The following is a 54,731-nucleotide window of genomic DNA, read 5'->3' on the forward strand; positions in this document are numbered from 1 at the left end:
GGTCATCCCTTAGAAAACCGGGGCGGCGGGGTCCAGCCATCTTCAAATCCGTTCATCCCGGCGAAAGCCGGGACCCAGTGTTTTGAGCGATCGGAGGAACCGGGTGCGCAGGCCGTCAATCCCGTCCGACAGGGTCCTGACGAAAGGACCGGGTCCCGGCTTTCGCCGGGATGAGCGGAGGGGGATGAGCGGAGGGGGATGAGCCTTTACAACAGCATTCGTTGATAATACTAACTGACCGGTCAGTTATTAGAGGCCTCCCGTGCTTCCCCTGGGCGAACCCAAATTCCGCCGTCGACCCGCCGACCGCCCGGCCGAAATCCTCGCCGCCGCGCTGGAGGTGTTCGCCGAGCGCGGCTTCCAGGCCGCGCGGCTGGAAGAGGTGGCGAAACGCGCCGGCGTGTCCAAGGGCGCGCTGTATCTGTATTTCGAGACCAAGGCCGACCTGTTCCGCGCCGTCGTCACCGACGCCATCTCGCCCAATCTGGAACGGGTGAAGATGATGGCGACGGCCGCCGTGCCGTTCGAGCAGGCCGTGCGCATGGGCGTCGGCATGCTGGCCCGCACCGTGGTGACCGACCGGCGCATCACCGGCGTGGTCAAGCTGGTCATCGCCGAGAGCCGCAACCATCCCGAACTGGCGACCATCTGGCACGAGACGGTGGTTCAGCCCGGCATCGTGCTGATGAGCGGCCTGATCGCGGCGGCCCAGGAACGCGGCGAGGTGCGGCCCGGCGATCCGCGCCTGTTCGCCTTTGGAATCATGGGGCCGATGATCCTGTCGATGGTCTGGCGCGAGACGTTCGAGCCGATCGGGGCCGAACCCGTCGATGTGGCGAAACTGGCCGACCAGCATCTGGATACGGTCCTGAGGGGGATGAAGCCATGACGCGTCCGAAATCGGGGCTGCGGCCCGTGCTGGCGCTGGGCGCGATCGCCGTCGTCGGCGTGCTGATCTGGCTGCTGTTCCTGCGCGACGGCGAGGCGCGGACGCTGACCGGCTATATCGAGGGCGAGCGGATCTATCTGGCCGCGCCGGTCTCGGGCGCGGTGGCGACGCTGTATGTACGCGAGGGCCAGCGGGTGGCGGCGGGCGGGCGCACCTTCCTGATCGATCCCGGCATCCAGCGGGCCCAGGCCGAGGGAGCGGCGGCCGCCGTCGGCGCGGCCGAGGCGCGGGCCGAGGATCTGCGCAAGGGCCAGCGGGCCGAGGAATTGTCGGTGTTCGACGCCGAGCTGCAGGCGGCGCTGGCGGCCGAGCGCGTGGCCGAGGCTGACTATGCGCGGATCGAGCCGCTGGTGCGGCGCGGCATCTATGCGCCGGCGCGGCTGGATCAGGTGCGGGCGGCGCGCGACGCGGCCCGGGCCCAGACCGCGGCGGTGCGACGGCGGCGCGAGGTCGCGACCCTCGGCGCGCGCGAGGATGCGCTGCGCCAGGCCGAACAGCAGGCGGTCCAGGCCGGGGGCGGGCTGAACGAGGCCAATGTCCGGCTGGGCCAGCTGGCCCCGCTGGCGCCCGGAGCGGCGCGGGTGGAAGAGATCTTCTACCGGCCCGGCGAATGGGCGGCGGCCAATGCGCCGATCCTGGCCCTGCTGCCGGACGGCGAGGTCAAGCTGGTCTTCTTCGTGCCCGAGGCCGAGATGGCGCGGTACCGACCCGGCCGGACGGTCAGCTTCCGCTGTGACGGCTGCGCGGCGCAGGGCAGGGCGAGGATCACCTGGGTCAGCGCCCGGCCCGAGTTCACGCCGCCGGTGCTGTACAGCAAGGGCAGCCGCGACCGGCTGGTCTATCGTGTCGAGGCCCTGCCGGCGAACGCGGCGACGCTGAACCCCGGCCTGCCGGTGGACGTGGCGCCGCTTGGAACAGGCCAATGACGGATCGGCGGAGATCGACTCCCCTCCCCCTCGAGGGGGAGGGCTTTGAAAAGGTCATCGACGTGCGCGGGCTGAACAAGTCGTTCGGGGCGCTGCATGCGGTGAAGGATTTCGGCATCACCGTGAACCGGGGCCGCATCTGCGGCTTCCTGGGACCCAACGGCGCGGGCAAGACCACGACCCTGCGCATGCTGTGCGGCCTGCTGACGCCCGACAGCGGCGAGGGGACGGTGCTGGGCTATGACGTCATGCGGCAGTCGCGGCTGATCAAGCAGCGCGTCGGCTATATGACGCAGAAATTCTCGCTCTACGAAGACCTGTCGATCGAGCAGAACCTGACCTTCATGGCCCGGGTGCACGAGCTGGACCGGCGGGGCGAGCGGGTGCAGGCGGCGCTGGACGGCCTGGGGCTGACGGCGAGGCGGGCGCAGCTGGCGGGAAACCTGTCGGGTGGCTGGAAACAGCGGCTGGCGCTGGCGGCGGCGACCCTGCACGAGCCCGACCTGCTGCTGCTGGACGAGCCGACGGCGGGCGTCGACCCCGAGGCCCGGCGCACCTTCTGGGACGAGATCCACGGACTGGCGGCGGCCGGCATGACCGTGCTGGTCTCGACCCACTACATGGACGAGGCCGAACGCTGTCACGAGATCGCCTATATCGCCGGCGGCCGGACGCTGGCGCGGGGTACAGCGGACGAGGTGATCGAGGCCTCGGGCCTGGTCACCTTCCACGCCGAGGGCCCGGGAGCCGACCGGCTGGCGGCCGAACTGCGCGGCCGGCCGGGCGTGGAGATGGCGGCGCCGTTCGGGACCACCCTGCACGTCTCAGGCCGTGACCGCGCGGCGCTGGAGGCGGCGATCCGGCCCTGGCGCAAGCCGCCGCTGGACTGGACCGAGACGCAGCCGACGCTGGAGGACGTCTTCATCCAGCTGATCCACGACCTTGAGGCGGGACAGGGGAGGGCGGCATGATCTCCCTGACCCGCACCTGGGCCGTGATGGCCAAGGAGTTCACCCAGCTGACGCGCGACCGGCTGACCTATGCGATGATCCTGCTGCTGCCGATCATCCAGCTGCTGCTGTTCGGCTATGCGATCAACGACGATCCGCGGCGCCTGCCCACGGCGGTGCTGGTGCAGGACAACGGCGGCTTCTCGCGCTCGATCCTGACCGCGATGGACAACAGCGGCTATTTCCACATCACCCTGCAGGCGCGCAGCCAGGCCGAACTGGACCGGGCCATGGCGCGGGGCCGGATCCAGTTCGCGGTGATCATTCCCGCCGACTTCACCGCGCGGGTGGTGCGGGGCGACGCCGCGCAGATCCTGGTCGAGGCGGACGCCACCGATCCGTCGGCGACCTCGGGCGCGGTGGCGGCCTTGGCCAGCCTGCCGTCGCAGGCGCTCGTCCGCGAGCTGACCGGACCGTTGGCGGCGCGCGCGCCGGGAAGGCCGCCGTTCGAGGTGGTCGTGCACCGGCGCTACAATCCCGAGGCCATTACCGCCTACAACATCGTGCCCGGGCTGCTGGGCGTGATCCTGTCGATGACCCTGGTGATGATGACCTCGCTGGGTATGGCCCGCGAGCGCGAGCGGGGCACGATGGAGAGTCTGCTGGCCACGCCGGTGCGGCCGCTGGAGGTCATGGTCGGCAAGCTGACGCCCTATGTGCTGGTCGGCGTGGTCCAGGCGGTGGTGATCCTGATCATGGCGCGGCTGCTGTTCCAGGTGCCGATGAGCGGCGGCTGGATCGCACTGGGGACGGGGCTGATGCTGTTCATCATCGGCTCCCTGTCGCTGGGTTTCCTGATCTCGACGGTGTCGAAGACCCAGTTGCAGGCGATGCAGATGAGCGTCTTCTACATGCTGCCGTCGATCCTGCTGTCGGGCTTCATGTTCCCGTTCCGGGGCATGCCGGAGTGGGCCCAGGCGATCGGCACGGCGATCCCCGTCACCCATTTCCTGCGGGTGGTGCGGGGATCGCTGCTCAAGGGCGTGGGGCTGGAGAACGCCGGCCCCAGCCTGTTCGCCCTGGCCCTGTTCGTGCTGGTGGTGGGGGCGCTGGCGATGCTGCGCTACCGGACCACGCTGGACTAGGCGGCGCTCAGGGCCACGTCGACATTGCCGCGTGTGGCGTTGGAATAGGGGCAGACCTGATGCGCCTTCTGGATCAGGTCGTCGATGACGGCCTGATCGAGGCCGTGGTCGGTGACCTTCAGGGCGATGTCGAGGTTGAAGCCCTCGCCGCGGGTGTTCTTGCCGAAGCCAACGGTGGAATGGACCCTGGTGCCGGGCCCGACCGGCGTCCCGGCCTTGCCGCTGACCAGCCGCAGGGCGCCGAGGTAGCAGGCGGCGTAGCCGGTGGCGAACAGTTGCTCCGGATTGGTCCCGGCGCCGCCCTTGCCGCCCATTTCCGGGGGGACCGACAACAGGACGTCGATCTTGCCGTCGTCGGTGGCCGAGCGGCCTTCGTCGCGGCCGCCGCCCGAGGCGACAGCGTGGGCTTTGTAGAGGACTTCCATGGGACGGCTCCTGCGCAGGGGCCTCATAGCTAGGCGCCCGGACGCGCCGCGCTAGGCCAGTCCCGCCTTCTTCAGCGTCTTGTAGGCCTTGATGACGCTCTGCAGCTTGGCCTCGGCCCCGCGGTCGCCCTGGTTCAGGTCGGGGTGGAAGCGTTTCAGCATCTCGTGATAGCGCGCCTTGATCCCGGCCTTGTTGGTGCGGGCGTCGAGGTCGAGCGTCGTCAGGGCCGCGCGCTCCAGCTTGCCAAGGCGAAGCGTGTCCTCGCCCGCGGGTCCGGCCTGTTCCTTCATGCGCCGGCCGAACAGGCCGAAGCTATCCTGCCAGCTGCCAGTCCCCTTGTTGTTGGCCGTGCCCATTTTCGAGGCGAAGGCGGCGGCCTCGCGGCTGAATTTGCCCGCCTTCATCTCCCAGGTCGGACGGCCGCCGGTCATGGCCTCGTTTTCCTTGGCCGCCCGGACTTCGCCGTCGCTCATGCCGGCGTAGAAATTCCAGCCCTTGTTGTACTCGCCCGCGTGGCGCTGGCAGAAATCATAGAAGTCGTTCAGCCGCTCGCGCGACTTGGGCGCCCGGGCCGTGGCGGGCGCGCGGCAGTCCGGCCACTGGCACGGCTTTTCGCCGGGCTTGAGGTGCAGGACGTCGGCCTCCGCCGCCTCCTCTTCGGGGCGTGGCGGTTTGATCCGCATGTCCTTGAAGCGGGGCTTGTATTCAAACTCGGATGACATCGGTGCAAGTGTAGGGTCGAATTGGTCACCAACAAGGACACACCCATGCCGGAAGGCCCGATTGCGACGATTATCCGGGAAAAACTGACGGCGGGCCTGTCTCCCGACCGGCTTGTGATCGAGGACGACAGCGCCCGGCACGCCGGACACCACCATGAAGGCGGGCTGGATGGCCAGCCCGGGGGCGAAAGCCACTTCAACCTGATCGTGGTTGCGGCGGCGTTCGAGGGCCAGGGACGGGTGCAGCGACAGCGCGCGGTCAACGATCTGCTGCGGGCCGAACTGGCCGGGCCGGTGCACGCCTTGTCGATACGGGCGCTGACGCCGGCGGAAGCGGGCGCCTGACGTTCGTCGAACATCGACCTTACAGAACCGTCATCGTTCATCTCGTCTTAGAGACTTGCCCATAGCGTTCGGCCCCGGGACTTAACGGGGCTGGGCGCGCGCATGGTGGAATCCGACGGCATCGCCAAGTCTATCACCGGCGAACCGGGCGCTGGCGAAGCCGCGCAGGCGCTGCGCGCGATTCTGCAGACCCAATACCTTCGCTATATGATCATCGGCACGTGGGCCCTGGGCCTGCTGGCCACCGTCGGCCTGAGCACCGCCGCTCTCTGGTTCGTGGGCACGGTGGCCGCCGGCGCCATCCGGGGCGCAGTCGAGAAGCGCATCAGCGACCGGGTGGGCGCTGGCTGGGGCATGGTGTTCCCCGCTGTGGCGACCGCGACTACCGCGGCATGGGCCACGGCGCCCTTGCTGGCCTGGTTCTCCGGCGCCGAATTCGGGCACTCGCTAGCCATGGCCCTGCTGGTGTCAGGCTATGTGCTGGTGTTCGCCCAGCTGCGCAGCTCGCCGCGCCAGGCCATCGTGATTTCGTCGCCCTACGGCATCGCCGGCCTGGTCATCGCCGCGAGCCTGTGGGGCACGCCGACCTTCTGGCAGTTTCTGGCCGTCGTTCCGTTCACGGGCGCAGGCCTGGTGGTGCTGGTCATGATGACCATGCTGCGGGAGGAGCGCATCCGCGCCTTCCAGGAGCATCAGGCGCATCTGATCGAGGAACTGGAAACCGCGCGCGACCGGGCCAACGCCGCCAATGACGCCAAGTCCAGCTTCCTGGGCGTCATCTCGCACGAGCTTCGCACGCCCATGAACGGAGTCCTCGGCGCCGCCCAGTTGCTGGGAGCCACCCGTCTGGAGCCCACGCAACGGGAATATCTGTCGATCATCCGCAACTCCGGCGACAATCTGCTGAGCCTGCTGAACGACATCCTGGACATGACCAAGATCGAAGCGGGCAAGATGACGTTCGAGATCGTCGACGTGTCCGTCGAGGATCTGCACAAGCGCGTGACGGGGCCCTTCCAGGCCCAGGCCGAGGCCAAGGGCCTGACCTTCGCGACCCGTTTCGAGGGCGACATTCCCTCCGTGGTCCGCGGCGACCCCCTGCGGGTCTGCCAGGTCATCCACAATCTGCTGTCGAACGCCGTGAAATTCACCGACCGCGGCGACGTCACCTATGTCGTGCGGGGGGAGCGCCTGGCCGAGGGCAGGGTCCGGTTCGACTTCGCGGTGACCGATTCCGGCGCCGGCATTTCGCCCGAAGATCTGGCGCGGCTGTTCCAGCCTTTCACCCAGGTCGACGGCTCCTCGACCCGCCGCTTCGGAGGCACCGGTCTGGGCCTGACAATCGCCCGCCGCATGGCCAACATCATGGGAGGCGACATCAGCGTGACCTCCAGCGTCGGCGCGGGCTCCACCTTCACCTTCTCGGTCGAGTCCGACGTCGTCGAATGGGCGCGTCAGGAAGCGGCTGAACCGATCCACGCCGAGGTGGACGACGGTCAGGCGCTGAACGTGCTGGTGGTCGAGGACCACCCGGTCAACCGCATGATCCTGGAGGCCTGGCTGGGCTCGGCCGGACATGCCTCGACGAGCGCCGAGAACGGCCAGATCGCCGTCTCGATCGCGCAGGACCAGACTTTCGACCTGATCATCATGGACGTGAACATGCCGGTGATGGACGGCCTGACCGCCACGCGGGCCATCCGCGCCGGCGCCGGCGCCAACCGTGAGACGCCCATCGTCGTGCTGTCCGCCTCGGCCCGCAGCGAGGACCACGCCGCGGGCCTGGACGCCGGCGCCGACGCCTACCTGAACAAGCCCATCGACTTCTCGGCCCTGGCCGATCTGATGAACCGGGTCGGCGGCGGCCGGGCCGGCGTCCGCAGCTGTATCGAGAACCCGCAGGCCGCCGCGGCCTGACGCAGGACGCCAATAGCGTTCCAAAGGCGACCGCCGTCTGAACGGCGGCTGACCAGGGACGTTCACACCCGGCTCAAGAGCCGGGGGCCAGAGTGCGGGCAGTCGAAATCCTTCGGCCGCACCTGGAGACATCTGATGAAGAAGATTCTCACCGCCGCCATCGCCGCGACGCTCGCCATGAGCTCGATCGGCGCGGCCTCCGCCGCCGAAGCCCAGTCGCGTGGCCACCATGAACATCGCCAGAATGGTCACGACGATCGCAGCGAACGTCGCGAATGGCGCCAGGATTCCCGCGAGGACCGCCGCGACGCTCGCCAGCAACGGCGCGCCTACGCTCGCTGGCAGCGGGCCGAGCGCCGCTACAGCGCCGGCCGTTACCAGGCGCCGCGCGGACATCAGACCCGCCAGTGGGCCTATGGTCAGAGCATGCCGTCTTCCTATCGCTCGGACCAGTATGTCGTGGACGACTACAGCCGCTACGGCCTGCGCGCCCCGCCCCGCGGCTATCAATACGTCCGCAGCGGCAATGACATGGTCCTGTCCAACTCGAACAACGGCCTGGTCGCCGCAGTGATCGCAAGCCTGTTCAACTGACCGGCCCGCGCCGGCGAGGACGACGCCCCGGAGGGAAACCTCCGGGGCGTTTTTCGTTTGGGTTCGAGCTGCTTACATGAGGTCCGATGCGCGCCTTCGCCGAACTGCTGGACCGACTGTCTCTGACGGCGTCGCGCAATGCGAAGCTGGTGCTGGTGCGGGACTATCTGAGGGTGACGCCCGATCCCGACCGCGGCTGGGCGCTCGCATCCCTGACCGGCGAGCTGACGTTCGACGCCGCCAAGCCGGCGATGATCCGCAAGGCCGTCGAGGCCCGGGTGGATCCGGTGCTGTTCGGCTGGTCCCACGACTATGTCGGCGACCTGGCCGAAACGGTCGCGCTGATCTGGCCTCGCGATCCCGACCACAGGCCCAATCGCGAGCCGGAACTGGGCGAGGTGGTCGAGGCCCTGCGCACCGCGAGCCGGGCCGAGGTGAAGGACCTGCTGGAGGGCTGGCTGGACGCGCTTGAGCCCAAGGGGCGCTGGGCGCTGTTGAAGCTGATGACGGGCGGCCTGCGCGTCGGCCTGTCCGCCCGCCTGGCCAAGACGGCGGCGGCGATGATGCGCCCCGGGGCCGTCCGCGAACCGCCGGATCCCGAAGGCGACGAGGCCGTAACCGCGCTCGAACCGGTCGACGCTTCGGACATCGAGGAGATCTGGCACGCGCTGGAGCCGCCCTACGCCGATCTCTTCGCATGGCTGGAGGGGCGGTCCGACCGCCCCAGCGGCGATGCTCCGGGCCGGTTCCGGCCGGTCATGCTGGCGGTCGCCATCGACGAGACGGTGGATTTCCCGCGGTTGTCGCCGGCGGACTTCGCCGCCGAATGGAAATGGGACGGCATCCGCATCCAGGCGGTGCGCGAAGGCGGTGTATCGAAACTCTACTCCCGCACCGGCGACGAGATATCGGGCGCCTTTCCCGACGTCATGGACGGGCTGGCCTTCGAGGGCGCGCTGGACGGCGAACTGGTGGTCTGGCGCGACGGAGCGGTGGCGCCCTTCGGAGACCTGCAGCAGCGGCTGAACCGCAAGACCGTGGACGCCAGGACCATGGCGGCCTTCCCGGCGGCGATCGTGGCCTATGACATTCTGGCGGAGCACGGAGAGGACCTGCGTGGGCTGCTGCTCCGGGACCGGCGGACGCGGTTGGAGGCCCTGGCCGGGCGGGGCGGGGATCGTCTGCATCTGTCGCCGCTGGTGCCCTATGCGAGCTGGGACGATCTGGCGGTCCTGCGCGCCGATCCGCCGGTGGGTGCGGCGGCCGAGGGGCTGATGCTGAAGCGATGGGACAGTCCCTACATCGCCGGGCGGCCCAAGGGGCCGTGGTTCAAGTGGAAGCGCGACCCCCACGTCATCGACGCCGTCCTGATGTACGCCCAGCGCGGACACGGGAAGCGGTCCAGCTTCTATTCCGACTACACCTTCGGCGTCTGGACCGAGGAGGGGCCGCTGACGCCCGTCGGCAAGGCCTATTTCGGCTTCACCGACGATGAGCTGAAGCAGCTGGACAAATTCGTGCGCGACCACACCGTCGAACGGTTCGGCCCGGTCCGGTCGGTGCGGGCCGAACGGGACTTCGGACTGGTGCTGGAGATCGCCTTCGAGGGGCTGAACCGGTCGACGCGGCACAAGTCCGGCGTGGCGATGCGGTTTCCGCGGGTCAGCCGCATCCGCTGGGACAAGCCTGCGCGGGAGGCGAACACCCTCGCCGATGTCATGGACCTGCTGGACGCGATCGAAAGCGGCGGCGGACGGATCGCTCAGCCGGCAGGCTGATCCCGTTCTCGCCACGACGGGTCGCGCGCATCCGTCAGGCCGCACAGCTGCAGGAAGCCGATCACCGGGACCTCGCGGCGCGGCTCGGCCTTCGCCAGAAACAGCTGCGGGGGCGCTTCGGCCCGCACCGTCAGCGGCAGCACCACCCACGACCGGGGGAAGGGGCGCACGTCGATGTGCGGATCCGCTTTCAGATGCGGGCAATACCGCAGCGAGCGGCTTGAGCAGTCCTTGTGCAGCGGCGCGATGGCGCCGGCGTCGATCAGGATCCGGTCGTCCTCGATATCGGCCGGCAGGGCCCCGCCGCGGCCGGCGGCGCGCAAGGCGCCGGCCGCGAACGGATGCGCGACCTGGGTATAGCGATCCTCCGGCGTCGTCGGCCGGCCGCACATCGGACACAGCATGTTCCGGACGGTCAGCCGCTGACGCACCGCATGGTTCTGGGAATACAGCGGCTTGCCGTGGCCGGCGTTGTCGGCCTGGACGATCGCCAGGGCGCCGTTCACCGAAGGGCAGGGCCGAACGCCCAGCACCGGCTCGCCGGTCCAGCTGGTCACCCAGGGCACGTCGACGCCGACCTTGAGGGCGGAGAGTTTCACGGACTCGCTCATACCGCCGGTTTAGAACGGCCTCCCTGGACTACGAAGCCGGAAATGCGGGGTCCGGGGTTCCAAATCGGGATCGAGGCGTTAGACCCGGCTCATGTCCTCCCTCGTCGCTCCCCTGAACGAGGCGGTCGCCGCCGGCCAGAAGGCCGCCGCGGTGGACGCCGCCATGATCGCCAAGCTGACCGACATGGCCGGCGATTTCGCGATCAACCTGACCATCGCGATCATCATCCTGATCGTCACCGTCTTCGCCTCGCGCTGGGTGTCGGGCGTGACGCGGCGGGCGCTGTCGCGGGTGCGAGGGTTCCGGCACGACCCCACGGTGCTCAGCTTCGCGGTCCAGGTGGTGCGGGTGCTGGTCTTCATCATCGGCTTCATCGCCGTGCTGCAGCGGCTCGGCGTGCAGACGACCTCGATCATCGCGGTGCTGGGCGCGGCCTCGCTGGCGGTGGGTCTGGCCCTGCAGGGCACGCTGTCCAACGTCGCGGCGGGGGTGATGCTGCTGATCCTGCGGCCCTACCGCGTCGGCGACCTGATCGACGTCGGCGGACGGGTGGGCAAGGTCCAGCGGCTGGACCTGTTCCTGACCCAGATGTCGGACGCCAACAACGTCAAGATCGTCGTGCCCAACGCCAAGGTGTTCGGCGACACCATCCTGAACCTGTCCGGCCAGAAGACGCGGCGGATGGAGCTGAAGATCGGGGTCGGCTACGGCGACAATCTGAACACGGCGCGGGACGCGCTGGTCCAGGCGGCGGCGGCGCACGAACACGTCCTTTCCGATCCCGCGCCGTGGGCGGGGGTCACGGCCTTGCTGAACAGCTCGGTCGAACTGACCCTGCAGGCGTGGACGAAGTCCGACGACTACTGGCAGGCCAAGGCCGACGTGCTTCAGGCCGCCAAGGAGGCGCTGGACGCCGCGGGCGTCGAAATCCCCTTCCCCCATCAGGTCGCGGTGCCCTATGGCGAGGACGACGAGCCCGAGGCGCCGCCGGCGCGCAAGGCTCGACGTCGGGGGAAGTCCAGCGACCCGTCGCCGGGCGACGCCCATCAGGACAGCGGCAGCGAGGGCTGAGGCGTGCGCTACGATTTCGGATCCGACAACACCGCGGGCATGGCGCCGGCGGCGCTGCAGGCGCTCATCGAGGCCAACGACGGCTTTGCGCGGGCCTATGGCGCCGACGACGTCACCGCCCGCGCCGCGGATCTGATCCGGCGCCGGCTGGATGCCGACGCCGACATTCGCTTCGTCTTTTCGGGCACGGCGGCCAACGCCATCGCCCTGTCGATGCTGGCCTGGCCGCACGAGGCGGTCCTGGCCCACCATGCGGCGCACGTCTGCACGGACGAGACCGGGGCGCCGGGCTTCTTCGGCTCGGGCGTGGGCCTGATCGGCCTGCCGGGCTTTTCGGGCAGGATCGATCCCGTGGCCCTGAACGCCGCTCTGGAAGAACCCGAGGTCGGCCATCGCCAGCCGCCGGCGGCGCTCAGCCTGACCCAGTCGACCGAATACGGCACGGTCTACACCGAGGAAGAGCTGCGTCACCTGATCGAGCCGGTGAAGCTGAAGGGCTGCGGCGTGCATATGGACGGCGCGCGGCTGGCCAATGCGGCGGCGGCGGGCTTCGATCTGACGCAGATCGCACGGCTTGGGGTGGACGTGCTGGTGTTCGGCGGGGCCAAGGCCGGGGCCAACTGCGCCGAGGCCATCGTCATGTTCGACAAGAGCCTGTCGCGCCGGATCGACAACCGGCTGAAACAGGCCGGGCAGACAGCGTCCAAGGCGCGCTTCCTGGCGGCCCCCTTCCTGGGCCTGCTGGAAACCAACGCCTGGGAGGACGGGGCCGCCCACGCCAATCTGATGGCCCAGCGGCTGGCGGCGGGCGTCGCCGCGCGCTCGCCCTTCACCCTGGCCCATCCGGTCGAGGCCAACGCCGTCTTCGTGCGCATGCCCCCCGCGGCGCACCAGCGGCTGAACGACATGGGCTGGGCCTGCTACCGGTTCGACGACGGTTCGGTGCGGTTCGTCTGTTCCTGGGCGACACAGGAAACGGCCGTGGACGAGGTCATCGAGGCGATCTCCACGCTTTAGGCGACGCGGGATGCTTGAAGCTTCACCGGGGCCTTCCTAACTTGGAACAAACCGGGACCGTGGGCCGTTCGAAGCCCGGGCGCCGGTCCGGCGTCAACAGCCAGGGGCGGACCAGATGAACGCACCATCGCGACTCCCCGAGGGGATCGCCGGGGACCTGCGCCGGTACCGCGAGGTCCGGGCGGCGATGCCCGCACTGGCGGCCGGACTGGGCGCCGAGGATCTGTCCGCCCAGTCCATGCCCGACTGCAGCCCCGGCAAATGGCATCTGGCCCACACCAGCTGGTTCTTCGAGGCCATGATCCTGGGCGAGGAGCCCGGCTACCAGCCGGTCGATCCCCGGTTCCAGACCCTGTTCAACAGCTATTACGAAGCGCTCGGCCAAAGGGTGGAGCGGTGCGACCGCGGCCTGATGACCCGGCCGTTGCTGGATGAGGTCATGGAATACCGCCGCGAGATCGACCGGCGAATGACGGCCTGGCTGGGGCAGGGGGATGCCGACCCGCGGCGTCGGTATCTGTTCACCCTGGGCCTGCATCACGACCAGCAGCATCAGGAGCTGTTCCTCATGGACCTGCTGAACCTGATGTCGCGGTCGCCGCTGGAGCCGACGGCCTACGAACGGACACCCCGATCGAGCGAGGTCGAGGCGTCGCGGGGCGGCTGGTCCAGGTTTGACGGCGGCCTGGTCGGGATCGGCCACGGCGGCGCCGGTTTCGCCTTCGACAACGAAGGGCCCGCCCATCGCGCCTGGCTGGAGCCCTACGCCCTCGCCAACGATCTGGTCACGAACGGCGACTGGATCGGCTTCATCGAGGATGGCGGCTACGCCCGCCCGGAACTGTGGCTGGCGGACGGATGGGCCGCGGTGAAGACGGAGCGCTGGAGCGCGCCCCTGTACTGGCGCGACGAAGGAGATCGCTGGACGCGGATGACCCTGGCCGGGCGGGTGAATGTCGATCCCGCCGCGCCGGTCCGTCATGTGAGCTTCTACGAGGCCGACGCCTACGCCCGCTGGGCCGGAAGGCGGCTGCCGACCGAGGCCGAGTGGGAGCATGCGGTGCGTTGCCGCCCCGACGCCTTCTCCAACGCCTTCGGCGAGGTCTGGCAATGGACCGCCAGCCCCTACGCCCCCTATGCCGGCTTCCGGCCGACCGAGGGGACAGCGTCCGAGTACAACGGCAAGTTCATGGCCAACCAGATGGTGTTGCGGGGCTCGTCCTTCGCCACGCCGCCGGGCCATGCGCGGGTCACTTACCGTAACTTCTTCTATCCGCAGCAAAGGTGGGCGTTCATGGGACTGCGACTGGCCGAGGACGCCCCGGCGCCGCTGACGCGGGAGTCCGAACCGGGAGAAACCGCCCGTTTTCGCCGCGATCTGATCGCGGGGCTGTCGCGCTCGCCCAAGGTGGCTTCGCCGAAATGGTTCTACGACGCGGAAGGTTCGCGCCTGTTCGAGGAGATCACCCGGCTGCCGGAATACTATCCGACCCGGCAGGAGGCGGCCCTGCTGCGCCGCGTGTCACCGGAATGGGCGAGACGGTTCGGACCGGAGGCGGCCCTGGTCGAGTTTGGCTCGGGGGCGAGCGAGAAGACACGCATCGTGCTGGATGCGGCGTCCGACCTGGCCGCCTATGTGCCGATCGACATCAGCGCCGACGCCCTTGATGCGGCCGCCCAACGGATCGCCGACGCCTATCCGGCGCTGAAGGTTGAGCCGCTGGTCGGCGACTTCCTTCATCTGGGGGCCTTGCCGACGGGAATCGGCCGGGGCCGGCGGGTCGGCTTCTTCCCCGGTTCGACCATCGGCAATCTTGAGCCGGACGAGGCTGTCGCCTTCCTGAAGGCCGCGCGTTCGCTGCTGGGCGACGACGCCCTGTTCATCCTCGGCGTCGATCTGGTCAAGGCGCCCGAAACACTGATCGCCGCCTATGACGACGCCGCCGGGGTGACCGCCGCCTTCAACCGGAACCTGCTGGTGCGCGCCAACCGCGAGCTTGGGGCGGACTTCGATGTCGACGCCTTTGCTCACCGGGCCGTCTGGAACCCTGCGAGGTCGCGGATGGAAATGCATCTGGAGGCGACGCGCGACATGGCGGTCGGCATCAACGGCCAGACCATCAGGTTCGCACGCGGCGAAACCATCCACACCGAGAATTCGCGGAAATTCGCCGAGGAGACGGTGCGCGGGCTGGCGGACGCGGCCGGCTGGTCCGTCGCGGCGTTCGAGACGGGCGACGCGCCTGCGGTGGCGCTGGCGCTGCTGGAAGCCTGACATGAAAAAGGGACGGCGGCCTCGCGGCCGCCGTCCCTTCATTGGTCGTGACCGCCAGCTAGTCTGCGGTCGTGGCGGGCCCCCGAGCCCGGGCTCCGTGCGAGGCTTCGCCGCCTTTGCGCCCGGCCTGGGCGGCGAGGCTGCGGTCCTGGGAGAAGCTGCGCTTCTCGCTCGGTACGCTGGCGCCCCCCTTGCGGGCGATCTCGCGCTGGCGTTCCGGATCCATCGAGGCGAAGCCCCGCTTGGACACCCCGGAAGCACGTGTGGGCTGACCTTGAGCCATCTGAGGTTCCTTTCGTGGCGACGGTGGCGGTTGCTGGACTGAACCCTCCGGTCCGTGTCCGGTTCCGGTTTCCCGGTCACACAATTGCGAACGAATCACAGGGTTTGCGTCGTCACCCGCCATAGGGACGTGCGTCTCCGGGCTCGCCGCCGCCGGGATCCTGCTGCGGCATCTCCTCCGGTGCGCTGCCGGGATCGAGGTCCGGTCCCGGCGTATCCGGCGGCATGATTTCGGGCTGGCCGCCGGGGCTGTCGGGTTCGACGTAGGTCATGGCGATCTCCTCTTCTGCACAGGAAACGCCGCACGGGACCGGCCTGTTCAATCACGTTCCGGGAGCGCGACGTTTTGGCCGGAACCGGGGCGCCGGGCGGCGGGTTTGACGGGCTTGACCCACCCAGCTTGCAGGAGCCTTCCATGACCGAAACCTGGACCGGACCGACCAACGTCGAGGACATCGAGGACGATGGCGACACCCCGACGGCCGCCCTGGAACGCCGGGCCGACGTCATTCTGGAGGCTGACGAACGCCGTCGTCCGCTGCGACGGGCGATCCCCGAGGACGTGAGGCAGGCGCGCGACTGGGCCCGGGCCCGGGCGGAACGTCTGCGGGGCGCCGTCGAGGCGGAACCGGTCAAGGCGTCGCTCTACGCCCTCGGCCTGGGCGTGGTGATCGGATTGCTGGCGGCGCGTTAGGCGGGACCGGAGGCCGGGCGCGGGATGGGCGCCCGGCGCATGGCCTCATCCGAGACGAACGGATTGGTGCGGCGCTCGGCCCCGAAGGTGGAGGTCGGGCCGTGCCCCGGCACGAAGGCGACGTCGTCGCCCAGCGGCCAGAGTTTGGTGGTGATGGCGTTCAGCAGGCTGGCGTGATCGCTGCGCGGGAAGTCGGTACGGCCGATCGAGCCCTGGAACAGCACGTCCCCCACCTGGGCGAACCGGGCCGCGCGGTTGAAGAAGATCACATGGCCCGGCGTATGCCCCGGACAGTGCCAGACCTCCCAGGTCGTATCCCCCAGGGTCAGCACGTCGCCGTCGGCCAGCCATCGGGTCGGGGTGAAGCTGCGGGCGTCGGGAAGGCCGTACATCTGGCCCTGGGCCGGGATGCCGTCGATCCAGAACTGGTCGTCGGGGTGGGGGCCGATGATGTCCAGCCCCGTCTTCTCCTGCATCTCGGCCGCGCCGCCGGCGTGATCGAGGTGGCCGTGGGTGATCCAGATGGCCTCCAGCGTCAGCCCCTGCTTCGCCACGGCGGCCAGCAGGGCGTCCACCGAGGCCCCCGGATCGATGATGGCGGCCTTCAGGGTGTTGCGGCACCAGACGAGGGTGCAGTTCTGCTGCAGGGGCGTGACCGGGAAGACGGCGACGCCGATCGGGGCGGGGGAGGAGCTCATGGCGTCCAGATAGCGCGCCCCGGCCCCGACCGAAACCGTCCCCTGTTCCGCGTCTCACGTTGACCTTTGGGACCGTCATCGACATAAGGGCGGGCTTCAAAGGCGCCGCCTCGCAAGGGCGGCCCTTGTTGCTTTACCCACACAGCGCAGCGCCTGCCTGAAAGGCGCCGCCCAAGAGCGTCAGAATCCGGCCATGCAAGTTGTCGAAAAGTCCAACGAAGGTCTCAGCCGCGTGATCGCGGTGACCATTCCCGCCGCCGAGCTGAACCAGAAGCTGGACGCCAAGCTGAAGGAAGTCGCGCCGCAGATGAAGCTGAAGGGCTTCCGTCCCGGCAAGGTGCCGATGTCGCACGTCAAGAAGACCTTCGGCCGCGACCTGATGGGCGAAATCGTCAACGACGCGCTGAACACCTCGAGCCAGAAGGCCCTGGACGACGCCAAGGTGCGTCCGGCCGCCCCCGCCGAGATGAAGCTGACCTCGGACATGGACAAGGTCATCGCCGGCACGGAAGACCTGGCCTATGAAATGGCCCTGGAGGTCATGCCCGACTTCACCCCCACCGACGTCAAGAAGCTGAAGCTGGAACGCCCGACCTATGAAGCGTCGGACGCCGATCTGGACGAGGCCCTGACCGAACTGGCCGGCCAGGCCAAGTCGTATGTCGAAAAGACCGGCAAGACCGTCAAGGCCGCCGATGGCGACGAGGTCACCATCGACTTCCTCGGCAAGCTGGACGGCGAGCCCTTCGAGGGCGGCGCCGCCGAGGACACCCAGCTGGTGATCGGCTCCAACCGCTTCATCCCCGGCTTCGAAGAGCAGCTGAAGGGCGCCAAGGTCGGCGACGAGAAGGTCCTGAACGTGACCTTCCCGGCCGACTATCAGGCCGCCCATCTGGCCGGCAAGGCCGTGACCTTCGACGTCAAGGTCAAGGCCATCAAGGCCGAGGCCCCCGCCGTGGTCGATGAAGAGTTCGCCAAGCGCATCGGCATCGAGTCGCTGGACAAGCTGAAGGAACTGCTGCGCACCAATCTGAACCAGCAGTACACGGGCGCCGCCCGCTTCAAGCTGAAGCGCGCCCTGCTGGACGCCCTGGACAAGGCCCACGACTTCCCCCTGCCGCCCAAGATGGTCGAGGCCGAGTTCGACGGCATCTGGCAGCAGGTCCAGGCCGACAAGGAAGCCGGCCGCCTGCCGGAAGAGGACGCGAAGAAGTCCGAGAAGAAGCTCAAGGACGAGTACCGCAAGATCGCCGAGCGCCGCGTGCGCCTGGGGCTGGTGCTGGCCGAGATCGGCCGCGCCAACAACGTCCAGGTCACCGACCAGGAGCTGAACAACGCCATCATGAACGAGGCCCGCAACTATCCGGGTCAGGAGCGTCAGGTGCTGGACTTCTATCGCCAGAACCCCAACGCCGCCGCCCAGATGCGGGCCCCGATCTATGAGGAGAAGGTCTGCGACCTGATCTTCGACACCGCCAAGGTGACCGACACGCCGATCACCAAGGAAGAGCTGCTCAAGGAAGACGACGAGATCTGAGGCCGTCGGCTACGGGCGGCGTGCGCCGCCCGGCCTCAATTGCCGTCGAGCCTTCCCTTCAAGTTGCTAACTGCATAGCGGCAAAGTAGCGTCGGAACCGTATAGTTCCGGGCGGGAGAGAGCCGAATGTTCGCATGGTTGGCGGTGGCTTCGGCCCTGGCGATGGGCCCGTCCGCGCCGCAGGACGATCCGAATACCGATCCCGTCGCACAGCTCCCGTCGGTCATGGTCGACGGCCGGCCGCTGGCTGAACAGGCGCGATCTTTCGTGGCCGCGGCCACCGAAGGTCCGCGGCATCGTTCCCTCGCGCGTTGGGAAACGCCGATCTGCTTCGGTGTGGCCAACCTCAAGGCCGATGCCGCCCAGGCGCTCATCGACCGTATGGCGAAGGTCGCGGTGTCTCTGGGCGTCGAGACGCAGGCTCCGGGGTGCAAGCCGAACCTGCTGGTGATCGCGGCTCACGCCGCCGACGCGGAGGCCGTCGTTCGTCGGGCCATAGACCGGAGCGAGTTCGACTTCCGACCGGCTCGGGGCGGGACGGACCGGGGCCGGGCCGCGCTTGAGGCTTTTGCGTCGTCGACCGCGCCGGTTCGCTGGTGGCACGTCAGCCTGCCGGTCGAGGTGCGTACGGGCGGTCCCGCGCTGCTTCTCGATGGCGAGGGTCTTATGGGGCCCGCATTCGGAGCGCCGGGCGCCTTTGGAGAGGCCGCACCGGTGCTGACCGTCCGCGTGGACAGCCTTTCCCGCACCCGTTCGACGGTGCGGAACGACCTGATGCGCGTCATCATCGTGGTGGACGCCGATCAGGCGGCCGCGGTGCCTTTCCCGGCCCTGGCGGACTATATCGCCATGGTCGGCCTGGCGCAGATCGATCCCGAGGCCGAGGTGGGCGACGCCCCTACCATCCTGAATCTGTTCAACGCCGACGCGTCCCAGCCGACCCGGCGAATGACGGATTGGGACGCCGCCTTCCTGATCTCGCTGTACGAGGCCCGCAGCAACCCGGCCAGCCTGAACCACCAGGAGCACGACATCGGCCGGCGCCTGGCCCGTGTTCTTCAGAGCGGTGAATCCGCCGCAGACTGAGATTTGCGGCTGATCTCCGGAAAGGCGCGCCGTGCCCGTACGCTGTTCGCCGGCGTCGGCCTTGCGCCAACCGCCCGGCGACGCGATATCCTGTTCCGAGGGCGAGCGGCCGGTGAGTCGCGCCCATTGCATCCCGAGAAGGCCTGAATGCGCGATCCGATCGAAATGATGAACATGAACCTCGTCCCCATGGTGGTGGAGCAGTCCAGCCGGGGCGAGCGGGCCTTCGACATCTTCTCGCGCCTGCTGCGCGAGCGGATCATCTTCCTGACGGGTCCTTTCGAGGACTCGATGGCGTCGCTGATCTGCGCCCAGCTGCTGTTCCTTGAATCGGAGAACCCGAAGAAGGAGATCAGCATGTATATCAACAGCCCCGGCGGTCAGGTGACCTCGGCGCTCGCGATCTACGACACCATGCAATACATCCGCTCGCCGGTTTCGACCGTATGCATGGGCATGGCCGCCTCGGCCGGTTCCCTGATCCTCGCCGCCGGCGCCGCCGGCCAGCGCGTGGCCCTGCCGAACGCCCGCATCATGGTGCACCAGCCCTCGGGCGGCTTCCGCGGCCAGGCGTCGGACGTCGAGCGTCACGCCGAGGACATCCGCTACACCAAGCGCCGCCTGAACGAGATCTATGTGCATCACACCGGCCGGACCTATGAGGAAGTCGAAAAGACCCTCGACCGCGACCACTTCATGAGCGCCGAGGAAGCCAAGGCCTGGGGCATCGTCGACCACGTCTACGACCGCCGCGAGCAGGCCGAGGGCGACGGCGTCAAGACGGTCTGACATGAAGGCCGGTCCGGTGGGCAGGTCGGCCGCTCTGCTGCTGGCGACTTCGGTCGTCCTGGGCGGTTGCTACCCCTACCGACTGTCGGGCGACGACGTCGTTCCGACCGACCGGCGGCTGGCGGCGTCAGGCTATCGCATCAGCGCGGGCGTCGATCTGGCCGACGCCGGCCGACGGCTGGGCCTGGCGGTGACCGAAGAGACCATTGCGGCGCCGTTCGGGGCTGTCGCCCTGACCCGGTTCGAGCACGCACAGCGCCGCCCGCTGATCGTCTTCTGCGGCGGGAACATGTTCCGTCGCGAGGTGTCCGGGCAGAAGATCGTGCAGTTGCTCGCGCCGCTGGGGGACGTCTGGATCTTCGACTATCCCGGCTACGGAGACAGCTCCGGCGACGGCCGGCCGCGGGAATTCGAGGAGATGAACGCCGCGATCGCCGCGCGGGTTGACCGCGCCTTTGGCGAGGGACGGACAGGCGACCTGGCGTTCTGGGGACATTCGCTTGGGGGGACGGTCTGCGGCGATCTGGCCGGACGCAGCGCCACGCCGTCGGATGTGGTGCTGGTCGCCACCTTCCAGAGCTTCGACCAGGTGGTGCGTGCCGGAGCCGCGGCGCGGGCCGGTCCGCTGGGGAGACTGGTTCGACCGGTGATCGCTGACGACGTGCCGGGCTTTGACATCGCACGCGCGTTGGACGGGTACGACGGGACGGCAATCGTTGTCGGGGCGCGGAACGACGCCACTGTCCCCTGGGAGGCCTCGTCGCGACTGGAGCGGGCCCTCAGGCGCCAGGGCGTGGCTACGCAGCTGATCGTCCTGGCGTCCGGAGATCATTCGCTCATGCACGAGGAGCCGGGGCTGGTCGCGCGGATCGGCCAAGCGCTTCGGGATGCCGAATTCGGCGACTAGCGTCCGCGGCGCTGTGATAGGGATCTGCCCATGCAGACGCGTGACAACAGCGGGACCGTCGAGGTCGACGGCGACATCTATCACTGGGAGCTTCGGCGACAGCCCCGGCCCCTGAGCGGCGGAAAGTGGGAGGGCGTCGCCGTGACCCTGCGGCTGGCCGACTTCAAGCGCGAGGCTGTCGTCCAGTTCCCGCCGCCCCTGCGCCCGAACGGGCGGCCGGACACCGAGAAGCAGTTCGTCAACACTGACCATATCCGCAACGCCGTGGCGGCGGTGATCGAAGCCGGCTGGAGCCCCACCTCGCGCGGCAAGGCTGTCGTTTTCGACGTGGACGCCGAGGGTCGCTGACGGCCGGACTCAGCCCTTGAACCGCCGGAACCCGGCCTCGTCGGCGATCGCCAGCATCTCTGTGTCTCCGGTGGTGTCGCCATAGGCCGCCGCCAGTTTCATATCCTCGCCAAAGGTCGCCCGTAGCCGGCGGACCTTCTCCTCGCCCCGGCAGTTGGGGCCAGCGAAGGCGCCCGTCACCCGATCATGGCCGTCGAACACCAGCGGGGTGCCGAGCAGGGCCTCCGCGCCGAGCCGGTGGGCGAACGGGGCCACCGTGGTCTCGGGGCTGGCGGTGACGATCACCCGATAGGCGCCCCTCTGCCCCCAGTCCTTCCAGCAGGCGAGGGCGTCGTAGCGGAGGAAGCCGGGCCAGACCTGACCGGCGAAGGCCTCGGCGTCGGCCTCCAGCTGCGCGCGCGGCGTGCCCTTCAGGAACTCCCGCACCGAGGCGGCCTTGAGCCGGCCCCGGTCGCGGTCGCCGGCATAGGCGGCCAGATCCGGGGCCATCCGCGTCAGGCCGAGGAACCAGCCGCCGGCGCCGGCCCGCCAGCGCAGGAACCGGGTGAAACTGTCGCGAACCGTCAGGGTGCCGTCGAAATCGAAGGCGACGATGGCCTGATCCTTGCGAGGCGGCTGGTGAAACAGGCCTGGACTTCCCATGTCAGACATTCGCCGCGATCTCCCCCGACAGTGAACCGTCCGCTTCGGACTCCGGCCACGCTTGGCCGGGGTTGTGGAGGGCGTCTGGATGGGTGATTGTCAATTTTTGAAGACCTTTGCGCCCATTGTCCGGGAATCAACGCGAAGGATGCGCGTTAGCCCCATATCGGGGTGAACCGCGGGAGTGAGAAGGCTCGATGACCAAAGCCGCCGGCACAGACGCCAAAAGCACGCTCTACTGCTCGTTCTGCGGGAAGAGCCAGCATGAGGTGCGCAAGCTCATCGCCGGGCCGACCGTGTTCATCTGCGATGAATGCGTCGAACTGTGCATGGATATCATCCGTGAAGAGCACAAAATCTCGTTCTCCAAGGCCAAGGACGGTGTGCCGTCGCCCAAGGAGATCCGCGAGGTCCTTGACGACTATGTGATCGGCCAGAGCCACGCCAAGAAGGTGCTGAGCGTCGCCGTTCACAACCACTACAAGCGCCTGAACCACGCGACGAAGAACAACGACGTCGAGCTGGCCAAGTCGAACATCATGCTGATCGGGCCGACCGGCTCGGGCAAGACGCTGCTGGCCCAGACGCTGGCGCGCATCATCGACGTGCCCTTCACCATGGCCGACGCCACCACCCTGACCGAGGCCGGTTATGTGGGCGAGGACGTCGAGAACATCATCCTCAAGCTGCTGCAGTCCTCCGACTACAACGTCGAGCGGGCCCAGCGCGGCATCGTCTACATCGACGAGATCGACAAGATTTCGCGCAAGTCGGACAATCCCTCGATCACCCGCGACGTCTCGGGCGAGGGCGTGCAGCAGGCCCTGCTGAAGATCATGGAAGGCACCGTCGCCTCCGTGCCCCCGCAGGGCGGCCGCAAGCACCCGCAGCAGGAGTTCCTGCAGGTCGACACCGCCAACATCCTGTTCATCGTCGGCGGCGCCTTCGCCGGCCTCGAGAAGGTGATCGCGGCGCGCGGCGACGGGGCCTCGATCGGTTTCGGCGCCAAGGTCAAGGAAATCGACGAGCGCCGCACGGGCGACATCCTCAAGGGCGTCGAGCCGGACGACCTGATGCGTTTCGGCCTGATCCCCGAGTTCATCGGCCGTCTGCCCGTTCTGGCGACGCTGGAGGACCTGGACGAGGAAGCCCTGGTCACCATCCTGACCGAGCCCAAGAACGCCCTGGTCAAACAGTACAAGCGCCTGTTCGAGATGGAGAACGTCGATCTGACGTTCACCGACGACGCCCTGATCGCCGTGGCCAAGAAGGCCATCACCCGCAAGACCGGCGCCCGCGGCCTGCGTTCCATCCTGGAAGGCATCCTGCTGGAGACGATGTTCGAACTGCCCACCTTCGAGGGCGTCGAGGAAGTCGTCGTCAACGCCGAGGTGATCGAGGGCAAGGCCCAGCCGCTACTGATCTATTCGGAAACCAAGTCCAAGAAGGCCGCGCCCGACAGCGCCGCCTGACCGTCCTTCCGACATGAATGAGGGCGGGTCCGGACGGGCCCGCCCTTTTCTGTGCCCGCCATGGTGCGTCCGGGCCACAACTGCCCCCGGTTGGATCTTGCCCTGATCGCCGGGCCGGCGCATCGGCCATGCTGACAGCCGGAGAACTGTGGGCCCGCCGTGCGGGTTGGGCCCTTGTGGATGGAAACCGGCGGCGTCTACCAGCGACGCTTGAACCCGGCGTCGGCAGAACCACATACTCACTCGAAGGCCGCCGAATGGCGGGCCGAGTCGAAACGGGAAGCACAGCCGCTTCCGACGCCGACGCGGCGGGTCCGAGATCAACGAGGACCCCGCTAGAGAGTACGCATCATGTCCGAGACCAAAACCCTGCCCGTCCTGCCGCTGAGAGACATCGTCGTCTTTCCGCACATGGTCGTGCCGCTGTTCGTGGGACGCGAGAAGTCGGTCAAGGCGCTCGACGAGATCATGAAGGGTGAAAAGCAGATCCTGCTGGCGACCCAGAAGAACAGCGTCGATGACGACCCCGCCGCGGACGCGATCTATCCGATCGGCGTCCTGGCCACGGTCCTGCAACTGCTCAAACTGCCTGACGGCACCGTCAAGGTGCTGGTCGAGGGCAAGAGCCGCGCCCGCCTGACCAAATTCACGGACCGCACGGAGTATTTCGAGGCCGAGGCCGTCGAGATCGCCGACGATCCGGGCGAGCCGGCGCAGTCGGAAGCCCTGCTGCGCGCCGTGATCGAGCAGTTCGAAAACTATGTGAAGCTGAACAAGAAGGTGCCGCCCGAGGCGCTCAGCTCCATCCCCCAGATCACCGACCCGTCCAAGCTGGCGGACTCGGTGGCCGCCCATCTGTCGGTCAAGATCGCCGACAAGCAGGGCCTGCTGGAGACCATCGCCGTGCCGTCTCGCCTGGAGAAGGTCTACGGCCTGATGGAGGGCGAGATTTCCGTCCTCCAGGTCGAGAAGAAGATCCGCTCGCGTGTGAAGCGCCAGATGGAGAAGACCCAGCGCGAATATTATCTGAACGAGCAGATGAAGGCGATCCAGCGCGAGCTGGGCGAGACCGACGACGCCCGCGACGAGATCATGGAGCTGGAGAAGCGCATCCGTAAGACGCGCCTGTCCAAGGAGGCTCGCGTCAAGGCCGAGGCCGAGGTCAAGAAGCTGCGCAACATGAGCCCGATGTCGGCGGAATCGACGGTGGTGCGGAACTACCTCGACTGGCTGCTGTCGATCCCGTGGGGCAAGGCCAAGACGAAGCCGATCGACCTCGAAAAGGCCGAGGCCATCCTCGAGGAGGACCACTACGGCCTCGAGAAGGTCAAGGAACGGATCATCGAGTATCTGGCGGTGCAGTCGCGCACCAACAGCCTGAAGGGTCCGATCCTGTGCCTCGTCGGCCCTCCGGGCGTCGGCAAGACCTCGTTGGCCAAGTCGATCGCCAAGGCCACCGGCCGGGAATACATCCGCATGTCGCTGGGCGGCGTGCGCGACGAGGCCGAGATCCGCGGCCACCGCCGGACCTACATCGGCTCCATGCCGGGCAAGATCATCCAGTCAATGAAGAAGGTGAAGACCACCAACGCCTTCATCCTGCTGGACGAGATCGACAAACTGGGCGCCGACTGGCGGGGCGATCCGTCCTCGGCCCTGCTGGAGGTGCTGGATCCGGCGCAGAACAATGCGTTCGGGGACCACTATCTGGAGGTCGACTACGACCTGTCCAACGTCATGTTCGTGACCACGGCCAACAGCCTGAACATGCCCCAGCCCCTGATGGACCGGATGGAGATCATCCGGGTCAGCGGCTACACCGAGGACGAGAAGGTCGAGATCGCCAAGCGGCACGTCCTGCCCAAGGTGACGGCCGAGAACGGGCTCAAGCCGGCCGAATTCATCGTCCCGGACAGCTCGATCCGCGACCTGATCCGCTACTACACCCGGGAAGCCGGCGTGCGGTCGCTGGAACGCGCCCTGGGCGGCCTGGCGCGCAAGTCGGTGCGTGAGATGTCGAAGAACAAGACGCTCTCGGTCACCATCGACGACGCCAAACTGGCCGAGTTCGCCGGGGTTCGTAAGTTCCGCTACGGCGAGACGGACGAGGAGGATCAGGTCGGCATCGTCACCGGCCTGGCCTGGACCGAGTTCGGCGGCGAGATCCTGACCATCGAGGCGATCAAGATGCCGGGCCGCGGCCGCATGACCGTGACCGGCAACCTCAAGGAGGTGATGAAGGAGTCCATCTCCGCCGCCGCCTCCTACGTCCGGGCCCGTTCGCTCAGCATCGGCGTCAAGCCGCCGGCGTTCGAGAAGACCGACATCCACGTGCACGTGCCCGACGGCGCGACGCCCAAGGACGGTCCCTCGGCGGGCGTGGCCATGACCGTGGCCATGGTCTCGGTCCTGACCGGCATCCCGATCCGCAAGGACATCGCCATGACCGGCGAGATCACCCTGCGCGGCCGGGTCACCGCCATCGGCGGCCTGAAGGAGAAGCTGCTTGCGGCCCTTCGCTCGGGCATCAAGACGGTGCTGATCCCGGAAGAAAACGAGAAGGACCTCGCCGACGTGCCCGACAATGTGAAGTCGGCGCTGGAGATCGTCCCGATCAAGACGGCCGACGAGGCCCTGAAATGGGCCCTGACCGGCACCCTGACCCCGGTGGAGTGGGACGAGGCGACCGATCCGTTGCCGACCGCCCCGCCGATCCAGGACGCCGGCACGGTGCCGGCGACCCACTGACGGACTGAAGCCAACTATTGAGAACCCCGGCCGGATTGTTCCGGGCGGGGTTTTCATTGGCTACAGGCGGGCAGAACATTGCGGCCTTGCATTGAGCGGGTGTTTGGCGTCCCGTTCTGCTGAAGGTCGCGCGAGTTGGGCGACCGTGGCGGTTTCCGCATCGTACAGGGCGTTCTTTCCGTCTCCACCTGAGGAGGCGTTCACGTGTCAGATCCCCACCACCTTCGCCGCGTGCAACTGATCCGAAAAGCCGCCTTGCTCTTCGCGCTCATCGCGACCTGCGCCCTCGCCGCAATCAGCAAGACCCTGGTGTCCGCCCGTTGGCTACACGACGGTGTCGAGGCGGTAGGTCTCGCCATGATCGTGATCTGCGTTGTCGGCCGCGCCTGGTGTTCGCTCTACATCGGCGGCCGCAAGAAGGCTGAGATTGTCAGCACCGGGCCTTACTCCCTGTGCCGCAATCCGCTGTATCTGTTCAGCTTCATCGGCGCCTTCGGCATGGGCGCCCAGACGGGCAGCCTTGTCATCGCCGGCCTGTTCCTCATCATCGCCGTGGCGGTCTTCTACGTCACCGTGAGACAGGAAGAGATCTGGCTGACGACCACGTTCGGCGATGAGTACCGGGCCTATTGCGCCCGCACCCCCAGGTTCTGGCCGCGGTTCTCAAGGTGGCGGGACACCGAGACGATCGAGGTTCGCCCCGTGTTCTTTCTGACGACCCTGCGGGATGGCCTGGCCTTCTTCCTGGCCATCCCGATCTTCGAGGCCCTGGAGCAGGCCCAGGCGGTGGGCTGGGTCCGCGTCCTGTTCAGCATGCCCTGACGGAGGTCAGAGGCTGTCGACCATCACCAGTTCGGCGTCGGCCTTGGCCGTGATGGTGATCTCGGCCTCGTCCTTGATGGCCGCGCCGTCGCGTGCGTTCAGCGGCACGCCATTGACCTCGACCTCGCCGACGGCGGGCACCAGATAGGCGCGGCGGCCTTCGCCGAGGCTGTAGGTCAGGCTCTCGCCCGCGTTCAGCGTCGCGCCCAGCACCCTGGCGTCGGCATTGATGGTCAGGGCCTCATCCGAGGCGTCGCCGGAAGCCAGGACCTGGAATTTTCCGGTCCGGTCCGATTTCGGGAAGGGCTTCATGCCCCAGCCCGGCCTGGCGCCTGGCTTGTCGGTCTCGATCCAGATCTGGAACAGGGTGGTGGTCTCGTCCTCGAGGTTGAACTCCGAGTGGCGCACGCCCGTGCCCGCGCTCATCACCTGGACGTCGCCGGCGCCGGTCCGGCCGCGGTTGCCCATGGAGTCCTCATGGGTGATGGCCCCGGTGCGGACGTAGGTGATGATCTCCATGTCCGAGTGCGGGTGGGGCGGAAAGCCGGACCGGGCCGCAATCTCGTCGTCGTTCCAGACGCGCAGCCGGCCCCAGCTCATGCGGGCAGGGTCATAGTAGTTGGCGAAGGAGAAATGGTGTTTGGCGTTCAGCCAGCCGTGGTTCGCGCCGCCGAGGCTGGCAAAAGGTCTGACGTCGATCATGGGGATGCTCCCGGGGTTCGAGGGTTATGAACCTCGCTGGCGCCTATATAAGCAACAGTCTCAGTAGCTGAAAGGGCTCAGCCTATCTGGGCGCGATGCCGCAGCATGGCGTCCACCAGCACGCAGGCCGCCATGGCCTCGACCACCGGCACGCCGCGCAGGGCGACGCACGGGTCGTGACGTCCCTTCGTCCGCAGGTCGGTCTCCTCGCCGTCGCGGGTGATGGTCTGGCGCGGGGTCAGGATGGAGGAGGTGGGCTTGAAGGCGATCCGGGCCGTCAGAGGCTGGCCCGTCGAGATGCCGCCCAGAACCCCCCCGGCGTGGTTGGACAGGAAGACGGGCAGGCCGTCGTCTCCCATCCGCATCTGGTCGGCGTTCTCCTCGCCCGACAGCTCGGCCGAGCCGAAGCCCGCGCCGATCTCGACGCCCTTGACCGCGTTTACCGACATCATGGCGGCGGCCAGTTCCGCGTCCAGCTTGCCATAGACGGGGGCGCCCCAGCCGGCGGGAACGCCCGTGACCTCCAGCGCCACGACCGCGCCGATGGACGAGCCGGCCTTGCGGACGCCGTCCAGATACTCTTCCCATGCCGGCACGACCGCCGTTGACGCCGCGAACAGGGCGTTGTCGTACACCGCGTCGAAATCCACGGCCTCCGGCGCGATCCTGTGCGGGCCCAGCTGGACGACTCCCGCGCGGATGCGCACGCCGTCGCCCAGCACCTTGCGCGCCACGGCGCCCGCCGCGACCCGCACGGCCGTCTCGCGCGCCGACGACCGGCCGCCGCCGCGATGATCGCGCACGCCGTATTTGGCCTGATAGGTGAAGTCGGCGTGGCCGGGCCGGAAGGCGCGGGCGATCTCGCCATAGTCCTTCGAGCGGGCGTCCTCATTGTCGATCTGGATGGCGATGGGCGTGCCGGTGGTCACGGGGCCGGCGCCATCGTCGAACACGCCCGACAGGATGCGGGCCGTGTCGCTCTCCTGCCGCTGGGTCACGAAGCGGCTGCCGCCGGGCTTGCGTCGATCCAGCCAGGGCTGAAGGTCCGCTTCGGTCAGCGGGATCAGCGGCGGGCAGCCGTCGACGACGCAGCCGATCGCCGGCCCGTGGCTCTCGCCCCAGGTGGTCACGCGGAACAGATGGCCGAAGGTGTTGTGCGACATGACCCGTCAGGCTTAGGCCGCCAGCCGGTCCGGCGTCCAGACGCGCGTGAACCGGACCAGCAGATCCTCGGCCGCCGACGGCGCGTCCTCGGACGGCTCCAGCGTCACGAACAGATGTCCCCGGGGCCGCGCGCCGCGGGCCGGCAGGCCCAGGCCCTTGAGGCGCAACCGCAGCGGCTGATGCCCGCCGACCAGCCAGGCCGAGCGCGGGCCGGCATGGGTCTGGATCTCCAGCCGCCCGCCGTCCTCCAGCAGCCGGAGGGGGACCGGGCAGGTCATGTAGAGATCGTCGCCCACCGCGCTGAGCCGTCCGTCGCCCCGCACCAGCACGGGCAGATACAGGTCGGCGCCGGCCTCGCCCGCCCCCCTGAGCCGCAGATGTTCGCCGCTGCGCAGGCCGGCGGGAACGCGCACGCGCAGCCTGCGGCGGCCCAGCCGCACCTCGACGACGCCGCCGTTCAGGGCTGCGTCCGGATCCAGGCCGACGACGGGCAGGGCGGGGGCGGCCCGCGCCGGCGCGGCGAGAGCCAGCGGGGCCGTCTCCTGCTGGATCAGGCGCCAGGCGGCGATAACCTTGCGGAACCGGTCCTCGCCGCCGCCCGGCGCATCTGGCCGCGCCGCCTTGATCGCGGTGCGGAAGGCGGCGGTCAGCGCCGCGCCTTCCGCCGGGCCGGTCAGGCCGAGCAGGGCATAGGCGTCACGGGTCGAAACGACCTCGGGGAGCGATCGGGCGCGCATGCCGCCACTAAGGCGCGACATAGAGTCAATGCCCGGTTAACCGTGACGCTCTCGCCCGACCGCGCCGGATGGACTATCTGAGCCCCATGACCGCACCCGTGATCCCGTCCAGCCCGACCCGCGAGGAATACGCCCGCGACTACGCCGCCGCCCTGGCGGCCAACGGCGACGAGACGATCTTCGAGCGGCCCGACCCGGTTTCGCTGTTCATCGACTGGCTGAACGACGCCAGGGGGACGGAACCGAACGACGCCAACGCCATGACCCTGTCCACGGTCGATGCGAGCGGGGCGCCCGACAGCCGGGTGGTCCTGCTCAAGGATGTCGATGCGGGCGGCTTCGCCTTCTATTCCAACGCCGGGAGCGACAAAGGCGGGCAATTGGCCGGCCAGCCCCGCGCGGCGCTGCTGTTTCACTGGAAATCCCTGCGCCGGCAGGTGCGGGTGCGTGGACGGGTCGAACCGGTGTCCCCGGCCGAGGCCGACGCCTATTTCGCCAGCCGGGCGCGTGAAAGCCGCATCGGGGCCTGGGCCTCGGAACAGTCGCGGCCGCTGGAAAGCCGTGAGGCGCTGGAACGGGCCGTGGCCCGCGAAACGGCGCGGTTCGAAGGCCGGGACGTGCCGCGGCCCGAACGCTGGACGGGCTGGCGCATCGTGCCGGACCAGATCGAATTCTGGCGCGACCGGCCGTTCCGCCTGCACGACCGGCTGAGGTTCGATAGGACCGGCGCGGACTGGACCCGGACCCGGCTTCAGCCCTGATCCTCAGACGCCGTAGCGGGCCAGGAAGGTCTCGACCGCGTCGGAGGCGATCTGGTCCACGGCGCGGACCGGCATGACCTCGTCCCCGGTGACCAGCGGCATGAAGAAGACGGGATGTTCGATCATTCCCATGAGCTGGCCCGCCGCCCAGGAGGTGCGCTCGATCCGGAGTTCGCCCTGCTCGACCAGTTCACGCAGGGCGTCGATCAGCACCTTGCCGAAGTCCGCCTTGCCGCGGTCGAAGGCCTGCATGGCCACGTCGCGAAACCGCGGCCGCTCGGCCATGACCAGCCGGAACACCGAGCGGATGAAGGGATCGGCCATGAATCCGGCGTAGGCGACGGCGAAACAGGTCAGCCGCGCGCGCGCGGGACCGTCGGCCATGCGAACCCGCTGCATCAGACGATGGAAATCGCCGGTGGCGTCCTCGATCACCGCGGTGAACAGCTCGGCCTTGCCGTCGAACAGGGCGTAGAGGGTCGCGGTGGAGACTCCGGCGTCGCGCGCGATCGGTTCGATCCTGGCTCCGGCGTAGCCCTCCGTGACGAAGGCCCGGCGTGCGTGCCGCAGGATCGACTCGCGCTTCGGATCCGGGAGGGGAGGGTGTTGCGCCGCCGTGGCCTGCATGAAATTCGCTGCTTGCTGGAGCGGCGAGGTTGGCCCGTCATCGGGCGGGGAGCAAGAGGGAGCGGACGGCTCCGGACAATCAGCGGTCGAGCAGGGCCACCAGCAGCGGATGGGCCAGCACCGGGGCGGCCAGCCGCACCACGGCCTGGGGATCCTCCAGACGCACCGCGGCGGTGGCGTCCGCCACGACGAAGTCGGCGTTCAGACGCGACGGTTCGGTCAGCCGTTCATGTCCGGGCCGGACGGTGGCCAGATACTGGTCGATGACCGAGTCCGCCGTGCGTCCCCGTTCGGCCTGGTCGCGCAGCAGACGGCGGATGAAGCGGATGTCGGCAGGGGTGTCGACGAAGACGCGGATATCGAACAGGCGAACCAGGTCGGGCGTGCACAGCACATGGGTGCCCTCGACGATCACGACATCCGCCGCCGCGACGGCTTCGCCGCCCGGCTCGCGCCCGTGGCGGATGAAGGAATAGACCGGCGCCGTGATGCCGCCGCCCGCCTTCAGCGCGGTCAGGTCCCGGATCATCAGGTCGTGATCGCGCGCCGCCACGTCGTCGAAGTCGAACGTGCGGGGGTCGAAGTCTGGCAGGTCCGCCGCGTCCCGATAGTAGGAATCCTCGCGCAACAGCACCGCGCTGCCGTCCGGCAGGGCCGAGACCAGGGCTTCCGCCAGGGTGCTCTTGCCGGAGCCGGAGCCGCCGGTGATGGCGATAAGAATGGACATGGGCCGCTTCTAGGACTCCGCGACCGGTTTCGCCAAGCCGGGCAGGTCTGCGGGTGACCCTGCGTCACGTTGCTTATCGACGATCACGCCGATAGCGTGACTTTAAAGCGCCTCGAAAAGCAGGCGCAGGCTTGAGGGATCGTGATGCTCGGATTGATGCAGGACTGGCCGCTGACGGTCGACAAGATCCTGGACCATGCGAAAAATTGGCACGGCCACCGCGAGGTGGTCACCCGTTCGGTCGAGGGACCGATCGTCCGCGTCACCTATGCCGAGATCCACGCCCGGGCCAAACGCGTCTCCAGCGTGCTGAAGGACTGGGACGTCAAGGTCGGGGACCGTATCGCCACCCTGGCCTGGAACAGCGGCCGCCATATGGAGGTCTGGTACGGCATCATGGGCATGGGCGCCGTCTGCCACACCCTGAATCCGCGCCTGTTTCCCGAGCAACTGGCCTACATCATCAACCACGCCGAGGATAAGATCATCTTCGTCGATCTGACCTTCATTCCCCTGCTGGAGGCCGTGCTGCCGCACTGCCCCACGGTGGAGCGGGTGGTGGTTCTGACCGACGAACTGACCATGCCGGCGACCCGGCTGCCCGGCGCAGAATGCTATGAGGCCCTGCTGGGGACGGCCTCGGAAGACGTGGCCTGGGGCGGATTTGACGAACAGACCGCTTGCGGCCTCTGCTACACTTCCGGCACGACCGGCAATCCCAAGGGGGTGCTGTACTCGCACCGCTCGAACTTCATCCATACGCTGCTGGGCATGCAGTCCACCGTCCTGGGACCGTCTCCGAAAGAGGTGATCCTGCCGGTGGTGCCGATGTTCCACGCCAACGCCTGGGGCATCGCCTTTGCGGGACCGGCCTCGGGCGCCAAGCTGGTGATGCCGGGCGCGCGCATGGACGGCGCGGCCATCTATGAGCTGATCGAGAGCGAGGGCGTCACCTTCTCGGCCGCCGTGCCGACGGTGTGGCAGGGCCTGCTGACGCATCTGCGCGAAAACAACCTGCGCATCCCGACGGTGAAAAAGGTGCTGATCGGCGGCTCGGCGGTGCCCGAAAGCCTGATCCGCGCCTTCCAGGAAGAGTTCGGCATCGAGGTGCTCCAGGGCTGGGGCATGACCGAAACCTCGCCGATCGGCACCCTGTCCAACCTGCCGCCTGAACTGCTGGCCCTGCCCTATGACGAGCAAATGAAATGGCGCGTCAAACAGGGTGTGCCGCCTCTGGGCGTCGAGCTGAAGCTGAAGAACTACGCCGGTCAGGACATGCCGCACGACGGGCACACCTATGGTCGTCTGATGATCAAGGGCCCGACCATCGCCGGCGCCTATTTCAAGGGCGAGGGGGGCGACATCCTCGACCACGAGGGCTTTTTCGATACGGGCGACGTCTCGACGATCGACGAGCACGGCTTCATGCAGATCACCGATCGCGCCAAGGACGTGATCAAGTCCGGCGGCGAGTGGATCAGCTCGATCGAGATCGAGAACATCGCCGTCGGCCATCCGAAGGTCGAACTGGCGGCCGTCATCGGCGCGGCCCACCCCAAATGGGACGAGCGGCCGGTGCTGATCGTCAAGCTGAAGTCCGGTGAGGCCCAGAACAAGCAGGAGCATCTCGACTTCCTGCACGGCAAGATCGCCAAATGGTGGATGCCCGATGACGTGGTCTTCGTGGACGACATCCCGCTGGGGGCCACGGGCAAGGTCGACAAGAAGCTGATCCGCGACCGGATGAAGGACTATCGCCTGCCGACGGCGGGGGCCTGACGCCGTGGCGCGAGCGCGGGGGCAGGTTCGGGGGCAGGGCGCGGTCGGGGCCTTGCTGGCCCTGAGCCTGGCCGCACCCCTGCTGGTGCTGGCCGCCGCGCTGGCGACCCGCTCGGGCGGCCTGTCGCCGGAGACGGGCTATGACCTGCTGACGATGCGGGTCGGCTGGTGGCTGTCGATCGTCAGCGCCACGGCCGCGCTTGCGGCGCTCGTTCTCGCGCTGCGCGATTTCCGCCGGCTGGGCCTGCTGGCCCTGGCGGCGGTCGTTGCGGGCGGAGGAACCCTGGCCGCCTATGCCTGGCACAACGGCCGTATGGCCGCCGCTCCGCCCGAGGACATCAGCACCGATCTGGTGGAGATCCCCGGCTTCGGCGATCTGAACGACGAGCGACGGGGGCGGGGGCCCCGCGCCGCCGCCGGCGTCGAGGCCTGTCCTGGCGCCTTGCCGGTGATGACCCAGGTCGCGCCCGGTTCGGCCGCCTGGGCTCTGCAACAGGCGGGCTTCACCATTCGCGGCGCCGGCGTGGCGCGGGCGGACGGCAGCCGCGAAAGCTTCTGGTTCGGCTTCGACCATGACGCCGTCATCCGTATCCGGCCCGGACGCACCGACATCCGCGTCGCCGCGCGCGACGACCGGCCTCATGGCGGCGACGCCTGCCGCATGGCGTCCCGCATCAGCGAGGCGCTCCGGACCAGCCGCTGAGCCTCAGGTCAGGGACCAGTCCGCGTCGATCGCAGCGTTCGGCCGGGCGCGCGCCCGGCCGGCGGCCTCCAGGGCGATCAGATGGGCCCAGACCGAAAGGCTGGCCGCCGGCCACAGACGGGCGTCAACAGCCGCGTAGAGGTTCGGGACGATCTCCGCGATCCGCCGGTCCCCGGCGGCCAGCCGTTCGACAATCTGGGCCTCCCGCGCCAGCCTGTGCGCCCTGTAGGCGGCCAGGAAGGGGCCCGGCCCGGTCACCGGCGCTCCGTGGGTGGGCCACAGGGTCGAGAAGCCCCGGGCGATGACCCGGTCCAGACTGTCCATATAGGCGGTCATGTCGCCGTCAGGCGGGGCCACGACCGTCGTCGACCAGCCCATCACATGGTCACCGCTGAACAGGGCGTTCTCCTCGCGAAGGACAAAGGCCATGTGGTTCGAGGCGTGACCCGGCGTGGCCAGGGCCTCCAGGGTCCATCCGTCGCCCCTGACGACCTCTCCGCCGGCCAGCACGACATCCGGCGTGAAGGTTTCGTCGTCTTCCTCATCCAGCGCCGCGGAGACGTGGATCGTTCGCGCCGGCGGCCGGGCGGCCAGGACCGGCGCGCCGACGGCGGCTGCGAAGGGGCGGGCGAGGGGCGCATGGTCGCGGTGGGTATGGGTCACCAGCACATGGCTCACGCGCCGGCCGGCCACGGCCGCCAGCAGCGCCGCCAGATGGGTCTCGTCCAGCGGTCCCGGGTCGATCACCGCCACGCCGGCTCCGGCGTCGGGCCCGCCGACGATATAGGTTCCGGTCCCGGTGAAGGTGAACGGCCCGGGATTGTTCGCGATGACCCGCTGGATCAGCGGCGAGACCGCGTCGGCCCGGCCGTATTCGAAAGGGGGCATCGAAACAAAGGGGATCATCCGCCGCGGCCCGGACCTTGCGTTAGGACTTCGTAAACCTTCTGCGGAGTGCGCATCGTGGCCGTTTCCATCGCCCTGGCTGTCTCAAATCGGCTCCAGCTCGTGGCTGCGGCCTTCCTGTGTCTCATGGCGATGCAGCTGGCCGTGGCCTCCTGTACGCCGGAACCCGCCCCCTACGCCGCGCGGGTCGCCATTCTTCGCTGATCCGTCAGAGCGGCAACCGGCTGAGATCATAGCCGGCGCCCGCCGCCGCGGCGCGCAGATCCTCCGCATCCACGCCGCGGAGCCGTTCCGCCATCGCCCATGCTGCGGCGGAACGCGTCCCCGAGCGGCAGAACATCACCGTCGGTCGACCGTCGGCCAGCAACTCCCTCACGGCGGCGGCCTGCGCGGGTCCCGGCGTCCCGGATACGGGAACCCAGCCAAAGTCCAGTCCGGCGTTCCGCGCCGCGGCTTCCATCTCGGCGGCCGTAGGCTGTCCCGGGTCCTCTCCGTCCGGACGGTTGCTGATGATCCGCTGCACGCCCGACGCGGCCAGGTCCGCCAGGACCTCCGGCGCCAGCTGCGGCGAGGTCCAGACGGTCGGCGAAAGCGGACGCGGGCCCATGCTACTGCCGCCGCACCCGCACGGCGCGGCTGTCGCCGACCGTCAGCAGGAAGCTGCCCAGGGTGGCCTTGCGCACCCGCACCGGCTGACCGGCGCGATTTCGGAAATTGACCCGGTCCGAGTCGATCTGACGCCACACGCCGCCGTCCGCCAGGCGGAAGACCCAACGGTTGTCAGCGACCTGGGAGGCGCTTTGAAGCGTGGTTTCGATCGAGTCGAGCTCGGCGACGCCCTCGCCCCCGAACAGACGGGGCAGGGTCGGCATTTCAAATCCGAACAGCTGGCGCCGGGCTTCGCCGATCTGGGCGCGATCCATGACGACCACCTCGCCTTGCCGTTCGGCGGCGTCCAGCGCGCCGACGGCGGCGTCATAGCAGGCCAGGCGCGCGGGACCGTCGGCGATGGCCCGGCAGGCCGTCAGACGGGCCAGGGTCCCGGCGCGTTCCTGCTGCGGGGCGGCGGCGGCGGCGGCGGCGGTGGAGATGGACGCGACGGCCGCAGCGGCCGCGATACTGGAAATGAACGACATGATGGGTCCTCGCCGGCTGGCCGCCAGCCCTGCGTCCTAAGTCCGACAAGTCGTTCCCAGCGTCAACCGGCACGGCTGCAACAGCCGCTGTGACCGTATCGTGGCCTAAATACGACAGTCCTGCTTCGACAGGGTTACAGCTGTGTAATTATGCTGGCGAACCGTACGGACCAGCGCATAACGTCGGGCAACTGCGGCGGGGGAATCTGTCCGTGGGAGAAGGGAATATTCCATTCTAAGGCCGCGACGCCCCGGCGACGGGAGATGTCGAACATCAGGAGACGACCTTTGAGAACCCAGAAAACCCGTAATCGGCTGCTGTCGACGACGATGATCGGCGGCTTCGCCGCCTTGGCTTTCGCCGCACCCGCCATGGCGCAAACCGCCCCGGCTCCCCAGGAAGAGACGCAGCTTGACGAAGTCGTCGTCACCGGCTCGCGCATTCCGCAGACCAACCTGGTCACCACCAGCCCCGTCACCCAGGTGACCGGCGAGGACATCGACATCGCGGGCGTGACCCGGGTCGAGGACCTGGTTTCCCAGCTGCCGCAGGCGTTCGCCGCCCAGAACTCGACCGTCTCCAACGGCGCCTCGGGCACGGCCACGGTTTCGCTGCGCAACCTCGGCTCGTCGCGCACCCTGGTGCTGATCGACGGTCGCCGGATGGGCTACGGCTCGCCGAACGACGACGCGGCCGACCTGAACCAGATCCCGGAACAACTGGTCGAGCGTGTTGAAGTCCTGACCGGCGGCGCTTCCGCCGTCTACGGTTCGGACGCCGTCGCCGGCGTCGTCAACTTCATCATGAAGAAGGACTTCGAAGGTCTGCAGATCGACGCCCAGTACGGCTTCTATCAGCACAACAACGACTATGACGGCGTGGGCAATCTCCGGAACGTCATCGCCGGTCGCGCCGCCAGCAACCCGGCGCAGTTCAGACTGCCCGACGACAACGTCTCGGACGGCGAAAGCCGCTCGCTCAACGTCATGATGGGCGTCTCCTCGCCGGACGGCCGCGGCAACATCACGGCCTACGCCGGCTACCGCAACAACAACCCGGTCCTGGGCGCCGATCGCGACTACTCCTCGTGCGCCCTGGGCGGCGAGGCGGCAGGCTCCTTCACCTGCGGTGGTTCCAGCACCGCCTTCCCGGGCCGTTTCATCTCCCTGGCGAACGGCGCTGACCTCACGGTCGCCGGCGCCGCCGGCACCGGCAACGGCACCTTCACGCCCTTCAGCGCCGCGACCGGCCAGTACAACTACGGCCCGCTGAACTACTACCAGCGCCCGGATGAGCGTTACACCCTCGGTGCGTTCGGCCACTACGAGCTCAACGACAAGGCCGAAGTCTTCGCGCAACTGATGTTCTCGGACTATCAGTCCGTGGCCCAGATCGCGCCGTCGGGCGCCTTCCTGGGACCGATCGTCCCGATCCAGTGCGACAACGCGCTGCTCTCCGCACAACAGCGCACGGCGATCGGGTGCGTGGGCCCGGTGACTTCGGTCAACATGCTGATCGGCCGCCGGAACGCTGAAGGCGGCGGTCGTCAGGACTCGCTCAACTACACGTCCTACCGCGGCGTCGTGGGCGTCCGCGGCGAGATCACCGAGGGCTGGAATTACGACGTGGCCGCGCAGTTCTCGCGTGTCCGCCTCGCCCGCACCTATCTGAACGACTTCTCGACCACCCGCATCGGCCGCGCTCTCGACGTCGTCGACGTCGGCGGCGTGCCGACCTGTCAGTCCGTCGTCGACGGCACGGACACGACCTGCGTGCCCTACGATATCTTCTCGCCGGGCGGCGTGACCGAGGCGGCTCTCGACTATCTGCAAATCCCGCTGATGCAGACCGGCGAAACCACCCAACAGGTGATCACCGCCGCCGTAACGGGCGACACGGGCTGGTCCTTCCCGACCGCATCGCGCACCGTCCAGGTCGCGTTCGGCGCCGAGTATCGCCGTGACGCACTGGGTTCGGTCACCGACAACGCCTTCGCCACCGGCGACGGCGCCGGTCAGGGCGGCCCGACGATCGGCTTCACCGGTGATACGGACGTCGCCGAAGTCTTCGGTGAAATCCAGATCCCGCTGGCCGACGATCAGCCCTGGGCCTATTCGGCCTCGATCGACGGCGCCTACCGCCGGTCCGAGTACGAGAACTTCGGCGCCGACACCTACAAGGTCGGCGTGGATTACGCCCCCGTCGAGGACATCCGTTTCCGCGCCAGCTATTCGCGCGCGGTGCGGGCGCCGAACGTGATCGAGCTGTTCACCGCGCAGGGCTTCAACCTGTTCGACCTGGACTACGATCCCTGCTCGGCTCCGGGCCGTGCGGCGGCTAACGCGGGCCCCGTCCCGGCGAGCTGCGTCGGCACGAACCCGTGGCAGGTCACGACTACCGAGCGCGACCTCGGTCTGCTCGACAGCCCGGCCGGCCAGTACAACTTCCTCCAGGGCGGCAACCCCAACCTGGAGCCGGAATCGGCCGACACCTACACGGTCGGTGTGGTTCTGACGCCGTCGTTCCTGCCGCGCTTCAACGTCTCGCTCGACTACTACAAGATCGAAGTCGACAACCTGATCGGTTCGATCGGTGCGCAGAACACGCTCGACGCCTGCTACACGGCCGGCAACGCGGTCGCCTGTTCGCTGATCGTGCGTGACGGTCCGACGGGCGCCCTGTGGCTCAACGACGGCAACGTGATCGACACCAACGTCAACATCGGCGGCGTCTCCACCTCCGGCATCGACATCAACGCGAACTATGCGGTCGATCTGGAAGACTGGGCCATGCCCGCCTACGGTTCGCTGCAGTTCTCGTTCGTCGGCACCTGGCTGGAGTCGCTGGAAACCGACACCGGTCTGGGCTTCGCCAACAGCGTCTATGACTGCGCTGGCTTCTTCGCCAACCAGTGCGGCGTGCCGAACCCCGAGTGGCGTCACCGCGCCCGGGTGACCTGGATCTCGCCCTGGGACATGAACCTCTCGGCGACCTGGCGTCACTACGGCGAAGCTGAGATCGCCGTTCTCGGAGCCGACGGAAGCATGAACAACAGCGCCGCGCGCCTCGACAAGGTTCTGGACTCCCAGAACTACCTCGACCTGGCGGCGACCTGGCAGGTGATGGACACGGTCAGCCTCCGCGCTGGCGTGAACAACGTCCTGGATAGCGATCCGCCGCTGTCCTACAGCGTCGGCACCACGGGTAACAACAACACCTACCCGCAGCTCTACGACGCGCTGGGCCGCTACGTCTTCTTCGGTGTCACGGCCAGCTTCTAAGGTCTGATCGAGGAGAAACAACTGGGGCGGCGGACCATGGTCCGCCGCCCCTTTTTCTGTCCGGATGTCCGGGTCGCTCAGCCGTTCATGCCGGGTGGGTTCTTGTTCCACTGCGTACATGGCTCGAGCGACAGCTCGATGTAGTAGGGGGTGACCTCGCCCCAGCCGCGGAACTGCCGCTGGCAGTTGTTCATCCAGTAGCCGACCTGCACCGTATAGGTGGCGTCTGAATAGTATTCGCGCTCGCGGATGTAATCCGTCGCGCTCGCAGGGGCGGCGTAGGCCGCTGACAGCGCCGTGGCCCCGATGACGGCGAGTTTCGTCAGTTTTGCAAACATCAGATAGTCCTCCGGGCGACCGAATGTCGCCTCACCGTAGATTGATGTCTCTCATTGACACGCGTCAAGGGTGTCGGGTGTCGGGTTTTCGCCGCCGCACAAAAACCATCCGGCCTGTTCAGACGTTGATGCCTGTCCATCCTCGAAATCGGATTCCCATGCTGGTCACCCTCGTCTCCGCCCTGATGCTGTCCACCCAGACGCCCGCCCCCGCCCGGGACAGCGGCGTCGTCTCCACCGCCCCGGGTGTCGAGGCCGTGGAGACCGAGCGCTTCCGCGAGGCTGTCGCCTACGCCAACCCGATGCCGCGCGGCGCGCCCGAGGGCGACTATCCGCTGGTGGCCTGGTGCGAGGCGCTGGTGAACGGCCATATCGCCCTGGGCGAGACCCTGACCAACCGCGACCCCCTGGATCTGGAAATCATCCGTCTGGGCAAGCTGGAGGCCGCCGACTTCCGCGCGGCCCTGGACGCCGCGGAGCCGCGCCAGACCGCGGCCAGCCGCGCCGCCGCCCGCGCCGCGGCGGCGGAGGCCGCCGGCAAGTGGACGCCGCTGGTCGGACAGGACGAGATTGTGCGCAGCCAGGCCTTTGGTCTGTTCTTCGGCCTGCCCGGTCGCTGCGAGCACGCCGCCCGGCGGATTCGCGAGAACATCACCACCGCCCCGGCGACGCCGGCCGAGGTCGGCGCGGAATAGGGCCCGCCGGTCAGGACCTGAGGAAACCGACCCGCCAGCCGATCAGCGCGCCGCCGGCGTCATGCTGCGGCGACCGCTCGGCCAACTCCAGCCCGGCGCGCGTCCCCCGCGCCACCAACGCGTCCAGCCCCGCCGCGTCCAGGGCCGCCCGGGTCTGGCACAGCTGCCGCTGACGCCAGGCCGCGTTGCCGGTTTCGAAGGCGTCAAGGCGCGCCAGGGCGCTGGCCGGGTCGTATGAATCCAGCCGCTCGGCCAGGTCGCGGAGATAACCGACCAGATACCGCACGGGTTCGAAGGCAGGCCGGGGATCCAGGCGCGCGGCAGCCCGGTTGACGGCCTCGCAAAAGGCCTCCGCCGCGGCCTGCCGTGTTGCGGGCGGCGCGGGCTTGAGCCGGGTGGCGAAGGCCCGCCGCGCCTGCCGGATCACGCCTCCGGTCCCCAATACCCGATCGTAGGCGGCGATCTGGTCCGCCGTCTGGCGGGTGATGGCGCTGTCCGCGTGATGGATCAGCATCAGGACCCGGCCGCCGGGTTTGAGCACGCGGGCCAGCTCGGCCAAGGCCGGTCGGGGGTCGGCGTATTCAAGTCCGAACTGGGAGGCGGCGCCGTCGAAATGAGCGGTCGGGAAGGGCAGGGACTCCAGCGCCACGCCCCCCATCAGGGCGTATCCGGCGTCCGGCCCCGGCGGCGGCGCCTCGGCGTAGTCGACCCCGACGACCTCGAACGCCTTGCCAGCCGCGGTCGCCGCCGCGGCCGCGTAGCCAGCCACCTGGCCGCTGCCCGTGGCCAGGTCCAGCAACCGGGCTCCGTCGTCGAAGCCGTTGAAATAGGCGGCCCACAGGGCCTCCGCGCCGAAGGTGACAGGGCCGGTCGGCGTGTTGACCGTCATGACCTCGGCGCGGCCGCTCAGCCAGTAGTCGCTCCAGTGCCATCCACGCCGCTTTTCCACAGGCGATGAGCTCATAGGGCGCGGTCCTGGAGACGCGGGGGTGGTCCGTCGTCGGCGGAAGACCTCCGGCGGCCGGCGGTCGGGCGATCAGGGTAGGGGAGCCGTGTTCTCTCGCCAAGAGCCGTCAGGCGGCAGGCCTGTCCCCCGGATCGTAGTTGAGGATCGGCGACAGCCACCGTTCGGCCGTCGCCACGTCCCATCCCTTGCGCCGGGCGTAGTCGGCGACCTGGTCCGGATCGATCTTGCCGACGCCGAAATAGTGGCTTTCGGCGTGCCCGAAATACAGACCTGACACTGACGCCGGGGGCGTCATGGCGAAGCTTTCGGTGATCGCCATGCCGGCGTTGTCTTCGGCCTGCAGCAGCCGGAACAGCGTCGCCTTCTCCGTATGGTCCGGCTGGGCCGGATAGCCGGGCGCGGGCCGGATGCCCCTGTAGCGTTCGGCGATCAGATCCTCGACGGTCAGGGCCTCTTCGGGCGCGTAACCCCACAGTTCGGTGCGCACCTTCTTGTGCAGGGCCTCGGCGAAGGCCTCGGCCAGACGGTCCGCCAGGGTTGTGGCCATGATGGCTGAATAGTCGTCTCCGGCGTCCTTGAACCGTTTGGCGATCTCCAGTTCGCCATGGCCCGCGGTAACGGCGAAGGCGCCGATATAGTCCCGGCCGGTTTCGGCGACGAAGTCCGACAGGGCCAGATTGGGCTTGCCGTTCGACTTTTTGATCTGCTGGCGCAGGGTATGGAAGCGGGCGATCTCGTCGGTGCGGCTCTCGTCCGCATAGACGGCGATGTCGTCGCCGACGGCGTTGGCGGGCCAGAAGCCGATCACGCCGCGGGCGGTGAACCATTTCTCGTCGATGATCCGCTTCAGCATCGCCTGGGCGTCGGCGAACAGGTCGCGCGCCGCCTGGCCCACGATCTCGTCCTCGAGGATCAGCGGATAGCGGCCGATCAGCTCCCAGCCGGCGAAGAAGGGCGTCCAGTCGATATGGTCGGCGAGGTCCTGCAGGTCCCCGTCGATGGCGCGCACGCCGAGGAAGGACGGGGCGCCGGGCAAAGGCGTCGCCGGATCGGGCCGGAAGCGGTTCTCGCGCGCGGCGGGCAGGGCGGCGCGCGCCTTGACCTCCTGGCCGCGCGCATACTGCTCGCGGATGCGGACGTATTCATCGCGCGTCGCGGCCTCGTTCCTGGCCCGTTCGGTCTTCGACAGCAGGCCGGAAACCACGCCGACGGCGCGGCTGGCGTCGATGACATAGGTGGTCGAACCGGCGCGGTAGCCGGGCTCGATCTTGACCGCCGTGTGGGTCCGGCTGGTCGTCGCCCCGCCGATCAGCAGCGGAATGTCGAAACCGCGCCGCTCCATCTCGCGCGCCACGAACACCATCTCGTCCAAGGACGGGGTGATCAGCCCCGACAGGCCGACGATATCGACCTTGTGCTCGACGGCGGCGTCGAGGATGCGGTCCGCCGGGACCATGACGCCCAGGTCGATGACCTCGTAGTTGTTACACTGCAGCACGACGCCGACGATGTTCTTGCCGATGTCGTGGACGTCGCCCTTGACCGTGGCCATCAGGATGCGGCCCGCCTGTTCCCTCGGCTTGCCGGCCTTTTCGGCCTCCATGAACGGCTCGAGATGGGCGACCGCCTGTTTCATCACACGCGCCGACTTGACCACCTGCGGCAGGAACATCTTGCCCGAGCCGAACAGGTCGCCGACCACATTCATCCCGTCCATCAGCGGACCCTCGATGACGTGCAGCGGCCGTTCGAACGACAGCCGGGCCTCCTCGGTGTCCTCGACGATCCAGTCTGTGATGCCGTTGACCAGCGCATGCTCGATCCGCTTGCCGACCGGGGCGTCGCGCCATTTCAGGTCCACGACCCGGGCCACGCCCTTGTCGCCCTTGTAGTTGGGGGCGATGTCCACCAGCCGCTCGGTGTTCGAGACATTGGTCCGCTGCGGCCGGTTCAGGATCACGTCCTCGACCGCCTCGCGCAGGGTCGGGTCGAGCGTGTCATAGACCGGCAGGTCGCCCGCGTTGACGATGCCCATGTCCATGCCCGCCTGGATGGCGTGGTACAGGAAGACGCTGTGGATCGCCCGGCGGACCGGCTCATTGCCGCGGAAGCTGAACGACACGTTCGACACCCCGCCCGAGACGCGCGCCCAGGGCAGGGTGGCCTTGATGACCTTCGTCGCCTCGATGAAGTCGACGGCGTAGTTGTCGTGCTCCTCGATCCCCGTCGCCACGGCGAAGATGTTGGGGTCGAAGATGATGTCCTCGGGCGGGAAGCCGACCTCGTCGACGAGGATGCGGTAGGCCCGGGTGCAGATTTCGACCTTGCGCGCGGCGGTGTCGGCCTGGCCCACCTCGTCGAAGGCCATGACCACCACGGCGGCGCCGTAGCGCAGGCATTTGACCGCCTGTTCGCGGAATTCGGCCTCGCCCGCCTTCATCGAGATCGAATTGACGATCGGCTTGCCCTGGACGCATTTCAGTCCGGCCTCGATCACCTCCCACTTCGAGCTGTCGATCATCACCGGCACGCGGGCGATGTCGGGCTCGGCCGCGATCAGGTTGAGGAAGGTGATCATGGCCTGCTTCGAATCCAGCAGGCCCTCGTCCATGTTGATGTCGATCACCGAGGCCCCGGCCTCGACCTGCTGACGGGCGACCGACAGGGCGGCGGCATAGTCGCCGTCGATGATCAGCTTCTTGAACTTGGCCGAGCCGGTGACGTTGGTCCGCTCGCCGACGTTGATGAATGTAGGGCGCATCAGGCGTAGGCCACCCAGCCGCGGAAGGTGAAGGCGGAATAGAACTGGCTGACGGCGGAGAAGCCCGCCTGAACCAGGAGAGCTTCGTCCTGTTCGGGCGACAGACTATGCAGCCCCTTCGATACGGCCTCGCGCCGACGGCGCGCGTCCGCTGGCGCTCCGCCGGAGGCCACCAGGTAGGCCTCCTCGCGGTCCAGCCAGAGCTCACGCGATTGCGCCTCCTGCTCGTAGCTGATGTGCATGACCACGAACGGCGCGCCGGGCTTGAGACGCCGCCGCACCTGCTTGAGCGTGTCCAGCCGCTGGTTTGCGTCGAGAAAATGCATGGTCAGCAGGCAGGCGCCGCCATCGAAGGGACCTTCCGGTGCGCTGTCGATGTATCCGGTGTGGAAAGTCACTCGATCGGTGTCGGCGCCAAGGGTCGCTCGCGCCAGATCGAGCATCGCCGGGGCCGGATCCACGCCGTCGAACGTCCAGTCCTGATGATCGTCGGCAAATACCTTGAGTTCCAGCCCGCCTCCGGCCCCGAGAACCAGAATGCGAGCGTCCGCAGGCGCACGCTCCGCAAGAAGCACCGACGCCATGCGGTGCACCGCGTCCAGCCCGGGCACGGTCCGACGGGCGTTGTCCGCGTAGTGGGTAATCGCCGCGGGATCGGCGAAGGGACTCGGGCTTTCCACGCTCACGCTACCAACTCAAAGGGTTCCAGACCCGACAGCCGCATGGCCACCGGACGTTCGGGAATCTCGCGGGTCGGCAGTTTCGACACCGCCTCCGCCGTGTGCCGGATGTGCTCCGGCGTGGTGCCGCAGCAGCCGCCGACGATGTTGACCAGACCTGACGCGGCCCATTCCTCGATGAAGTGGGCGGTCTGGTGCGGTTCCTCGTCGTACTGGCCCATGGCGTTGGGCAGGCCGGCGTTGGGATAGGCGGCGACCAGGGTGTCGGCGACCCGGCTCAGCTCTGCGATGAACGGCCGCATCAGATCGGCGCCGAGGGCGCAGTTGAAACCGATGGCGAAGGGTTTGGCGTGCCGCACGCTGTTCCAGAAGGCCTCGGCCGTCTGGCCCGACAGGGTGCGGCCCGAACGGTCGGTGATGGTGCCCGAAATCCAGATCGGCAGGGCCTCCATGCCCTCGTCCTCGAGGTCCTTGATGGCCTTGATCGCGGCCTTGCAGTTCAGCGTGTCGGTGATGGTCTCGATCAGATAGAGGTCGACGCCGCCCTCGTTCAGCGCCTTCACCTGATGGCGATAGGCGTCATAGACCTGGTCGAAGGTCACCAGCCGGGCGCCGGGATCGTTCACGTCCGACGACATCGACAGCATCTTGTTCAGCGGCCCGATCGAACCGGCGGCGAAGCGCGGCTTGTGCGGCTCCTTCGCGGTCCAGCGGTCGGCGGCGGCGCGGGCCAGTTTCGCCCCTTCCAGATTGATGTCCCACACCGACTGCGCGTCGAGCTTGTAGTCGTCCTGGGCGATCACCGTGGCCGAGAAGGTGTTGGTCTCGGAGATGTCGGCGCCGGCGGCGAAATACTGGTCGTGCAGGCCGGAGATGACGTCTGGGCGGGTGATGCACAGGATGTCGTTATTGCCCTTCATCTGCCCGTTGTGGCCGGCGAAGCGGTCGCCGCGGAAATCCTCTTCGGACAGGTCGCTGCGCTGGATCATCACGCCCCAGGCGCCGTCGAGGACCAGGATGCGCTCCTTCGCGGCCCGGTGAAGGGCGGCGATGCGTTCGGGGCGGGTCATCGTTGGGCTCCTGTGTCCGGGCTAAGCCCCTCCACCACTTCGTGGTCCCCCTCCCCATTCGCTTCGCGAACAGGGAGGAGACGGGTTGCGCCGCCTTGTCTCCTCCCCATCGGAGATGGAGACGGGAATCCCGAAGGGGTGGAGGGATAGGTCACGCAGACACCGTCTTCTGTTCACGCACGCCCAGGACCCGGCAGATCGCATAGACCAGGTCGGCGCGGTTCAGTGTGTAGAAATGGAAGTCGGCGAAGCCTTCCTCCTGCAGCCGGGCGCAGGTCTCGGCCGCGACCGAGGCGGCGATCAGCTTGCGGGTCTCGGGGTCGTCGTCCAGGCCGTCGAAATGGGCCGCCAGCCAGTCAGGCACGGCCGCGCCGCAGGCCGCAGACATCCGCTTCAGCCCGTTGAAATTGGTCACCGGCATGATCCCGGGCGACATCGGAATGGTGATCCCCGCCGCCCGCACCCGGTCGCGGAAGCGCAGGAAGGCGTCGATGTCGAAGAAGAACTGGCTGATCGCGCGCGTCGCTCCGGCGTCGACCTTGGCCTTCAGCACGTCGATGTCGTGATCCGTCGACGGGCTTTCCGGATGGCCCTCGGGATAGCAGCCGACGATGACGTCGAAGCCACCCTTCGCCGTGATGGCGGCGGTCAGTTCGGTGGCGTTGGCGTAACCGTCCGCACGCGGAACATAGGCGCCGCCGATACCATTTCCGCCCGGAGGATCGCCGCGCAGGGCCACGATGTGGCGCACGCCGGCGTCGCGATAGCCTTCGATCACCGCGTCCACATCCTCGCGGCTCGCCTCGACGCAGGTCAGGTGGGCGGCGGGGGTCAGTGATGTTTCGCCCAGGATGCGCTCGACCGTCCGGTGGGTGCGCTCCCGCGTCGAGCCGCCGGCGCCATAGGTCACCGACACGAACTCGGGCTCCAGCGGCGCCAGACGCGTCACCGCCTTCCAGAGACTGGCCTCGGCCTCGTCCGACCTGGGCGGGAAGAATTCGAACGAAACACGGGGACGCGACTGGTCCTGCCCGGCGCGCGCGACCGGGCCCAGCGGGGACAGCAACAGGGCGCGGGCCTCGGCCAGACTGCGGGGGGCGATGCTCATGCGACCTTGGCCTTGGCTGCTGCGGGCCGCTGGGCGGTCCAGATCGAGACGGTCAGACCGTCGGTGTCGGGGGGCAGGGTGATCGGCGCGCCGGGCTTCAGGCCGGCCCCGGAAAGCCAGCCCCGCATCTCGGGATCGGAGAATCCGAGACGGCGGTGCTGATGCTCTTCGCGCAGATGCTCCAGCTGGTGCGGCGCGAAGTCGACGATCAGCAGCCGGCCGCCGGGCATGACCAGCCGCGCCGCCTCGGCCACGGCCGCGGCGGGATCGGCGAGGTAGTGCAGGACCTGGTGCACCATCACCAGATCCGCGCTGTGTTCGGGCAGGCGGGTCGCGAAGATGTCGCCGTGGCGCAGTTCGACCCTGTCCAGCCCGGCCCGGGTCACATTGGCGCGGGCGATGTTGAGCATGTTCTGGCTCAGGTCCAGGCCAACGGACATCTTCGCCGACTTGCCCAGCAGGGTCAGCATCCGGCCCGAACCCGTGCCCAGGTCGACCACCCGTTCGAACGGTCCATCTCCGGCCGCCCGCGTGATCGCCGCCTCCACGGCGGTTTCGCAGACGTACAGCGAGCGGATGCGGTCCCATTGCGGGGCCACACGTTCGAAATAGGCGCTGGCGGCGGCGCCGCGATCGCGGCGGACGTCCTCCAGCCGCCGGTCGTCCGCCTCGTGGGCGGCGGCGTCCAGCAGGTCCAGCACCGTGTCGACCAGCCGGCGAGCCAGCGGATCGGAGGACAGGCGATAGAAGACCCGCGCCCCGTCAGGAAACCGTTCGATCAGCCCGGCGTCGGCCATCAGCTTCAGATGCCGGGACACGCGCGGCTGGCTCTGGTCAAGAATCCGCGACAGTTCCATCACCGACAGCTCCTCACCGGCCAGCAGGGACAGCACGCGCAGGCGCGTGGGTTCGCCCACGGCGCGCAGCGCTTCGATAGTCTGGTCGGCGGTCAACGACATAGGTTTATATAAAGATATCCTTATATGATTTGGCAAGCGAATTGCGACGCGCGACACCGGCCTGAAAAGGCGTACACTCGCCCGGTCCAGTGGAACCCGGCAGGAGATACGCCATGATCCGCATAGCTTTCGCCTCGTCCGCCGCACTCGTGGTCCTCGCCACGGCGAGCGCTGCGGGCGCCCAGACCCCGCCTCCCGGCATGGGCGGCGGCATGGGCGGGCCCCAGACCCTGGAAGCCATGCAGGCGCGCCAGGACCAGATGTTCGATCGCCTCGATGTCAACACCGACGGCATGATCACCGGCGATGAACTGGCGGTCCTGACCCGGCCGCCGATGAGCCAGGCAGGTGGGCCGCGGATGCGGTCGATGATCACCCGCGCCGACGCGGACCGGAACGCCCGCATCACGCGGGACGAGATGCGCAACGCCGCCGCCGCCCTGTTCGCCAGTCTGGACGCGGACCACGACGGGCTCGTCACCCCCACCGAGCGCGCCAGCATGATGCCCGCCCCGCCGGCGCCGCCCGCCGCCCGGATGAGGGTTCCGTCGACCGCGCCGGCCGACCCGGGCGGCATGCCTCCCGGCATGGAGCCGCCGAACGGCGGCTAGTCGGGCGTCGGCGTCTTCAACGGTTCGCCCGCGAAGGCCGCCGTCAGGTTCTGCATCAGCAGCATCAGCATGCCCTGCACGGCCTCCGTCGTCGCGCCGCCCGTGTGCGGGGTCAGGACGGTGTTCGGCACGGCCGCCCAGCGCGCGGCGTCGGTCGGTTCGTCCTCGAACACGTCCAGCGCCGCCTGACCCAGCCGCCCGTCCGTCAGCGCGGCGATCAGGGCGTCCTCGTCGACCAGCTGGCCGCGCGCGACATTGACCAGCAGGCCCTGCGGCCCCAGCGCCTCTATCACCTCGCGCGAAATCAGGCCGATGTTGCTGTCGTCCGCCTTGCAGGCCACCACCAGGATGTCGCTGTCCCGCGCCAGCTCGATCAGGGAGACGGCGCGGGGCCAGGCGGCGGTCTTCTCGCGCGGGCCCCACCATTTCACGGTCATGCGCAGCGCCTCGGCCCGGCGCGCCACGGCCTCGCCGATGCCGCCCAGACCGACGACGCCTACCTTCTGGCCGTGCAGGGACGGCGTGATCATCTTCGAATCCGCGGTCCATTCCCCGGCTCGCAGGGCGCGGTCCCCCGCCGCGATCTGCCGTCGCGCGGCCAGGATCAGGCCGATGGCGTGGTCGGCCACGTCCTCGTGGTTCACGCCCGGCGCATGGGTGACCGGCAGGCCGCGCGCCTTGCACCATTCGGTGTCGATGCGGTCATAGCCCGAGGTGAAACAGGCGATCAGCTGCAGCCTGGGCAGCTGTTCGATCAACGCCTTGTCGAGTGGAAATTCTCCGGCCACGACCAGGGCGCGGATCTCCGCCTGGGCCTCCAGCGGCGGCCCTTCCCAGAACCGGTAGACGGTCCACTGGCTTTCGAGAAAGGTCGTCAGCGGCGCCAGATGCCGCTGCATGATCAGAAGGGCGGGGCGGTCGGTCATGGGGGCACCCTAGTCCAGTCGCGCCCAATGAAAAACGGCCTCCGGATCGCTCCGGAGGCCGTATCGGGTCTAGCGCCCGAACTTCTGGAACTTGATCCGGTGCGGGATCAGGCTCTCGACGCCGAGGCGGCGCTTCTTGTCCTCTTCATAGGCTTCGAAGTTTCCTTCGAACCATTCCACGTGGCTGTCGCCCTCGAAGGCGAGGATGTGGGTGGCCAGACGATCCAGGAACCAGCGGTCGTGGGAGATGACCACGGCGCATCCGGCGAAGCCTTCCAGCGCCTCCTCGAGGTTCTGCAGCGTCTCGATGTCCAGGTCGTTGGTCGGTTCGTCGAGCAGCAGCAGGTTGCCGCCCGTGGCCAGGGTCTTGGCAAGGTGGACGCGGTTGCGCTCGCCCCCGGAGAGCTGTCCCACCTTCTTCTGCTGGTCGCCGCCCTTGAAGTTGAAGCTGCCGACATAGGCGCGGGTGTTGATCTCGCGCTTGCCGACCATCATCACGTCGGTGCCGCCCGAGATGACTTCCCAGATGGTCTTGTTGGGCTCCAGGTCGTCGCGGCTCTGGTCGACATAGGCCAGTTTGACCGTCTCGCCGACCTTGATCGTGCCGGCGTCTGGCTGTTCCTGGCCGGTGATCAGGCGGAACAGGGTCGACTTGCCGGCCCCGTTCGGCCCGATGACGCCGACGATGCCGTTGGGCGGCAGCTTGAAGGTCAGGTCCTTGAACAGCAGCTTGTCGCCATAGGCCTTTTCCAGCCCCTCGGCCTCGAGCACGACGTTGCCGAGACGCGGGCCGGGCGGGATCTGGATGACGGCGTGGGTCTGGGCGCCGCGCATGCTCTCCTGCTCGTCCACCATCCGCTCATAGGCGGCCAGACGGGCTTTCGATTTGGCCTGACGGGCCTTGGCGCCCGAGCGGACCCATTCCAGTTCGCGGGTCAGGGCGCGCTGGCGGGCTTCGGATTCCGACTGCTCCTGCACCACGCGCTTGGTCTTGGCTTCCAGCCACGAGGAATAGTTGCCCTCGTGCGGGTGGCCCTTGCCGCGGTCCAGCTCCAGCGTCCACTTGGTGACGAGGTCCAGGAAGTAGCGGTCGTGGGTCACCAGGATCACGCAGCCCGGGAAGTTCTCAAGGTGATGCTGCAGCCAAGCCACCGACTCGGCGTCCAGGTGGTTGGTCGGTTCGTCGAGCAGCAGCATGTCGGGCTTGGACAGCAGCAGCCGGGCGAGGGCCACGCGGCGCTTTTCACCGCCGGACAGGTTGGTGACCTCCCAGTCGTCGGGCGGGCAGCGCAGGGCGTCCATGGCCATTTCGATGCGGCTGTCGATGTCCCAGACGTCGCCGGCGTCGATCTTTTCCTGCAGGGCCGTCATCTCGGCCATCAGTTCGTCGGTGTATTCCTCGGCCATTTCCATGGCGATGGCGTTGAAGCGGTTGACCCACTGCTTCTCCTCGCACCAGGCCTCGACGTTCTCGCGGACGTTCAGGCTGTCGTCGAGCTGGGGCTCCTGCTCCAGATAGCCGCGCTTGACGCCGTCGGCGGCGCGGGCCTCGCCGGTGAATTCCGTGTCCAGCCCGGCCATGATCTTCAGCAGGGTCGACTTGCCCGAACCGTTGACCCCGACGACGCCGATCTTGGCGTCGTTGTAGAAGCTCAGCCAGATGTTCTCGAAGATCTTCTTGCCGCCGGGAAAGGTCTTGGTCAGACCCTGCATCTGGAAAATATATTGCTGCGCCATGAGGTGCGGTGCGCCCTGTCGTTTGGAAGTGCGGGGAGGTTGGCGCGGGATGTAGCGACCGCCGCGTCATTGAGCAAATAACTAGCGGTCCGCCGCGGCAGTTTGATGGCGGAGGCCCAGGCGCTAGGGTTCCGGAATGGCATGGGAAGGCTATCGAAAATTCCACTGGCGCATGATGCGGGTCCTGACTCGCGTCATGCTGTGGTGGTGGCTCCTTGTCGGAACCGCCGGCTTCCTTGTCGCCGTGTTTCACCCCGCTCAGGCGGATCGGCTTGAGACGGCGCTGGCGTTTGCGCTCGGCGCAGGGATCGGCGGCGGCGGGCTGCTGCTGTGGAACTACATCGACACGCTCAAGCGCCGCCTTCGTGGAAAGGATCAGCCGTAGCCGAAGGCCGGCGAAGCTGCCGGTTCGGAGACGGCGATGGTTGTCGTCTGTTTCGTTCGAATGCCGGCCAGGCGCTTGCAGCGTAGGCGACTGGCGCCTGGCCGGCTGTCCGTCTCGCCTCAGGCGCCGATGCCGCCGTCGACCAGAATGCTGGTTCCGGTGATGTAGCCGGCGCCCGGACCGGCGAGGAAGGCGACCGCCGAGGCGATCTCGTGCGGCTGACCGTAACGGCCCAGCGAAATGCCGGACAACATCCCGGGGGCGTTGGGGCCGTCGGCCGGGTTCATGTCGGTGTCGGTGGCGCCGGGCTTGACCAGATTGACCGTGATCCCCTGCGGGCCGAGCTCGCGCGAGAGGCCGAGGGTGAAGGCCTGCAGCGCCGACTTGCTGGCCGAATAGACCGTCACGCCGCCGAAGGGCACGCGATCGGCCAGGACGCTGCTGATCGAGATGATCCGGCCGCCCGCGCCGATATGGGGCAGGGCCGCCTTGGTCGTCAGTATGACGCCGCGGATGTTGACGTTCAGCAGGGCGTCGATCTCTTCGAGGGACTGGTCGGCGAACAGGGTCCCGCCTGCGATGCCGGCGTTGTTGACGAGGATGTCGAGGCCGCCCAGCCCCACGACGGCGCCTTCGACCGCCTTGCCCGGTCCGTCGGTGGAGCCGGCGTCGGCTTGGATGGCGACCGCCTTGCGGCCCAGGGCGCGCAGTTCGGCCGCGAGGGCCTCGGCGCGGTCGGCGGACTTCTCGTAGGTGATGGCGACGTCGGCGCCGTCGGCGGCCAGCTGGCGGGCGATGGCGGCGCCGATGCCGCGGCTCGCGCCCGTGACGAGGGCGCGTTTGCCGGCGAGGGGAGGGGCGGTGGTCATGGTCGGTTCTCTTTCTGTAATGATCGACACAGAAAGCCAGATGGAAAGCTTGCCTCCCTTCGTCAAGGGATTATGTATCGCTCGTTAGAAAAAGAGGTCCGAAAGACGCCATGGCCGGCCGTCCCCGCAGTTTCGATCGTGATGAAGCCCTGTCCCGCGCCCTCCAGGTGTTCTGGAGCAAGGGCTATGCGGACGCGTCCATGACCGATCTGACCGGGGCGATGGGGATCAATTCGCCCAGCCTCTACGCCGCCTTCGGCAGCAAGGAGGACCTCTTCCGCGAGGCGGTTCGCCTCTACACCGACACCGCGGGCGTCGCCCTGTGGGCCTCGATGCGCGAGGCGCGGACGGCGCGGGAGGCGATCGAGGGCCTGCTGCTGGCGACGGCCGAGGCCAACAGTCGGTACGATCGGCCCAAGGGCTGCTTGCTCGTGCTGTCGGGCGCCCACCCTGACGCCCTGCCGGACGGAGCCTGCGGCGAGGTGGCGAAAATCCGCACGGATTCGATGGCGACGATGGAGGCGCGGCTGCGGGAGGGTCAGGCGGCGGGCGAGATCGCTGCGGACGCCGACCCGGCGGCCATCGCCGCCTTCTACACCACGGTCCAGCAGGGCATGACCTTCCGCGCCCGCGAGGGCGCCACGGCCGCCGAACTGCGCGGCACGGCGCGCGCGGCCATGCTGGCCTGGGACGGTCTGGCCGGCGTCAGGCGTAGTTGAAGCTGATCGAAATCCGCTCGGCCTTCGCCGCGTTCGGCGGGACCTCGTGGCGCAGCCAGCTTTCCCACATCAGCACCGTGCCCGCCTGCGGGGCCAGATAGACGAAGGGCTTCTCGGCCTCGGGCGCGTCGGCCTGGACGCCGGGACGAGCCATCATCATCGGCAGGCGCGGGTCCTCCAGCTTCAGGGCCGAGGCGCCGTCCGGGACCTCGACATAGACGGTGCCGCTCAGGAAGGCGTGCGGATGGATGTGGCCGCTGTGTCCGCCGCCGGGCTTGAGGATGTTGACCCAAAGGCTGTCCAGCCGCGGCCTGCGCGCCAGATCGAAATTCAGCGCCTTGGCATAGAGCAGGGCGTGCCGGTCCAGATGGCGCTTCAGCTCGGCGAACTCGGGCGTCCGGTGCGGCAGATCGGCCAGCGAGCCGTAGGAGGTATAGCCGCGATAGCCATGCTCGCGGCACCAGGCCCGTCCGGCCTGATCCTCGACGGCCAGCATGCGGCAGGCGTCGGCCAGGCCGGCGTTGAAGGCGGCGAAGCCGGGGCCTGCGGCCAGCGAGGCTTCATAGACCTGGGTGACGAAGAGGGGGCGCAGGGACATGGATGGCACATATCCCTTCTCCCCCTGCGGGAGAAGGTGGCCGAGCGTAGCGAGGTCGGATGAGGGGTTTCACCGGGCTGCGCGACCCCTCATCCGTCAGCCATCGGCTGCCACCTTCTCCCGCAAGGGGAGAAGGACAAGGAGTCACCAGCCCAGCGCCGCCTCGCCCCGCAGGATCGCCTCCGCCTCGGCCGTGTGCTTTGGCCCTGACCGGTCGTGCAGCACCAGCGGCGGCAACAGCCGCAGCGGCGCCTTGCCCGTCTTGATCGCACTGACCAGCACTCGTTTGGCTGGTTCATCCGTATACGGATGAACGCCTCGTACAGCAAAGGATCCGGCCTTTTCTCCTAGCAGCGCCAGCAGATTGGCCAGCCGGTCGGCGCGGTGGATGACCACGATCCGGCCGCCCTCGCGCACCCCCTTCAGCAGGAAGTCCGTCCACGCCTTCAGGCCGTCGTCCGCCATCCACGCCGCGCGCTTGCCGGGTGCAGGCACGCGCAATGCGCCGGGGTTGTCGAAGAAGGGGGGATTGCTGACCGCCCAGTCGAACGGCTCCAGTCCCATCGCCCGGAAGCCGGCGGCCACGTCGCCCTCGACGATGGTCGCCTTTGCCCCGTTCAGCGCCGCATTCTCCCGCGCCAGCGCCGCCATGGCCGGATCGCGCTCCACCCCGGTCAGGCTGACGCCCGGCCGCCGCGCCGCGATCTGCATCAGCACCGCCCCCGCGCCGCAACCCGCTTCCAGCACCCGCTGCCCCGGCGCCGTCTCCACGGCGGCGGCCAGCAGAGCCGCGTCCATGCCCGCGCGATAGCCCTTCGCGGGCTGGCGCAGCCGGACGCGGCCGCCCAGCAGGGCGTTCTCGACGATTTCGACGCCGTCGGATTGAGATGGTGCGGCGGTCACGCGGCTTGACCCTTCATGGCCCGATCACCATTGTGCGCCGCATCGCCGCCCGGCAAGGCGGCGGCTGGATTTTCCGGCGCGATCCTCCCCCCGCGCCGCGCCGAGTGAGTTTTCCGTTGGACGCTGTCA

Annotated in this window: 57 protein-coding genes (1 of these 57 running past the window's edge); 30 read left to right on the top strand and 27 right to left on the bottom strand. The window is 68.3% G+C overall.

Annotated features, from left to right (window positions below):
• The first annotated feature begins 262 nt into the window (after positions 1–262).
• The 4 genes from VN378_RS01195 to VN378_RS01210 are packed head-to-tail and all read left to right on the top strand — an operon-like array spanning position 263 to position 3,970.
• Positions 263–889, top strand: coding sequence for a TetR/AcrR family transcriptional regulator (locus VN378_RS01195; RefSeq protein ID WP_325740184.1), 627 nt, complete (start codon positions 263–265; stop codon positions 887–889).
• Positions 886–1,875: an HlyD family secretion protein gene (locus tag VN378_RS01200; RefSeq protein WP_325740186.1), complete on the top strand. Its 990-nt coding sequence runs from the start codon at positions 886–888 to the stop codon at positions 1,873–1,875. The genes VN378_RS01195 and VN378_RS01200 overlap by 4 nt, the downstream gene beginning before the upstream one ends.
• A complete protein-coding gene (locus tag VN378_RS01205) occupies positions 1,872–2,846 on the top strand; it encodes an ABC transporter ATP-binding protein (RefSeq protein WP_325740188.1) in 975 nt (324 codons plus the stop codon). The genes VN378_RS01200 and VN378_RS01205 overlap by 4 nt, the downstream gene beginning before the upstream one ends.
• Positions 2,843–3,970, top strand: a complete 1,128-nt coding sequence (locus VN378_RS01210; protein ID WP_325740190.1) for an ABC transporter permease — start codon at positions 2,843–2,845, stop codon at positions 3,968–3,970. The genes VN378_RS01205 and VN378_RS01210 overlap by 4 nt, the downstream gene beginning before the upstream one ends.
• On the opposite strand, the gene VN378_RS01215 is transcribed toward VN378_RS01210, so the two are convergent.
• Entirely contained in the window at positions 3,967–4,395 is a 429-nt protein-coding gene (locus VN378_RS01215; RefSeq protein ID WP_325740192.1) for an organic hydroperoxide resistance protein, read from the bottom strand. The two genes, VN378_RS01210 and VN378_RS01215, sit on opposite strands and share 4 nt — an antisense overlap.
• A gap of 51 nt (positions 4,396–4,446) precedes the next feature.
• Positions 4,447–5,118: a J domain-containing protein gene (locus VN378_RS01220; protein ID WP_325740194.1), complete on the bottom strand. Its 672-nt coding sequence runs from the start codon at positions 5,116–5,118 to the stop codon at positions 4,447–4,449.
• A 45-nt stretch (positions 5,119–5,163) separates the two neighbouring features.
• Here VN378_RS01220 and VN378_RS01225 point away from each other — a divergent pair, with 45 nt between their 5' ends.
• The 4 genes from VN378_RS01225 to VN378_RS01240 all read left to right on the top strand — a co-directional run bounded on the left by VN378_RS01225 (position 5,164) and on the right by VN378_RS01240 (position 9,752).
• Positions 5,164–5,463: a BolA family protein gene (locus tag VN378_RS01225; RefSeq protein WP_325740300.1), complete on the top strand. Its 300-nt coding sequence runs from the start codon at positions 5,164–5,166 to the stop codon at positions 5,461–5,463.
• A gap of 102 nt (positions 5,464–5,565) precedes the next feature.
• Positions 5,566–7,380 (top strand): ATP-binding protein, encoded by a 1,815-nt coding sequence (locus tag VN378_RS01230; RefSeq protein WP_325740196.1) that lies wholly within the window; start codon positions 5,566–5,568, stop codon positions 7,378–7,380.
• 135 nt (positions 7,381–7,515) lie between these two features.
• Entirely contained in the window at positions 7,516–7,974 is a 459-nt protein-coding gene (locus tag VN378_RS01235; RefSeq protein WP_325740197.1) for an RcnB family protein, read from the top strand.
• A gap of 86 nt (positions 7,975–8,060) precedes the next feature.
• Positions 8,061–9,752: a cisplatin damage response ATP-dependent DNA ligase gene (locus tag VN378_RS01240; protein ID WP_325740199.1), complete on the top strand. Its 1,692-nt coding sequence runs from the start codon at positions 8,061–8,063 to the stop codon at positions 9,750–9,752.
• Here the strand turns inward: VN378_RS01240 and VN378_RS01245 are convergent.
• On the bottom strand, positions 9,737–10,351 hold the full coding sequence (locus VN378_RS01245; protein WP_325740201.1) for a hypothetical protein: 615 nt from the start codon (positions 10,349–10,351) through the stop codon (positions 9,737–9,739). The genes VN378_RS01240 and VN378_RS01245 overlap by 16 nt on opposite strands.
• A gap of 103 nt (positions 10,352–10,454) precedes the next feature.
• Between VN378_RS01245 and VN378_RS01250 the strand changes: the two genes are divergently transcribed.
• The 3 genes from VN378_RS01250 (at position 10,455) to egtB (ending at position 14,727) form a co-directional block, all read left to right on the top strand.
• Positions 10,455–11,435 carry a mechanosensitive ion channel family protein gene (locus tag VN378_RS01250; protein ID WP_325740202.1) on the top strand — a complete coding sequence of 327 codons (981 nt, stop codon included), beginning with the start codon at positions 10,455–10,457 and terminating at the stop codon, positions 11,433–11,435.
• A gap of 3 nt (positions 11,436–11,438) precedes the next feature.
• Positions 11,439–12,452 carry a threonine aldolase family protein gene (locus VN378_RS01255; RefSeq protein ID WP_325740204.1) on the top strand — a complete coding sequence of 338 codons (1,014 nt, stop codon included), beginning with the start codon at positions 11,439–11,441 and terminating at the stop codon, positions 12,450–12,452.
• A gap of 115 nt (positions 12,453–12,567) precedes the next feature.
• Positions 12,568–14,727, top strand: coding sequence for an ergothioneine biosynthesis protein EgtB (gene egtB / locus VN378_RS01260; RefSeq protein ID WP_325740206.1), 2,160 nt, complete (start codon positions 12,568–12,570; stop codon positions 14,725–14,727).
• Between the two features lie 58 nt (positions 14,728–14,785).
• Here the strand turns inward: egtB and VN378_RS01265 are convergent, their stop codons facing one another.
• Both VN378_RS01265 and VN378_RS01270 read right to left on the bottom strand, forming a co-directional pair.
• Positions 14,786–15,010 (bottom strand): general stress protein, encoded by a 225-nt coding sequence (locus tag VN378_RS01265; RefSeq protein ID WP_325740208.1) that lies wholly within the window; start codon positions 15,008–15,010, stop codon positions 14,786–14,788.
• Positions 15,011–15,122: 112 nt separating this feature from the next.
• Positions 15,123–15,281, bottom strand: coding sequence for a hypothetical protein (locus VN378_RS01270; RefSeq protein ID WP_325740210.1), 159 nt, complete (start codon positions 15,279–15,281; stop codon positions 15,123–15,125).
• Positions 15,282–15,424: 143 nt separating this feature from the next.
• On the opposite strand from VN378_RS01270, the gene VN378_RS01275 reads away from it, so the two are divergent.
• Positions 15,425–15,703 carry a hypothetical protein gene (locus VN378_RS01275; protein WP_325740212.1) on the top strand — a complete coding sequence of 93 codons (279 nt, stop codon included), beginning with the start codon at positions 15,425–15,427 and terminating at the stop codon, positions 15,701–15,703.
• Here the strand turns inward: VN378_RS01275 and VN378_RS01280 are convergent.
• Positions 15,700–16,401: an MBL fold metallo-hydrolase gene (locus VN378_RS01280; protein ID WP_325740214.1), complete on the bottom strand. Its 702-nt coding sequence runs from the start codon at positions 16,399–16,401 to the stop codon at positions 15,700–15,702. The genes VN378_RS01275 and VN378_RS01280 overlap by 4 nt on opposite strands.
• Before the next feature lie 193 nt (positions 16,402–16,594).
• Here VN378_RS01280 and tig point away from each other — a divergent pair, with 193 nt between their 5' ends.
• The 5 genes from tig to VN378_RS01305 all read left to right on the top strand — a co-directional run bounded on the left by tig (position 16,595) and on the right by VN378_RS01305 (position 21,068).
• Complete coding sequence (gene tig, locus VN378_RS01285; protein ID WP_325740216.1) at positions 16,595–17,938, top strand: trigger factor; 1,344 nt, start codon at positions 16,595–16,597, stop codon at positions 17,936–17,938.
• 126 nt (positions 17,939–18,064) lie between these two features.
• Positions 18,065–19,024 carry a hypothetical protein gene (locus VN378_RS01290; RefSeq protein WP_325740218.1) on the top strand — a complete coding sequence of 320 codons (960 nt, stop codon included), beginning with the start codon at positions 18,065–18,067 and terminating at the stop codon, positions 19,022–19,024.
• A 147-nt stretch (positions 19,025–19,171) separates the two neighbouring features.
• Positions 19,172–19,813 (top strand): ATP-dependent Clp protease proteolytic subunit, encoded by a 642-nt coding sequence (locus VN378_RS01295; RefSeq protein ID WP_325740220.1) that lies wholly within the window; start codon positions 19,172–19,174, stop codon positions 19,811–19,813.
• A gap of 1 nt (position 19,814) precedes the next feature.
• Complete coding sequence (locus VN378_RS01300; RefSeq protein ID WP_325740222.1) at positions 19,815–20,720, top strand: alpha/beta hydrolase family protein; 906 nt, start codon at positions 19,815–19,817, stop codon at positions 20,718–20,720.
• 30 nt (positions 20,721–20,750) lie between these two features.
• Complete coding sequence (locus tag VN378_RS01305) at positions 20,751–21,068, top strand: hypothetical protein (protein WP_325740224.1); 318 nt, start codon at positions 20,751–20,753, stop codon at positions 21,066–21,068.
• A gap of 9 nt (positions 21,069–21,077) precedes the next feature.
• Here VN378_RS01305 and VN378_RS01310 read toward each other — a convergent pair whose 3' ends face one another.
• Positions 21,078–21,719: an HAD-IB family hydrolase gene (locus tag VN378_RS01310; protein ID WP_325740226.1), complete on the bottom strand. Its 642-nt coding sequence runs from the start codon at positions 21,717–21,719 to the stop codon at positions 21,078–21,080.
• A 188-nt stretch (positions 21,720–21,907) separates the two neighbouring features.
• Between VN378_RS01310 and clpX the strand changes: the two genes are divergently transcribed.
• The 3 genes from clpX (at position 21,908) to VN378_RS01325 (ending at position 26,752) form a co-directional block, all read left to right on the top strand.
• Positions 21,908–23,182 (top strand): ATP-dependent Clp protease ATP-binding subunit ClpX, encoded by a 1,275-nt coding sequence (gene clpX, locus VN378_RS01315; RefSeq protein WP_055832584.1) that lies wholly within the window; start codon positions 21,908–21,910, stop codon positions 23,180–23,182.
• 351 nt (positions 23,183–23,533) lie between these two features.
• Positions 23,534–25,930, top strand: coding sequence for an endopeptidase La (gene lon, locus VN378_RS01320; protein WP_325740229.1), 2,397 nt, complete (start codon positions 23,534–23,536; stop codon positions 25,928–25,930).
• Between the two features lie 204 nt (positions 25,931–26,134).
• Entirely contained in the window at positions 26,135–26,752 is a 618-nt protein-coding gene (locus tag VN378_RS01325) for an isoprenylcysteine carboxylmethyltransferase family protein (protein ID WP_325740231.1), read from the top strand.
• 6 nt (positions 26,753–26,758) lie between these two features.
• On the opposite strand, the gene VN378_RS01330 is transcribed toward VN378_RS01325, so the two are convergent.
• From VN378_RS01330 to VN378_RS01340, 3 genes are all read right to left on the bottom strand, one after another.
• Positions 26,759–27,454, bottom strand: a complete 696-nt coding sequence (locus tag VN378_RS01330) for a pirin family protein (RefSeq protein ID WP_325740233.1) — start codon at positions 27,452–27,454, stop codon at positions 26,759–26,761.
• Positions 27,455–27,531: 77 nt separating this feature from the next.
• The gene (gene aroC / locus VN378_RS01335; RefSeq protein WP_325740235.1) at positions 27,532–28,617 is read right to left on the bottom strand and encodes a chorismate synthase; all 1,086 of its coding nucleotides are present in this window, start codon (positions 28,615–28,617) and stop codon (positions 27,532–27,534) included.
• Positions 28,618–28,629: 12 nt separating this feature from the next.
• Positions 28,630–29,355: a DnaJ C-terminal domain-containing protein gene (locus VN378_RS01340; RefSeq protein ID WP_325740237.1), complete on the bottom strand. Its 726-nt coding sequence runs from the start codon at positions 29,353–29,355 to the stop codon at positions 28,630–28,632.
• An 86-nt stretch (positions 29,356–29,441) separates the two neighbouring features.
• Between VN378_RS01340 and pdxH the strand changes: the two genes are divergently transcribed.
• A complete protein-coding gene (gene pdxH / locus VN378_RS01345) occupies positions 29,442–30,116 on the top strand; it encodes a pyridoxamine 5'-phosphate oxidase (RefSeq protein ID WP_325740239.1) in 675 nt (224 codons plus the stop codon).
• Between the two features lie 3 nt (positions 30,117–30,119).
• Here pdxH and VN378_RS01350 read toward each other — a convergent pair whose 3' ends face one another.
• Positions 30,120–30,743, bottom strand: coding sequence for a TetR/AcrR family transcriptional regulator (locus tag VN378_RS01350; RefSeq protein ID WP_325740241.1), 624 nt, complete (start codon positions 30,741–30,743; stop codon positions 30,120–30,122).
• Between the two features lie 79 nt (positions 30,744–30,822).
• Positions 30,823–31,470 (bottom strand): uridine kinase, encoded by a 648-nt coding sequence (gene udk / locus VN378_RS01355; protein ID WP_325740243.1) that lies wholly within the window; start codon positions 31,468–31,470, stop codon positions 30,823–30,825.
• Positions 31,471–31,614: 144 nt separating this feature from the next.
• On the opposite strand from udk, the gene VN378_RS01360 reads away from it, so the two are divergent.
• The gene (locus VN378_RS01360; protein ID WP_325740245.1) at positions 31,615–33,249 is read left to right on the top strand and encodes a long-chain-fatty-acid--CoA ligase; all 1,635 of its coding nucleotides are present in this window, start codon (positions 31,615–31,617) and stop codon (positions 33,247–33,249) included.
• A gap of 4 nt (positions 33,250–33,253) precedes the next feature.
• The gene (locus VN378_RS01365; protein WP_325740247.1) at positions 33,254–33,952 is read left to right on the top strand and encodes a hypothetical protein; all 699 of its coding nucleotides are present in this window, start codon (positions 33,254–33,256) and stop codon (positions 33,950–33,952) included.
• 3 nt (positions 33,953–33,955) lie between these two features.
• On the opposite strand, the gene VN378_RS01370 is transcribed toward VN378_RS01365, so the two are convergent.
• A complete protein-coding gene (locus tag VN378_RS01370) occupies positions 33,956–34,858 on the bottom strand; it encodes an MBL fold metallo-hydrolase (protein WP_325740249.1) in 903 nt (300 codons plus the stop codon).
• 57 nt (positions 34,859–34,915) lie between these two features.
• Between VN378_RS01370 and VN378_RS01375 the strand changes: the two genes are divergently transcribed.
• Complete coding sequence (locus VN378_RS01375; RefSeq protein ID WP_325740250.1) at positions 34,916–35,062, top strand: hypothetical protein; 147 nt, start codon at positions 34,916–34,918, stop codon at positions 35,060–35,062.
• Between the two features lie 4 nt (positions 35,063–35,066).
• Here VN378_RS01375 and VN378_RS01380 read toward each other — a convergent pair whose 3' ends face one another.
• Both VN378_RS01380 and VN378_RS01385 read right to left on the bottom strand, forming a co-directional pair.
• Complete coding sequence (locus tag VN378_RS01380) at positions 35,067–35,465, bottom strand: TIGR01244 family sulfur transferase (protein ID WP_325740251.1); 399 nt, start codon at positions 35,463–35,465, stop codon at positions 35,067–35,069.
• Position 35,466: 1 nt separating this feature from the next.
• Entirely contained in the window at positions 35,467–35,994 is a 528-nt protein-coding gene (locus tag VN378_RS01385) for a hypothetical protein (protein WP_325740253.1), read from the bottom strand.
• A gap of 288 nt (positions 35,995–36,282) precedes the next feature.
• Here VN378_RS01385 and VN378_RS01390 point away from each other — a divergent pair, with 288 nt between their 5' ends.
• Positions 36,283–39,276 (top strand): TonB-dependent receptor plug domain-containing protein, encoded by a 2,994-nt coding sequence (locus tag VN378_RS01390; RefSeq protein ID WP_325740254.1) that lies wholly within the window; start codon positions 36,283–36,285, stop codon positions 39,274–39,276.
• A 77-nt stretch (positions 39,277–39,353) separates the two neighbouring features.
• Here the strand turns inward: VN378_RS01390 and VN378_RS01395 are convergent, their stop codons facing one another.
• Positions 39,354–39,614: a DUF6289 family protein gene (locus VN378_RS01395; RefSeq protein ID WP_325740256.1), complete on the bottom strand. Its 261-nt coding sequence runs from the start codon at positions 39,612–39,614 to the stop codon at positions 39,354–39,356.
• Positions 39,615–39,772: 158 nt separating this feature from the next.
• On the opposite strand from VN378_RS01395, the gene VN378_RS01400 reads away from it, so the two are divergent.
• Entirely contained in the window at positions 39,773–40,309 is a 537-nt protein-coding gene (locus tag VN378_RS01400) for a hypothetical protein (protein WP_325740258.1), read from the top strand.
• Between the two features lie 10 nt (positions 40,310–40,319).
• On the opposite strand, the gene VN378_RS01405 is transcribed toward VN378_RS01400, so the two are convergent.
• The 6 genes from VN378_RS01405 to VN378_RS01430 form a co-directional block, all read right to left on the bottom strand.
• On the bottom strand, positions 40,320–41,273 hold the full coding sequence (locus VN378_RS01405) for a class I SAM-dependent methyltransferase (RefSeq protein ID WP_325740260.1): 954 nt from the start codon (positions 41,271–41,273) through the stop codon (positions 40,320–40,322).
• A gap of 109 nt (positions 41,274–41,382) precedes the next feature.
• Positions 41,383–44,037, bottom strand: a complete 2,655-nt coding sequence (gene metH, locus VN378_RS01410) for a methionine synthase (protein ID WP_325740262.1) — start codon at positions 44,035–44,037, stop codon at positions 41,383–41,385.
• Complete coding sequence (locus VN378_RS01415) at positions 44,037–44,723, bottom strand: class I SAM-dependent methyltransferase (RefSeq protein WP_325740264.1); 687 nt, start codon at positions 44,721–44,723, stop codon at positions 44,037–44,039. The genes metH and VN378_RS01415 overlap by 1 nt, the downstream gene beginning before the upstream one ends.
• Positions 44,720–45,787, bottom strand: coding sequence for a homocysteine S-methyltransferase family protein (locus VN378_RS01420; protein ID WP_325740266.1), 1,068 nt, complete (start codon positions 45,785–45,787; stop codon positions 44,720–44,722). The genes VN378_RS01415 and VN378_RS01420 overlap by 4 nt, the downstream gene beginning before the upstream one ends.
• Positions 45,788–45,938: 151 nt before the next feature.
• Positions 45,939–46,895, bottom strand: a complete 957-nt coding sequence (gene metF / locus VN378_RS01425; RefSeq protein WP_325740268.1) for a methylenetetrahydrofolate reductase [NAD(P)H] — start codon at positions 46,893–46,895, stop codon at positions 45,939–45,941.
• A complete protein-coding gene (locus VN378_RS01430; protein ID WP_325740270.1) occupies positions 46,892–47,854 on the bottom strand; it encodes a metalloregulator ArsR/SmtB family transcription factor in 963 nt (320 codons plus the stop codon). The genes metF and VN378_RS01430 overlap by 4 nt, the downstream gene beginning before the upstream one ends.
• A 113-nt stretch (positions 47,855–47,967) precedes the next feature.
• Here VN378_RS01430 and VN378_RS01435 point away from each other — a divergent pair, with 113 nt between their 5' ends.
• Entirely contained in the window at positions 47,968–48,465 is a 498-nt protein-coding gene (locus tag VN378_RS01435; protein ID WP_325740272.1) for an EF-hand domain-containing protein, read from the top strand.
• On the opposite strand, the gene VN378_RS01440 is transcribed toward VN378_RS01435, so the two are convergent.
• Positions 48,462–49,391 carry a 2-hydroxyacid dehydrogenase gene (locus tag VN378_RS01440; protein ID WP_325740274.1) on the bottom strand — a complete coding sequence of 310 codons (930 nt, stop codon included), beginning with the start codon at positions 49,389–49,391 and terminating at the stop codon, positions 48,462–48,464. The genes VN378_RS01435 and VN378_RS01440 overlap by 4 nt on opposite strands.
• Before the next feature lie 69 nt (positions 49,392–49,460).
• On the bottom strand, positions 49,461–51,128 hold the full coding sequence (gene ettA, locus VN378_RS01445) for an energy-dependent translational throttle protein EttA (protein ID WP_325740276.1): 1,668 nt from the start codon (positions 51,126–51,128) through the stop codon (positions 49,461–49,463).
• A 136-nt stretch (positions 51,129–51,264) separates the two neighbouring features.
• On the opposite strand from ettA, the gene VN378_RS01450 reads away from it, so the two are divergent.
• The gene (locus VN378_RS01450; RefSeq protein ID WP_325740278.1) at positions 51,265–51,513 is read left to right on the top strand and encodes a hypothetical protein; all 249 of its coding nucleotides are present in this window, start codon (positions 51,265–51,267) and stop codon (positions 51,511–51,513) included.
• 119 nt (positions 51,514–51,632) lie between these two features.
• Here VN378_RS01450 and VN378_RS01455 read toward each other — a convergent pair whose 3' ends face one another.
• Positions 51,633–52,382, bottom strand: coding sequence for an SDR family oxidoreductase (locus tag VN378_RS01455; RefSeq protein WP_325740281.1), 750 nt, complete (start codon positions 52,380–52,382; stop codon positions 51,633–51,635).
• Positions 52,383–52,492: 110 nt separating this feature from the next.
• Between VN378_RS01455 and VN378_RS01460 the strand changes: the two genes are divergently transcribed.
• Positions 52,493–53,101 (top strand): TetR/AcrR family transcriptional regulator, encoded by a 609-nt coding sequence (locus tag VN378_RS01460; protein ID WP_325740283.1) that lies wholly within the window; start codon positions 52,493–52,495, stop codon positions 53,099–53,101.
• Here the strand turns inward: VN378_RS01460 and VN378_RS01465 are convergent.
• Both VN378_RS01465 and VN378_RS01470 read right to left on the bottom strand, forming a co-directional pair.
• Positions 53,088–53,699 carry a TIGR02466 family protein gene (locus VN378_RS01465; protein WP_325740285.1) on the bottom strand — a complete coding sequence of 204 codons (612 nt, stop codon included), beginning with the start codon at positions 53,697–53,699 and terminating at the stop codon, positions 53,088–53,090. The genes VN378_RS01460 and VN378_RS01465 overlap by 14 nt on opposite strands.
• 144 nt (positions 53,700–53,843) lie before the next feature.
• Positions 53,844–54,602, bottom strand: coding sequence for a tRNA1(Val) (adenine(37)-N6)-methyltransferase (locus VN378_RS01470; protein ID WP_325740287.1), 759 nt, complete (start codon positions 54,600–54,602; stop codon positions 53,844–53,846).
• 116 nt (positions 54,603–54,718) lie between these two features.
• On the opposite strand from VN378_RS01470, the gene VN378_RS01475 reads away from it, so the two are divergent.
• Positions 54,719–54,731, top strand: partial view of a polyprenyl synthetase family protein gene (locus VN378_RS01475; protein ID WP_414642199.1) — the 5' end (the start) only. It continues 1,004 nt past the right edge of the window; the window shows 13 of its 1,017 coding nt (coding positions 1–13); its start codon is at positions 54,719–54,721; the stop codon falls past the right edge of the window.

The sequence above is a fragment of the Brevundimonas sp. genome (assembly GCF_035561115.1).
GTDB lineage: Bacteria > Pseudomonadota > Alphaproteobacteria > Caulobacterales > Caulobacteraceae > Brevundimonas.

Excerpts from the sequence above, each read along its gene's own strand:
- VN378_RS01200 (WP_325740186.1), top strand. The coding sequence starts at position 886 with ATGACGCGTCCGAAATCGGGGCTGCGGCCCGTGCTGGCGCTGGGCGCG.
- VN378_RS01205 (WP_325740188.1), top strand. The coding sequence starts at position 1,872 with ATGACGGATCGGCGGAGATCGACTCCCCTCCCCCTCGAGGGGGAGGGC.
- VN378_RS01210 (WP_325740190.1), top strand. The coding sequence starts at position 2,843 with ATGATCTCCCTGACCCGCACCTGGGCCGTGATGGCCAAGGAGTTCACC.
- VN378_RS01215 (WP_325740192.1), bottom strand. The coding sequence starts at position 4,395 with ATGGAAGTCCTCTACAAAGCCCACGCTGTCGCCTCGGGCGGCGGCCGC.
- VN378_RS01220 (WP_325740194.1), bottom strand. The coding sequence starts at position 5,118 with ATGTCATCCGAGTTTGAATACAAGCCCCGCTTCAAGGACATGCGGATC.
- VN378_RS01225 (WP_325740300.1), top strand. The coding sequence starts at position 5,164 with ATGCCGGAAGGCCCGATTGCGACGATTATCCGGGAAAAACTGACGGCG.
- VN378_RS01230 (WP_325740196.1), top strand. The coding sequence starts at position 5,566 with ATGGTGGAATCCGACGGCATCGCCAAGTCTATCACCGGCGAACCGGGC.
- VN378_RS01235 (WP_325740197.1), top strand. The coding sequence starts at position 7,516 with ATGAAGAAGATTCTCACCGCCGCCATCGCCGCGACGCTCGCCATGAGC.
- VN378_RS01240 (WP_325740199.1), top strand. The coding sequence starts at position 8,061 with ATGCGCGCCTTCGCCGAACTGCTGGACCGACTGTCTCTGACGGCGTCG.
- VN378_RS01250 (WP_325740202.1), top strand. The coding sequence starts at position 10,455 with ATGTCCTCCCTCGTCGCTCCCCTGAACGAGGCGGTCGCCGCCGGCCAG.
- egtB (WP_325740206.1), top strand. The coding sequence starts at position 12,568 with ATGAACGCACCATCGCGACTCCCCGAGGGGATCGCCGGGGACCTGCGC.
- VN378_RS01265 (WP_325740208.1), bottom strand. The coding sequence starts at position 15,010 with ATGGCTCAAGGTCAGCCCACACGTGCTTCCGGGGTGTCCAAGCGGGGC.
- VN378_RS01270 (WP_325740210.1), bottom strand. The coding sequence starts at position 15,281 with ATGACCTACGTCGAACCCGACAGCCCCGGCGGCCAGCCCGAAATCATG.
- VN378_RS01275 (WP_325740212.1), top strand. The coding sequence starts at position 15,425 with ATGACCGAAACCTGGACCGGACCGACCAACGTCGAGGACATCGAGGAC.
- VN378_RS01280 (WP_325740214.1), bottom strand. The coding sequence starts at position 16,401 with ATGAGCTCCTCCCCCGCCCCGATCGGCGTCGCCGTCTTCCCGGTCACG.
- tig (WP_325740216.1), top strand. The coding sequence starts at position 16,595 with ATGCAAGTTGTCGAAAAGTCCAACGAAGGTCTCAGCCGCGTGATCGCG.
- VN378_RS01290 (WP_325740218.1), top strand. The coding sequence starts at position 18,065 with ATGTTCGCATGGTTGGCGGTGGCTTCGGCCCTGGCGATGGGCCCGTCC.
- VN378_RS01295 (WP_325740220.1), top strand. The coding sequence starts at position 19,172 with ATGCGCGATCCGATCGAAATGATGAACATGAACCTCGTCCCCATGGTG.
- VN378_RS01300 (WP_325740222.1), top strand. The coding sequence starts at position 19,815 with ATGAAGGCCGGTCCGGTGGGCAGGTCGGCCGCTCTGCTGCTGGCGACT.
- VN378_RS01305 (WP_325740224.1), top strand. The coding sequence starts at position 20,751 with ATGCAGACGCGTGACAACAGCGGGACCGTCGAGGTCGACGGCGACATC.
- VN378_RS01310 (WP_325740226.1), bottom strand. The coding sequence starts at position 21,719 with ATGTCTGACATGGGAAGTCCAGGCCTGTTTCACCAGCCGCCTCGCAAG.
- clpX (WP_055832584.1), top strand. The coding sequence starts at position 21,908 with ATGACCAAAGCCGCCGGCACAGACGCCAAAAGCACGCTCTACTGCTCG.
- lon (WP_325740229.1), top strand. The coding sequence starts at position 23,534 with ATGTCCGAGACCAAAACCCTGCCCGTCCTGCCGCTGAGAGACATCGTC.
- VN378_RS01330 (WP_325740233.1), bottom strand. The coding sequence starts at position 27,454 with ATGATCGACGTCAGACCTTTTGCCAGCCTCGGCGGCGCGAACCACGGC.
- aroC (WP_325740235.1), bottom strand. The coding sequence starts at position 28,617 with ATGTCGCACAACACCTTCGGCCATCTGTTCCGCGTGACCACCTGGGGC.
- VN378_RS01340 (WP_325740237.1), bottom strand. The coding sequence starts at position 29,355 with ATGCGCGCCCGATCGCTCCCCGAGGTCGTTTCGACCCGTGACGCCTAT.
- pdxH (WP_325740239.1), top strand. The coding sequence starts at position 29,442 with ATGACCGCACCCGTGATCCCGTCCAGCCCGACCCGCGAGGAATACGCC.
- VN378_RS01350 (WP_325740241.1), bottom strand. The coding sequence starts at position 30,743 with ATGCAGGCCACGGCGGCGCAACACCCTCCCCTCCCGGATCCGAAGCGC.
- udk (WP_325740243.1), bottom strand. The coding sequence starts at position 31,470 with ATGTCCATTCTTATCGCCATCACCGGCGGCTCCGGCTCCGGCAAGAGC.
- VN378_RS01360 (WP_325740245.1), top strand. The coding sequence starts at position 31,615 with ATGCTCGGATTGATGCAGGACTGGCCGCTGACGGTCGACAAGATCCTG.
- VN378_RS01370 (WP_325740249.1), bottom strand. The coding sequence starts at position 34,858 with ATGATCCCCTTTGTTTCGATGCCCCCTTTCGAATACGGCCGGGCCGAC.
- VN378_RS01380 (WP_325740251.1), bottom strand. The coding sequence starts at position 35,465 with ATGGGCCCGCGTCCGCTTTCGCCGACCGTCTGGACCTCGCCGCAGCTG.
- VN378_RS01385 (WP_325740253.1), bottom strand. The coding sequence starts at position 35,994 with ATGTCGTTCATTTCCAGTATCGCGGCCGCTGCGGCCGTCGCGTCCATC.
- VN378_RS01395 (WP_325740256.1), bottom strand. The coding sequence starts at position 39,614 with ATGTTTGCAAAACTGACGAAACTCGCCGTCATCGGGGCCACGGCGCTG.
- VN378_RS01400 (WP_325740258.1), top strand. The coding sequence starts at position 39,773 with ATGCTGGTCACCCTCGTCTCCGCCCTGATGCTGTCCACCCAGACGCCC.
- VN378_RS01405 (WP_325740260.1), bottom strand. The coding sequence starts at position 41,273 with ATGAGCTCATCGCCTGTGGAAAAGCGGCGTGGATGGCACTGGAGCGAC.
- metH (WP_325740262.1), bottom strand. The coding sequence starts at position 44,037 with ATGCGCCCTACATTCATCAACGTCGGCGAGCGGACCAACGTCACCGGC.
- VN378_RS01420 (WP_325740266.1), bottom strand. The coding sequence starts at position 45,787 with ATGACCCGCCCCGAACGCATCGCCGCCCTTCACCGGGCCGCGAAGGAG.
- metF (WP_325740268.1), bottom strand. The coding sequence starts at position 46,895 with ATGAGCATCGCCCCCCGCAGTCTGGCCGAGGCCCGCGCCCTGTTGCTG.
- VN378_RS01430 (WP_325740270.1), bottom strand. The coding sequence starts at position 47,854 with ATGTCGTTGACCGCCGACCAGACTATCGAAGCGCTGCGCGCCGTGGGC.
- VN378_RS01435 (WP_325740272.1), top strand. The coding sequence starts at position 47,968 with ATGATCCGCATAGCTTTCGCCTCGTCCGCCGCACTCGTGGTCCTCGCC.
- VN378_RS01440 (WP_325740274.1), bottom strand. The coding sequence starts at position 49,391 with ATGACCGACCGCCCCGCCCTTCTGATCATGCAGCGGCATCTGGCGCCG.
- ettA (WP_325740276.1), bottom strand. The coding sequence starts at position 51,128 with ATGGCGCAGCAATATATTTTCCAGATGCAGGGTCTGACCAAGACCTTT.
- VN378_RS01450 (WP_325740278.1), top strand. The coding sequence starts at position 51,265 with ATGGCATGGGAAGGCTATCGAAAATTCCACTGGCGCATGATGCGGGTC.
- VN378_RS01455 (WP_325740281.1), bottom strand. The coding sequence starts at position 52,382 with ATGACCACCGCCCCTCCCCTCGCCGGCAAACGCGCCCTCGTCACGGGC.
- VN378_RS01460 (WP_325740283.1), top strand. The coding sequence starts at position 52,493 with ATGGCCGGCCGTCCCCGCAGTTTCGATCGTGATGAAGCCCTGTCCCGC.
- VN378_RS01465 (WP_325740285.1), bottom strand. The coding sequence starts at position 53,699 with ATGTCCCTGCGCCCCCTCTTCGTCACCCAGGTCTATGAAGCCTCGCTG.